Source organism: Streptomyces sp. NPDC025618 (assembly GCF_055558795.1).
The window spans coordinates 1-56,114 of record NZ_JBVHLW010000013.1; the positions used below are offsets into that span (position 1 = coordinate 1).

Consider the following 56,114-nt stretch of genomic DNA (forward strand, 5'->3'; position numbering starts at 1 on the left):
CCTCACGCTCACGCTCGGACAACACCAGCTCGGCCAACCGCGGCCCCGGACGCCCCATGCATATCAAACGACGCATCAACGACTCAGGTCACTAGGGCCAATACCGCTGTTTTAAGGGGTTCTCTGGGGTCTGCTGGTGGGTTTGGTGGGTGGCATCAGGGTGACGGTGTGAGCCGGTGGTGGGGGTGGGTTGCGGTGGTGGGGGTGTTTGAGGTGCCAGTTGGACATCTTGCGTTTGATGACGCGGGGGTTGGCTCGTGGCCGTCGGGGCGGCAGGAGCCGTTCCAGCAGTTCACAGCCGGTGTGTATCAGTGCCTGCTTCAGTCGTGAGGGGGAAAGTGCCGCCTGGCCGGTCACGTGGCGGCGGGCGGCGTTGAGGGTGCGGGTGAAAGAGATCCGGTCGGGGTCGAGTCCGGCCTGGTGGGCCGTGTGGTGCATGACATCTCTCAGCGCGTGGTGGACCAGGAGGAGTCCGTAGATCTCCTGCTCGATGCCGTCCGGGTGGCGTGAGCGCAGGACGAGTTGGTGTCCGCCCTGATGGGTCTTGATCTCGTCGAGGGTGTTCTCGATCTCCCACCGCTGGTGGTAGAGGGCGGCGAGCTCGGCCGCGGGAGCCCGGTCTGGGTCGCGAACGGTGGTGACGAGGCGGTGAGACTGTCTCCTCACCGCATTCTTGCGGACCCGCCACAGCAGGTCGGCGCCTGTGTCCGCGGCGGCTCGCCACAGTGCGAAGCCGGTGATGCCCCGGTCGGCGAGCACCAGCATGCCCGGCCCGAGCCGGTGAAGCAGTCCGGGGATCAGGTGCTGTTCGTGGACCGACAGCGGTCCGGTGGCCGCGGCGAACACCGCGTGCGTGCCGCACTCGACCAGGGCGGCGACCCTTACCTGTGGATACGCGCTTTTCTGCTGTCCGCGGCCCCAGCCGGGCCGACCGAAGAAGTCCGCGTTCGCGTCGGTGTCCGGGATATCGAAGGCGGTGCCGTCCACCGCGACCAGTCTCCACTGCCGGTACCAGGCACCCGGCAGTGTCCTGGCCGGCCACCGGCTGGCAGACACGGCCGAACAGCACCTTCAACGGCTCCGGCCCCAGCCGCGCGCGGGCCCGGCCGATCGCCCCGGTCGTCGGCACCCGCCACGGCTTCTCCCACCGCCGGGCCCGCTCCAGCCCTTGAGTCAGCAACCTGGCGACTTCCTCATAACCCTGCCCGGAGAACAGGCACATCGCCAGCGCGAAGTACACCACCACCCGGGCCGGCAGCAGCCGGGACCGCTGTTCCACCCGCCCGCACTCAGCAACCACCTCATCCACCAGCTCCGGTGGGAACACCCGTGTCAGCACCCTCAGCCCGGTCCGACAGCCGCTCACCCGACGACGACTTCACCTGCCCAGGCCTCGGCACACCACACCCAACGACCAACCACCAGCAAAGTCGCCGGTATTGCCACTAGTTGGTACCTGCGCGGCCAGCGGCCTGCATCCGCCGAAACCTCTCGCATGTTTCGGTCACATCCCCCGGAACCGAGCCGGGTCGGCGTCCCAGGCCGCGGTAAGCGTAACGCGAGTGTGGAGCAAGCAAGGGCAAATCGCTTGATTCCGGACGGTTTACTGCGGTGGTGTTTCGGCCTCGTGGCAACTCGGGCCACAGCCTGGCCCCGGCCACCAGGTGCGGACCAGAATGATGACACCGCACCCCGGTAACTCACGTTCCGTTTCCCCCAGAAGGCTTCACGGCACATGCTCACCTCCCTCGGATCCCGCGCCCCCGCGGCGCACTTCTCGCATCTGGTGAGGAGGTGGCCCGCATGCTGCGTCAAGTGACCCGCAAGGCGGCCGGCTGGTTTCTGATGATCGCGATCGCGACCAACGCGACGTATTTCCTTGCCAGTTGGTTCCTCGATCCCCGCTCGAACTACCAAGGTCTGAGGCCCGCCCGCAGCGAGGCGCAGATCGACGTGGCGCTCGCGCCGTACAACCTCGACCCGCGCGTACCCGTGGTACACCGCTGGTGGGACTGGCTCACCTCGGTGGTCCTGCGGTTCGACTGGGGCAAGTCCCCTACCGGTGTCTCCGTGAACGGGGAGATCGGCTACCGGTCGCTGGTCAGCGCCGAGCTGGTCCTCGCCGCCACGGTCCTGTCCGTCGTGGTCGGCGTCGCGCTCGGCGTGTACACCGCGTCCCGGCAGTACGGCTGGGCCGATCGCGTCTCGCAGGCCGTATCCATCGTGGTGTTCAACATCCCGGCCTCCGTCGCCGCGCTCGCCGTGGTCTTCGTCGCCATCTGGCTGAACCAGCACGCGGGGCTGCACTTCCTGTACGTGGCCGGGGAGAACTCCCCCGATGTGCAAGGCCTGTTGCCGACGATTGGCGACCGTCTGCTGCACCTGATCCTGCCCACGCTGACGCTGACCCTGATGGGATACGTCGGCTATCACCTGACGCAGCGCTCGCTGCTGCTCGACACCATCAACGCCGACTTCGTCCGTACCGCGCAGGCCACCGGGCTCACCCGGGCCCAGGCGGTCCGCCGGCACGCCCTGCGCACGGCGCTCATCCCGACGGCGACGTCCGTGGCGTTCAGCGTGCCCGCCGTCTTCACCGGCGCCATCATCACGGAGACCGTCTTCGGCTGGAACGGCATGGGCCGCTATTTTGTGCAGACCATCAGCAAGAACGATGTGCACGGAGCGGTGGCGACGGCCGCCTTCGCCGCGGCCCTGACCGCGATAGGCGCGATCCTCGCGGACATCGCCACGGTCTTCCTCGACCCCCGGGTACGGGTGAGCTGACGTGACATCAGATCTGTCGAACGGCGCCCCCGCGCCGTCGCCCCTGGGCCAGGTGCCCGACGCGGCACTGCTTACCGTACCGCGCGACAAGCGGCGCATCGGTCTGGGCCGGCTCTATCTGAGGCGCTTCCTGCGCAACCGCCGCGCGGTCGCGGGGGTGGTGATCCTGCTGCTGCTCCTGCTGTTCAGCGTGTTCGGCGGCCTGTTCACCTCCTACAGCTACTCCGCCCCCGACTTCGCCGCGCTCACCCAGCCCCCCAGCGCCGAGCACTGGTTCGGCACCAATCAGGGCGGCAACGACATCTACGCCTCGGCCGTGCACGGGCTCCAGCGCTCGTTGGCGATCGCGGTGAGCGTCTCGGTCCTGACCCTGGTCCTGGCGGCGGTCATCGGCTCCGGCGCGGCGTACTTGGGCGGCCGGGTCGAGAAGGCGACCCTCGCGGTCATCCACTTCCTGCTCATCGTCCCCTCGTTCCTCATCCTCGCCCTGGTCTCACACCAGCTGGCCGGTGACTGGCGGGCCCTCATCGTCGTGCTCACCGTGTTCGGCTGGATGTCCACGGCCCGGGTGATCTGGTCGGTGTCGACGTCGCTGCGCGAACGCGACTACGTGACCGCGGCCGAGTTCATGGGGGTGCGCCCGCTGCGCATCATCGTGCGTCACATCATTCCCAACCTCGGTTCGCTCCTGATCGTGAACCTGACGCTGGGTGTGGTCGCGACCGTGCTCAGCGAAACCGCGCTGTCGTTCCTCGGGTTCGGCGTCCAGACCCCGGATGTGTCGCTCGGCACCATGCTCGCCGCCGGTGCGGGCACGGTGACCAGCGCGCCCTGGCTGTTCGCCTTCCCCGCGGGTCTGGTCGTGCTGCTCACCGTGTCGATGACGTTCATCGCCGACGGGCTGCGCGACGCCCTCGACCCCACGTCCGTGACCGGCGCGGCAGGAGGCCGTCGATGACCCTTACGAGCACCCTCACCGACCCGGCACCCCCCACCGGCACCGCCCCCGTCCTGTCGGTACGGGACCTGCGGATCTCCTTCCCCTCCGAGGCGGGCCCTGTCGAGGCGGTGCGCGGGGTCGGCTTCGACCTGCTGCCCGGCCGGACCCTGGGCATCGTGGGCGAGTCCGGCTCGGGCAAGTCGGCCACCGCCATGGGCATCATGGGCCTGCTGCCGCCGTCCGCCACGATGCGCGGCGAGGTGCTGCTCGGCGGACGTGACCTGGTCGGCCTCGGCGACAAGGACCTGTCCGGTGTGCGTGGTAAGTCCATCGGCATGGTCTTCCAGGACCCGCTGTCCGCGCTCACCCCGATCTACTCCGTGGGCCGGCTGCTCTGCGACGCCCTGCGGGTCCACCAGAACCTGACCAAGCAGGCGGCCTGGGAGCAGGCGGTCGAGCTGCTCGACCTCGTCGGCATCCCCGATCCGCGCGAGCGGGCCCGCTCCTACCCGCACGAGTTCTCCGGCGGCATGCGCCAGCGGGTCGTCATCGCCATGGCGATCGCCAACAAGCCGTCGGTGCTCGTGGCCGACGAGCCCACCACCGCGCTCGACGTCACCGTGCAGGCTCAGATCCTCGATGTGCTGCGCCTCGCACAGGAGGAGACGGGCGCGGGCCTGGTTCTCATCACCCATGATCTGGGGGTCGTCGCCGGGTACGCGGACGACATCGCCGTCATGTACGCGGGCCGCTTCGTGGAGCGCGCGGGCGTCGACGAGCTGTTCCGCCGCCCGACGATGCCGTACACCGCGCGCCTGCTCGCCGCCGTGCCGACCGTGGACAGCGGTGTGCACCGGCCGCTCGCCGCGATCGGCGGGGAGCCGCCCACCCCGGCGGATCTCCCGCCCGGATGCCCCTTCGCGAGCCGCTGCGCCGTCGCCCTGGACGCCTGCCGCGTCGAAGAGCCCGCCCTGCGCGAGGTCACGGGGCACGGGCACGTGGCCTGCCTGCGCGCCGAGGAGATCGCCGACGGGACGCTCGATCCCGCCGGGTCCGACGGCGCCGCGGACGAGCACCCGGGCTCCGTGCGCACCGGGACCGGTGACGTGGTGCTCCGTGTCGAGGACCTCGTCAAGACGTTCCCCATCACCAAGGGTGCGCTCCTCAAGCGCCGTGTCGGCACGCTCCACGCGGTGAACGGGGTGAGTTTCGAGCTGCGGGCCGGCGAGACCCTGGGTCTGGTGGGCGAGTCGGGTAGCGGCAAGACCACGACGCTCCTGGAAGTCCTCCGGCTCAGGCGACCCGAGAGCGGGCGGATCGAGATCGCCGGAACCGAGGTGGGCACGGCCCAATCCGCCGCAGGAGTGAGGGAGCTGCGGCAGAACGTCCAGATCGTGATGCAGGATCCGCTCGGCGCCCTCGACCCCCGGCTCCCCGTCTTCCAACTGCTCGCCGAGCCCCTGCAGGCCATCGGCCGGGACCGGGGCGCGATCCGCAGGCGCGTCCACGAGCTGCTGGCACTGGTCGGCCTCGACGAGTCGGTGGGCGACCGCTTCCCGGCCACCCTCTCCGGAGGGCAGCGCCAACGCATCGGCATAGCGAGGGCGTTGGCGACCGAGCCCAAGCTGCTCGCCCTCGACGAGCCCCTCTCGGCCCTGGACGTGTCGGTGCAGGCCGGGGTGATCAACCTATTGGCCCGGCTCAAGCGCGAACTCGGTCTGGCCTATCTGGTGGTGGCCCACGACCTGGCCGTCGTGCGGTACATCTCCGACCGCATCGCGGTGATGTATCTGGGCCACATCGTCGAGACCGGTGACACCGAGACGCTCTTCTCCGACCCGAAGCACCCCTACACCCGGGCCCTGCTTTCGGCGATCCCGGTGCCCGACCCAGAGCGTGAACGCAAGCGTGAACGCGTCGTGCTGCGCGGGGAGTTGCCGAGTGCGGCCCGGCCGCCCGCGGGCTGTGTCTTCGCCGACCGCTGCCCGCTGTACCAGCTGGCCGGCGAGGACGTACGGCAGCGCTGTCGCACGGAACGGCCCGCGCCGAGCGTCGTGGCCGGACAGCCCGGTCACGAGTACGCCTGTCACGCGGCCTGAGCCGCCCCGGCCCCGGATACCCCGGGCCCTCTCCCGCTGATGCGCGCCCACCGAGCCCCCGAACCGAAGAGTCATCCCTACCCGGAGGAACCGACCCCGCAATGCGTTCAAGACTGGCCCTGCCCATCGCCCTCATCGCCGCCGTATCCGTCGCCGCCACCGCGTGCCAGTCCTCCTCCGGGAAGAACTCTTCGGACGCGGCCGCGAAGGACGCCCCCAAGGCGGCGTCGTCGGTCGCCGACTACAACCCGCAGCCGTACGACAACATCAAGGACGGCGGCACCTACACCACCGCCGGCACCTTCGACGACCAGGGCAACCCGTTCAACGTGAACGCGACACTCACCGCGACGCGGGTGTGGTCCTGGTACAACGCCGACGCCATCACCTACTCCCCGACGGGCGAGGTGCAGTACAACCCGGACTACTACAGCGATGTGAAGGTGTCCGTCGAGGGCGGCCACCAAAAGGTCGTCCTGACCATCAACCCGAAGGCCGTCTTCAACGACGGCACCCCGATCGACTGGACCGCGATCGAGGCCACCTGGAAGGCCAACAACGGGTCCGACAAGGCCTTCGCGGCGTCCACAACCGTCGGCTACGACGGCATCACCTCGGTGGAGAAGGGTGTGGACGCCAAGCAGGCCGTCATCACCTTCAAGGGCGTCGACGCCTCCTGGTCCAGCCTGTTCACCACCTTCCTGCACCCGAAGGCCGCCACGGTCGACAACTTCAACCAGGCCTACGTCAAGAAGGCCCACCCCGAGTGGGGCGCGGGCCCCTACACGGTCGGCTCGTGGGACGAGCATTCGGGCAACATCACCTTCGTGCGCAACCCGAAGTGGTGGGGCAAGAAGGGCAAGCTCGACAAGCGCGTGTACGTCAACCTGGAGCCGGCGGCCGCGGTCAACGCTTTCAAGAACGGCCAGCTCGACTACACCTCCGCCGTGGACGCGGAGAGCCTCAAGCAGATCAAGGGCCTGGCCGGCACGGAGATCCGCAGCGGCGGCAGCCCCTTCGAGTACTCGCTGAACTTCAACACCAAGTCACCGATCCTGTCGGAGAAGGCGGTCCGCCAGGCCATCCAGGAGAGCATCGACCGCCCCCAGATCGCGAAGATCCAGTTCCAGGGCCTCGACTACAAGGAGCCGCTGCCGGGTTCCGCCGTGCTGCACAGCTTCCAGAAGGGGTACCAGGACAACGTCTCGGCCGTGCTGAAGTACTCGCCGGACGACGCCAAGAAGACGCTGGACGCCGCGGGCTGGAAGCCGGGGAGCGACGGCGTGCGCGTGAAGGACGGCAAGAAGCTGGAGGTCGGCTACACGCTGCTCGGCGACGACGCGCTGGGCAAGGCGACGGCCGGCGCGCTGACCGAGATGCTCAAGCACATCGGCGCCCGCCTCGTCATCAAGAAGGCCGACAACGCGGACTTCTCCAAGATCCTCAGTGAGCGCGACTTCGACCTCTTCCTGTCGGGCAACCGCTCCATGGACCCGTTCGCCGCCCGCGACCTGTGCGACTACTACTGCTCGGACCACGACTCCAACATCACCGGCTCGGGTACGCCAGAGCTGAACAAGGAGATCACCGCCACCATGGAGATAGCCGATCTGGACGCGCAGAACGCGGCGATCAACAAGGTCGAGCAGAAGGCGCTCCAGGAGTACGCCTTCCTGCCGCTGTTCAGCGGTCCTTCGACGTACGGCGTGAAGAAGGGACTGGCCAACGTGGGCGCGACCATCTTCTACAGCCCCCTCCCGGAGACGGTCGGCTGGCAGAAGTAGCCCGTGCTCCGGCCCCGAACCCCGCTCCGACTGGACCTACCTCTGGTCGGCGCCGGGGCGGTTCCGTCCGGGTCGCTCGGCGGAGCTCCTCGGTCCTGCACGGCCTACGGGACCTACAGGCCCTTGGGGCCGTACAGGGGAAACGGATGGCCCGCGGTCAGCGCCCAATAGCGGTCGCCGTACGACCAGTTCCACCACTCCGTCGGGTAGTTCACCAGGCCCGCGGCCGAAAGCGCCGCTCCCAGCACAGCGCGGTGCTCGCGCGCCTCGACGCCGATAATGTCGTCCGGCCGGGAGCCGGTCTGGTTCTACACGTGTCCGCAGGAGACGCGGCGCGGGCGCTGCCCCGAGTGCGGGAGCCGGCTGTGCGCCCTGGCGGCGGAAAGTCCGCCATCCTGCGTACCATCGCAGCGTCGGGCCCCGGCCGCCCATCGTCCTCGAAGAGGTCAACGCCACCATGAAACAGCTGGCCCGCTACTGGGAGAGAATCCGCGAGGCCGGCGACCCCAAGACCTCCCCGGCCATCGACGCCCTCGCCGAAATCCTCTTCATGGGCCGCCAAGTACACCTGCACGTTCTGCTCGTCGCCCAGTCCGCAACCGCCCGCGCTCTCGGTGGCCCCGAAATGCGCGAGAACTTCGCCACCCGCATCCTGGCCCGCTACACCCAGAACGCCTGGCGCATGCTCGTCCCCGAAGTACACCCCACGCCCAAGAGCACCCAGCACATGGGATGCGCCCAGGTGGTCCTCGGCGGCATCGCGCACGAGACCCAGGTACTGTTCATGACTCACGCCGAGGCCCACGCCTGGGCGATGGGTGTGAAAAGCAGTACGACTCCAGTCGTGTTACCGAAAAAGACGGTTCCACCGGGGCTCGCAACCGGCCTCGCGCCAGGGCTGGCGGGGATGACGATTCGCTGTGAAGTGCCGCGAGCCACCTCGCTGCCACGTAGGCGGAAACCAATAGGCATTCGGGGTTCTGGCCGGGTCGGTGCGGTGTGCTCGCCGAACTCCCATTGCCTGACCGCCCTCCACCACTCACCCCTGGTTGCTACACTGACCCGGAACTGATCACGCGTCGAGGAGACCGGACATGGTGGCGGACGACGACATCTCCGGGTGAGATACCCGGACCGGACAGGCCATCGGCAGGTGCGCGGAAGCGCCGCCGCAGTGGCTTCGTCTGTCGTCCCCCTCTTCCCCCTGTCTGATGCCGAGGCAGAGGTGTCACCCCTGCCTCCTTCCTCACGAGGTCACCTCCATGTCCAACGTTTCCGTCGTCTGCTCGAACCTGTCCTTCGCCTGGCCCGACGACACCCCCGTCTTCCAGGACCTGTCCTTCGCCCTCGGCTCCGGCCGTACCGGCCTCGTCGCACCCAACGGCACCGGCAAGAGCACCCTGCTCAAGCTCGTCACCGGTGACCTGCGGCCCCGCACCGGGTCCGTCTCCGTGGCCGGCACCCTCGGGTACCTGCCGCAGAGCCTCCCACTGACCGGTGACCTCACCGTCGCCGACGTGCTGGGCATCGCCGCGATCATCCGGGCCATCGACGCCGTGGAGTCGGGAGACGTCGACGAGAAGCACTTCACCACCATCGGCGACGACTGGGATATCGAAGAGCGCACCCGCGTCCAGCTGGACCGCCTGGGCCTGGGCGGCCTCGCGCTGGAGCGTACGCTGAGTACCCTCAGCGGCGGCCAGGTCATCACCCTCGGGCTCGCCGCCCAACTGCTCAAGCAGCCGGACGTGTTGCTGCTCGATGAACCTACCAACAACCTCGATCTCGCCGCCCGGCGCAAGCTCTACGACGTGCTGGGGGACTTCAACGGCTGCCTGCTCCTGGTCAGCCACGACCGTGCCCTCCTCGACCGCATGGAACGCATCGCCGAACTCGACCGAGGCGAACTCCGGTTCCACGGAGGCAACTTCACCGCGTACGAGGAAGCCGTCCGCGCCGAACAGGAAGTCGCCGAGAAGAACGTCCGCAACGCCGAACAGGAGCTCAAGCGGGAGAAGCGCGAGATGCAACTGGCCCGCGAACGTGCCGAACGGCGACAGAGCAATGCCGCCCGCAACCTGAAGAACGCTGGTCTGCCCCGTATCTTCGCCGGCAACATGAAGCGTGGCGCACAGGAGTCCGCCGGGCGGGCCGGGCAGATGCACGCGGGCCGGGTCAACGAGGCGGCGGTCAGGCTGGACGAGGCCGGGCGCGCCCTGCGGGAGGAACAGCGCATCACCGTGGACCTGCCCGCCACCCAAGTGCCCGCCGGGCGGAATCTCTTCCTCGGTGAGCGGCTCCGTGTCCAGCTCGGTGACACAGACGTGTTCGCCGGACCCGGAGCCGACCTCACCATCCGAGGCCCGGAACGCATCGCACTGACCGGCCCCAACGGCGCCGGGAAGAGCACCCTGCTGCGCCTGCTCAACGGCGACCTGACCCCGGGGAACGGCGAGATCAAGCGGGCCGACGGGCGCATCGCCTACCTCTCGCAGCGCCTCGACCTGCTGGACCTGGACCGTACGGTGGCGGAGAACCTCGCCGAGTACGCTCCGGAGCGGCCGGAGGCCGAGCGGATGAACCTGCTCGCCCGCTTCCTCTTCCGGGGCGCCCGCGCGCACCTGCCCGTCGGGGTCCTCTCCGGCGGCGAGCGGCTACGCGCCACCCTGGCTTGCGTCCTGTGCGCGGAACCGGCCCCGCACCTGCTCCTCCTTGACGAGCCGACGAACAACCTCGACCTGGTCAGCACGGGCCAGTTGGAAAGCGCCCTGAACTCCTACCAGGGAGCCTTTGTGGTGGTCAGCCACGACGAGCGGTTCCTCCACAACATCGGCGTGAACCGGTGGCTGCGGCTGACCGACGGCAAACTGATGGAGACGGCAGCCCCCGAGATGTGAGCTGACACGCCGACCCGGGCCTCGTCCAGGCGCCCGCCTGTTCCGGACACCGGTTCCGTGCAAGGGCCCCGAGCCCAAGTTGGGCTCGGGGCCGCGCCGGGGGGCGGCACCTGCTGGTCCACGCTCCTTCAGCCCCACAGCACCAGGAGAACGCACACCGCGCCGAGGACGAGCGCGCCGATGGCGAACCCCCAGATCACCTTCCGCTGCCAGGGAGCCACGTAACCGCCCCGCAGCGCACTCCCCATCCGCCCGTACTGCTCGGACCGGCCCATAGGAGTCAACGGCTCCGTCTGTCCCTGCGGCATCCCCTGCGTCCAGTCGGGCCCGGCTCGCGGGTACCGACGACGCCAATGCTCGTCCTCACGCCATGGCAGCGTCATCACGACTGCTCCCTTCGTCGCCTCGGTTGCTTCCGCCTGTCTCCTCACCCGGAGGGGACGGAGTACACCGGGCAGTTCGCCACTGCGGAAGGAGGAGACGAGTAGGGGGCGAACGGGAGCTATCCGAACGGGACAGCCGACTTTCAGGCGGGCCGGGCAATTGACGTCCCTGGACGCCGCACCAGCCAAGGAGGCCAAGCGATGACCGTCTTCACAGCCGCCTCTTGGAACTCCTGGTACTGCAGCAGGGGTTCATCCCCTGTGCTGGCGGTTGTCGTTGTCCTGCTATGGAGGGTGTGGCTGAAGTCGCGTTCTGGACAACTGAGTCGGAATCGGTGTTCGCGCGTGTGGCGGGCAGTTCGGCCGGGCGGAGATCCTGCGGCCTCTGGACGCTCTCCTGCCCCGCCCCGAGCAATTCACGACCCCGTCACCCACGCACTGACCTGGGCGACCTGGAGGAGGCGACGTCAGACCAGTGCACGCCGCCACCACCAAACATGCAGCTCAGGACCCGAACCACCGCTGGAGCACTAGGGGTTTCCCTAAACGGAATGTGGTGTTCTGGCGATCGGCGGCCAGCCACACAGCCGCGAATTCCTGAATCCCTACGAAGGGCAGGTTGTCATGCTGGGAAAAGTGCAGTCGATCGGCAAGGCGATCCAGGCGGTCACGACGTCCGATCCTGCCAACCGCGTCCGACGGCTCTACGAACTCGCCGACCCTGAGAGGCAGTTCGCGCACAGGTCCACTCGCTACATCAACATCGGCTACTGGGAGGAGGGTACCGATGACCCGGACCGGGCTGGTGAGGCCCTCGCCCTGAAGCTCGCCGACATCGCGGGCTTCGAGCCCGCCCACACCGTCCTCGACGTCGGATTCGGCTATGGCGAACAGGACTTGGCCTGGTTACGGGCGAACCGGATCCACAAGGTCTACGGACTGGAAGTGACGCCCCGTCATGTCGAAGGCGCCTGCGCCCAGGCCGAGTCGGAGGGCTTTCAGGAGCGGACCGACTTCCGCGTCGGCAGTGCCACGGAGCTTCCCTTCGATGAGGGCACGTTCGACCGCGTCGTCGCCCTCGACAGCGCCTTGCACTTCTACCCCCGCAGCGCCTTCCTCAAGGAGGCGCTGCGCGTCCTGAGGCCCGGTGGTGTCCTGGCCGCCGTGGACACCATCCCGCTGAGCGGTGACACCCCCCGCGGGAACTTCAGGTCCCCGCGCTTCAGCCTGTACAGGTACAGCGTGCCCGACGCCAACTGGTACGACCGGCAGACCTACGCCCGGGAGCTCCTCGACGCCGGTTTCACCGACGTGGACGTGACGTCGATCCGCGACCGGACATGGGAGGGCTGGTACCGCTACTGGACGGGCTTGGTCGGCGACCCGGACGCCCTGAAGAAACTGCATCCCGAGGCCGCACGGGAATTCGTCAAGGAGTGGAGCGACAAGGAGCGGATCCGGCAGGAACTCGACCTGCTCGACTCCGTCGCGGTCCTCGCGCGCAAGCCGTAGCGGCGCCGGCCGCCGTCTCCCGGCCGAGGGACCAGTAGCCGCCCTGAGGGCCGGACGCCCTCCGGCCCTCAGGGCTGCAGCCTGCCCAGCCGTCCCTCCACCAGCATCAGCAGCTCCGCGAGGGTTTCGGCGAGCTCCGTCTCGCGGGCGGTGCCCAGTCCTGCCAGCAGCAGTGCCTGCTCGTGGCGGAGCGGGTGGGGGATGGGCCGGTCAGTGAGCTCCCGGCTCTCGTCGGTCAGCGGGAGGTGGGCGACCCGGCGGTCGCGGTCGTCGGGTCGCCGTGGCCCGAGCGCGCGCTCCTCCAGGATCCGCGGCCGTTTGGCGACTGCGGCCTCAAGGCGAAGATCTCCCGGGCGAACCGGGCCGGGGGCAGCTCCCGGCCCGTGCGGCGCAGGGTGCCCAGAATGTCGAACTCCGCCCGGGTCGGCTCCTCCTGCACCAGCGGTGCGTCTATGGCCTGCTCCGGCGGCGCGGCACAGCAGTTCAGCCTCGTGCAGGCCGCATTCGTTCTTCGCTGCCTGGAGGCAGGCAGCGCACCCCCTCGGACGTGCGGCCCTTCCATCCACGTAATGTGACGGATCGTCAGCTCCGGGGTCCCGGTCAGCAGCACCCGCTCCTGGAGGTTGATGCGCCCGAGCTGGGCGCCGGCGCAGTAGTGCGCGCCGTGGCCGAAGGTGAGGTGTCCACCGGGTGCCCGGGTGAAGTCGATCGTGTCGCGGGGTCCTCGAATCGGGCCGGGTCGTGGTTGGCCGACTCGTTGATGACGGTCAGGGCTTCGCCCGCGCGCACCAGTGTGCCGCCGACGTTGGCGTCCTCCCGCGCGTAGCGGACGAACAGGCCGGCACCGGCGGAGGCGTTGTGGCGCACCTGCTCCTCGACCGCAGCCGGCAGCTCGGCCGGATTCGCGCCCGGCTGGCCTCCGGGGAGAAGCCCGCCCGGAAACGCATGGCCACCCTCACTGCCGTCTACGACGCCGAACCCGCACCCCGGCGGCCGCACGACGTGATTGCCCTGCCCGGCGGCCGCCACGGCCGACGCACCCTCAGGCCCGGACCGAAGGCTTCAGCGAAATGGCTGCACGGATCGGTCATCGAGGACACTGCCGCTGTCGTCAGGGCGGCTTTCGACCAGGCTGGAGCCCGGGACCCCGGCCACCACCGCCGGTGGGTCATCCTTGTCGACGGCGCCCGCCACCAGCTCGACCACATCCAGAGCGAAGCCGCCGACCGCGGAGTCGCCGTCGATGTTGTTGTCGACTTCGTTCACGTTCTCGAATACCTCTGGCAGGCAGCCTGGTCCTTCCACCACGGCGGCGATGCCGCTGCCGAGGACTGGGTTGCTGCCCATGCCCTGGAGGTCCGCCCGAGCGCGGACACGTGCGAGCGGGCCGTGGAGGAACGGCGGGCGGAGATCACCGTGGCCTTCGGGGAGGGCGTCGCGGAGCGGGTGGCCCTGCTGGTACGGGATCTGGCCCGGACGGATCGCGGGTTCGGCTACGTCCTGCCCCCTGCCACGGTTCGGAAATCCGGCGGAAGGCCACTCCGTCCGGTAAGGGTCTAGGAAGTCGGCTCGCCGTTGATGGAACGCCGTCCCTCCCGCTTGCATAGCCATGCCCAAAACCTGGGCGTGTTGCAGAGGGGGGAACCCTTGCGCAAGCCGAAAGAGAGAACAAGAGCTTCCAGATCGACAAGCGGCATAGCCGGAAGTGCGGCGGCGCTCGTCAGCGTCGCCGCGCTTGTGGTTTCGGCGGTGCCTGCCGATGCGGCGACCACGCCACGCACGGACGGACCCGGGCAGGTCATTCCTGGTCAGAGGACCGAGACGCCCTCGCTCGTGGAAGGCGTCCACGAGCAGGTCACGGCGGGCGGCAGCGCCGCCGACGCCGCGCGGCACTATCTCGCGGACAAGAGGAGCCGGTATCACATCGCTGCGCCGACGCGTGATCTCAAGGCGATTCAGAGCACCGCGTCCGGCAGCACCGAGACCGTCCGGCTCCAGCAGCAGCACCGCGGGGTGGACGTATTCGGCGGGCAGTACGTGGTCCGGATGGAGAAGAAGGGCGGGAAACGCGTCGTCACCGGTACGTCCGGAAAGTACTTCACGGCTCTGACCGCCGACACGACGCCCCAGGTCGACGAGGCGCTCGCCATTGAGCGCGCTGTCGAAGCGACGTACGCGGATCTCGTCGTGAAGAAGCCCGCCAAGGACGCGGGTGACGACCAGGTGCCCCTGACCGGGGCAGCACGCGGGCTTGTCGTGCTGCCCAAGGGGGCCGGTGTGCTCACGCAGCACGTGACGGTGCGCGGCAAGGACCCGGCGACCGGGGAGCCCGTGCTACGTGAGGTGTATGTGGAGGCGAACGGCGGTTATCCGGTCCTTCAGTACAGCGGGATCAGGACGTTCGCGGGTCCGGGGCGGACGGCCGGCGACGGAGCCGTCGCGCAGCGGCAGGCCCATCGCGCTCTCGTCGACGGAATCCAGGGTTCCGGCGTGAGGTTCGACGGGAAGACCGTCGAGCTCAACCTGACCAAGGACGACGCGAGCAAGCAGTATGTGATGCGTGACCGCACCCGTTCACAGGACGGCAGCGACAAGAACCAGCTGTCCACGTGGGACGCGCGCGGGCTCAGTGTCGGCGACGTGTCGGGGACCTGGCCGGCCAACATCAAGGAATTCGCCTCTCCGGGGCCGAATTTCGGTCAGGACGCCACGGACGCGGGTGCCGTCGACGCACACTGGGCCGCAGGCAAGGTCTACGACTACTACAAGAGCGTGCACGGCCGGACGAGCCTCGACAACCGGGGGATGGCGCTCAATTCCCTGGTGGGCGTGAGCTATTACGGGATGCCGTACGTGAACGCGTTCTGGGACGGCGCCAAGATGGTGTACGGCAACGGTGACGCGGAATTCCGTCCGCTGTCCGCCGGGCTGGACGTCGTCGGCCACGAAATGACGCACGGCGTGGTGCAGAACACCGCCGAGCTCGTCTACGCGGGCCAGTCCGGTGCCATGAACGAGGCGCTCGCCGACTACTTCGGCAATGCCATCAAGACCGACGCGTACGGCGTGCCGATGGACAGTCCGGATTCGGGGCTGCTGGGCGACCGGCTGTGCCGGACGAAGACGCCGCGCGCGTGCGCGATCCGTGACCTGAACGACGGGAGGACGACCTCCAAGTCCTTCCTGGGCGTGGCGATCGGCACGGACAACGGGGGTGTGCACCTCAACTCCACGATCTTCTCGGGTGCCCTGTGGGACATCCGCAAGGACCTCGACCGGACGCTCGCGGACAGGATCGTCTACAAGGCGTTGAGCGAGTACATGACGCCGCTGGACGGCTTCACCGAGGGCCGCGCGGCGGTGCTTGCCGCGGCGAAGGACCTCAAGGTGCCGGCCGGTGAGCAGCGGGCGGTGGAGCGGGCGTTCAACGCCCACGGCATCGTGCCCGGCTGGGAGCTGGCCATGGGCGTCGACTCCGACCTGCTCTTCGGGAACGTCAACACCGACCGGTCGCGCGTGGGCGCGGGCGGCGGCTGGTGGGCCTCGTCCAGGTCCAACGACGAGGGCTCCGAACCGTACACCGTGTGGGCGGGCCGACTGGACGGCTCCGGTGACAAGAAGGTGCTCAGCCCGAACGACGGCTACTACCACGTGAACCCCGTGACCGACGGCAAGTGGGTGATCTGGACGTCGTACCAGCGGCACTACGTGGAGGTACAGGCGCGGCGGATCACCGGCGGGCCGGTCGAGAAGCTCTACGGGGCCCGGCGCGGCATCACCAATGTGCACATCGAGGGCGATGTCGTCGTCATCGACGCCACGACGTCGCCCGCCCGCTGGCACTCGGTCTACCTGAAGCTGAGCGACCCGTCGGAGCAGCACTTCGCGGACGAGGGCGGACGCAATGTCTTCTCCTCCCAGTCCGCCGTCAGCCACGGCAGGATCTCGTACGTCAAGACCATCCGGGAGAAGGACAACAGCCGCACGTACGGCGTGGAGATCCTGGACCTGAACACCGGCAAGCGGACGGTGGTGCAGGCCCCCTCGCCGACCTTCCTCGGGCAGACGGCCATCAACGGCAGCAGCGTCTACTGGCTGGTCGAGGGGAAGAAGCCGAACGACCCGACGGTGATCCGGCGAGCGAACCTCGACGGCTCGGGCGTGAAGGACATCAGCCCGGCGCAGGGGCCGGACGCACTGTACGCGTTCGACCTTTCGGCGACGGACGACGCGCTGACGGCGACGGCGGCGACGCCCGGCGCGACGTACCGGAACGAGACACTGGGCAAGCTGTGGCAGTTCACGCCGGACGGCTCGTGGCGGGGACGCGTGTCGTGCAACCGTGGTGAGCAGATGTCGGCCGCCACGCCGGACGGCAAGCAGGTGGTGTGGGTGGACTCCACCACCGGGCACACCGACCTGGTGACCCGGACGCGGCCCGCGGGCACCTGCAGGTGATCCGCCGGTACTGAACCGGCGGTCAGTCCTCCGTCTGTCGGGAGCGGACCAGGGCGATCAGGCCCAGCCCCGCTCCCGACAGCATCATTCCCTCCTCGGCTCCAGCGATCGAGGAGCTGCTGCGCACTCGGGGCAGGGGGAACCCGTGGTTTCTTGACGACGAGCACGAGCGGGCCGGTGAGCTGGGGAGGGAAGCGAAGATCAGCGCTTTCCTGCCTGAGTTCGCTCCCCGGCTGTTGTGGTGCCTGTCGGCAGGCGGGTGGCGGCTGCTGGGCTTCGAAGGCGTCACCGCCACCCCCTGGGCTGACTTCACCGCGGACGGCGGCCACCTGGAGCCGGTGGCGGCACGGCTGCGGGAGCTGAGTACCCTGCCTGCCCCGGACATCGGACTGATGACCGCGTGGGACCGGTGGGGCCCGTACTGCGCCGCCGCGTCGATTCCATATCTTGCCGTGCCCATCAGCATGCCGCCGGGGCACGCCACCGCCCGGCGCGGATACCAGGCCGACGCGGGCGGCCCGCCCATCACCGGCCCGACGAGGCGCTCGGGCATCGGCGAGAGTCAGTCCTCCCCGAACCAGCTCACGTTTCGGGTTGCGTCCCGGTGGGACCCGATGTGGCCCGGGGCCAGGCTGCATCGCGGCCACCCGAATTCGTCCATGCGGTTGTCGGGGCCGAGAGCCGCGCAGCGGGATTCTTCAGTGGAGGGTGCATTGTTGATCACAGGTTCACTCTCGCACATTCGGTCGGGCGGCCTGTCAGGGATGCCGTCCGGGAGCGGCTCTCCGCGCTGAGTCTGTAGAGGCCCTACGGTCCGGGGCGGACTCTTGGGGCCAGGACCCGGACTGGCACCGCCGGTGGCTGCCGTCGAACGTCTCTTCGAGGTGATCGAGCGCCGGCAGGCGAGGACCGTCGCCCGCTTTGTTCGCTATCCGCAGCTGACGCTTGAATATGAACGTGCGATGGGGTTCTGGTTCAGTCGTGCCGGCAGTGCGGCGGAGCTCAGTGCCGAAGCACAGGAACAGAGGTGAACTCCTCCCACTCGTCCGGCGAGGCGAGGTCAGATAGGAGTCGAGGCGCCGTCGCCGTCCTCACCGTGATCCGAGTGGGCCGAGTCGGTGGTCGAGCGCGGCGCCGACCTCGGGGCAGTTCTGGCGGATGATGTCGAGGAAGGCGTTCAGTGCCGGGGAGCGGTCCCGGGCCTGGAAGGACAGGACCAGGTCGGGCAGGGGGGTGTGCGGGGTCACCTCGCAGAACCATGTGCCCCGTCGTGGGGCCGTCAGCATGCGGGAGGGTCCCAGGCCGACGCCCATCCCGCATGCGGCGAGGCCGATGATGGTGTGGATGTCCCTCGCGACGGTCGCGCCGGAGAGTGCCGGGGAGTCCCTGCCCAGCAGGGTCCGCAGGCCGGTGACGACGGCGGGCTCGTCCTCGCCCGGGGCCACGATCAGCGGCTGTCGCCGCAGTTGGTCCACGTCCACCGACGCCTGCCCCGCGTACGGATGCGTGCTGCTCACGACTGCCACCAGGTGGTCGTGTCCGATCGGGACCGATACCAACTGCTCGGCCCCGACGCCTCGTGGGCGACCGAGGCCGATCGCCACGTCGAGTTCGCCGGCGACGAGCGCGGCCGTGCTGCGGCTGGACGCCATCTCGTGCAACTCCAGCCGTACGTCGGGCCGTTCGCGGCCGAACCGGCCGAGGACGTCCGGCAGGGGTTCGAGCAGTGCCGAGGCGATGAACCCCAGGCGCAGTCGTCCCGTCTCGCCGCGTGCCGCCCGGGCCGCGTCGACCGAGGCCGCCGCGATCTCGTCGAGCGCCCTGCGGGCCCGGAGGAGGAAGGCCGCCCCCGCAGCTGTCGGGAACACCCCTTGGCGGGTGCGGTCGAACAAGCGGGCGCCCACTTCTCGTTCGAGGTCGGCGATCTGCTTGGACAGCGGAGGCTGCGCGATGCCCAGCGCACCGGCCGCCCGGCCGAAGTGCGCGTGCTCGGCGAGGGTCAGCGCGTATCGCAGGTGCCGCGCCTCCATGTCAGCCTCCTCTTGATATCCCACATGTATCGCGGGCCAGCTTTTCAGATCTTTCGATGGATGATCGGAGCCGGGTCGCGTGGAATGCGGTCATGACCGCTTTTTCCTCCACAGACACCGTCTTCGTCCTCGTGCACGGGGCCTGGCACGGTTCCGGGCAGTGGGCGGCGACGCAGCGCGCACTCGCCGCACGCGGTGCCGCGAGCGTGGCCGTCGACCTGCCGGGGCACGGCTTCGACGCGCCACTGCCCAGCGGATACCTCCGGCCGGGCCAGCCCGGCCTGTTGACCGAGAAGTCCGCGCTCGCCACGGCGACGATGGACGACAGCGCCGAGGCCGTTCTGGACACGCTGAGCCACGTCCGCCACCACCGTCGTGTCGTGCTCGTCGCGCACAGCGCGGGCGGCGGTCCCGCGTCACTCGCCGCCGAGCGCGCACCCGAGCTCGTCGACGAGATCGTCTACCTTTCAGCCTTCGTACCCGCCGGACGGCCACGGTTCTCCGACTACATCGGCTCGCCCGAGAACGCCACGGCACGAGGCCGGGGTCTGAACCTCGGCGACCCCGGGGAACTGGGCGCCGTGCGGATCAACCCGCTCTCGCAGGACCCCGCCTACATCGAGGAACTGCGGCAGACCCACTACCACGACACCCCCCTGGACCGCTTCGACCGCTGGCGCTCGGCACTGAGCCCCGATCTGCCTCTGGCGATCCTCACCACCCCCGTCATCGTGACCCCGGGCCGGTGGGGGCGTATCCCGCGGACCTTCCTGCGCTGCGCGGACGACCGGGCTCTGCCGGCGGCCGTGCAGGATCTGATGATCGCGGAAGCCGACCGGGCTACGCCCGGCGACCCGTTCACCGTGCGCACCCTCCCGGGCAGCCACAGCCCGTTCGCCGCCCGCCCCCATGAGCTCGCCGCGGCGCTGCTGCCGTGAGCGGCGGACGCCTCGTGCTGCGACGTCGGTCACCGCCGAGGCGCCCTCGACTCCGGGGCTGGTCCGCTGCGGTGGCCGAGGCGAGTAGGGCGCGAGGCGGGACCGTATGGCATACGTCGCCGACCCACCGCTATCACCCGGGGGAATGAGCGGGGGTACGCCGGTGCCCCGGGCGGGTGATGGCGATGCAACCCACTGCGGGATCAGTGCTGCGGTGCGCGTGCGATGCGCCGGAGGGGACGCGGGTGCGGCCGTCGGGGGCCGGAAAGGGGCAACCCGGCCCCGCGTCGCTCGGCACCACCGGTGCGCGGCTGGGGCTGGCCTGGCTGCTACGGCGCGCTTCCCACACGCTGCCCATCCCCGGCACCACCTCCCTCGCCCATCTGAAGGACAACGCCGGTGCCACCCGTCGCCCTGCCCGACGGCCAGTGGACCGAGCTGGAACAGCTCTTCGCCGGCGCCACCTCACCACAGCCGGTACTTCTGCCGCAGGGCGCACGATGACCGCCACCGTCAGTGGAGAGCATCCCCACGCCGCGATCCTGCGCTCGATCTACGATCACTTGCCGAGACTGGCCGAGCACGCCGCCCCGGGCATCGTGCTCCACCCCGCCTACCGCAGTGCGCACAATCCCGTTGCCTGCAAGGGCGTACAAGCGGTCCTGGCACACGAGCGCGCCCTGTTACGGGAGACCGGCAACACTCTGGTCATGGACGTGGAGCACATCGTTGCCAACGAGCATTTCGGAGCCGTCCTCGGCGTCCTTCGAGCTACCCGGCCCCAGCCCATCGCTATGCCGTTCTGCGGCCTGTGGCGCTTCGAGGACCGTCCACGCCTCGGATTCGTACTCCGCCCACAAGACGTACTGATGCACATCACCAGACGGACCCACCCCACACCCGCAACGTCAACGGCCCCTACGGACTGACAGGAGCGCAACACACCCAGCACGAACCCGCGCCACCCGACGCGGGCACGGTTGGGCGGCTGCGCCGCGTCGTCCACCCCCGCGCCAAACGGACATCCATGCGCGCCGAGCGCCGGCATCCGCCTCGCGGAGAAGCTCCCGCGCCCACAAAAGGCGAGGTCAGCGCCAATCGTCGACCTCACTGTCCACAGGCTCTGAGCTGAACGGCCGACGGGGTGGTCCCGGAATACGCCAGAGACTCGCCTTCTGCCAGCAGCAGATCACCAGTCCCACCGGGCCTGGTGATCACTACAGTCCAGGCTCATGACGACAGTTACAAGGCACACGATCGAATACGCGGCCGACGGCCTGACGATGATCGGGCACCTCGTGCTCCCGGCCGGTACCGGCCGCCGGCCCGCGGTCCTGGTCGGGCCCGAGGGGATGGGGCTCAGCGACGTCGAGCGCCGCCGGGCCGATGCGCTCGCTGAGCTGGGGTACGTAACGCTGGCCTTCGACCTCCACGGCGGGCGCTATTTGGGCGACCCTGAGGAGATGCTTGCCCGTTGCATGCCGCTGCTCGCCGACCCCGACCGGATGCGAGGCATCGGCCACGCGGCGCTCGACGTGCTCCACGCCGAGCCGCGGACCGACCCCGACCGGATCGCCGCCGTCGGCTACGGCACCGGCGGCGCAATCGCGCTGGAACTCGGGCGCGACGGCGTCAACCTGCGCGCGATCGCGACAGTGAACGGACTGACCACGGGCCGACCCGGCGAGACAACGCGTATTCACTGCCCGGTGTGGGCCGGGGTCGGGTCGGAAGACCCGATCATGCCGTCCGCCCAACGAGACGCATTCACCGCCGAGATGCAGGCTGCGGGCGTCGACTGGCGTCTTGTGGTCTACGGCGGCGCCTTGCACGCCTTCCACCACCCGCCGGTCGACCACACCGTGGTCCCCGGCGTCGGTTACCACCCACGGCACGCGCAGCGAGCTTGGCGGGACGTCGTCGGCCTGCTCGCCGAGTGCCTGCCCATAACGGAGTGATCTGGGCAGACTGGCGTTTGTCCGCAGGCTCTGACCTTGTTCTTCAACCTCACGTCAGTGCGGAATGCTTGCCGGTGGAGAATTGGTTACCGTCGGAGCCGGCGTGCTGGTAACTCTCAGGCGTCAGCGGCAGCCGGGAGTTGACGTCCCGACTCCACTGCCCAATTGGGCATCCGCTAGACGTGGCGGTCCGGAATCGGACACCGACACGTGGAACCTGCGACGTTTCAGAGCCCCGAAGGGTGACGGTGGGGTCGGCGTCCCTCGGCCACTGCCGCGCGGGTGCTGGATCAGCACTGCCGCGGTTGCCGCCCCCTGGTCACTGCGCCCCGGAGCAGACGCCCTGGACAGTCACCCAGATGTTGTTGTCGGGGGTGGTGCCACTGGCCACGATCCCCGCGGGGTAACAGTTGTGCGGGAGCTTGTAGTCCGCGTTCGCCCGGGCGCCGTCCAGTGAGCTGCCGACCCCGGTGACGTAGACGTAGTAGGTGGACGGGTCTGCCGTCACCACTCCCCGGCCGGGGGTAGCAGTGGCGGCCGACGCCGGGGCGGCCAGCGCCACTCCGGCCAACAGGGTCGCCGCGGCCGCGGCCAGTCTGACCGTCGCAAGCTTTCCGTTCACGGAATCCTCCCGATCAACGTGCCCAAGACGCTGCGTAGTTACGTCGTACGCAGAAATCTAGGACAACCTCGCGCGCCACAACAGTGGTTGCGCCATGTACAAACATGTTGCGTAACTGCCGTCCCAGAACGAGTGATCAGACGGTGACGGTCTTGTACTCGATGTAGGTGTGCAACCCGGCGAAGCCGTATTCGCGGCCCAGGCCGCTGGCCTTGAAGCCGCCGAACGGGCCGTCGAAGCCGACGGATGCGCCGTTGACCGTGACGGTGCCGGTCCGTATGCGGCGGGCGGTCTCAAGGGCGTGTTCCTCGTCCGCGCTCCACACACCGCCGGACAGACCGTACTCGGAGTCGTTGGCGATGCGCACGGCGTCGTCCTCGTCCTCATAGGCGATGACGACCAGCACCGGACCGAAGATCTCCTCCTGGGCGATCCGCATGGAGTTGTCGACGTCGGCGAAGACGGTCGGGGTGACGTAGTAGCCCTTCTCCAGACCCACGGGTACCCCGGGGCCGCCGGTGACCAGGCGGGCGCCCTCCTTGATGCCGATCTCGATGTAGTCCCGCACGCGCTGCTGCTGGTCACGGCGGATCATCGGGCCGATGAACGTATCCGGGTCCCTCGGGTCGCCGACCTTCAGCGACTCGACCGCTTCCTTGACGGCGGTGACGACTTCCTCGTAGCGACTGCGCGGCGCGAGGATACGGCTGTGCGCGATGCACGCCTCACCGTTGTTGAGCAGGGACGAGAACTTCAGGCCCGCCTTGAACTTCTCCACGTCCGCGTCGGGCAGGAAGACGGCGGCGGACTTGCCGCCCAGCTCCAGGCTGACCCGCTTGAGCTGCTCGCCCGCGATCGAGGCGATCCGGCGGCCCGCGCGGGTCGAGCCGGTGAACGCGACCTTGTCGACGTCACGGTGGGACACCAGGTGCTCGCTGGTCCCACGGTCGGCCGGCAGCACGCTGATCGTGCCCTCGGGCAACCCGCACTCGGAGAGCAGTTCGGCCAGCAGGCCCATGCTCAGCGAGTTCTCCGGCGAGACCTTCAGGACGACCGTGTTGCCTGCCAGCAGCGCCGGGACGATCTTCGCCATGGAGGCGGAGAACGGCGAGTTCCAGGGAATGACCGCGGCGACGACGCCGATGGCCTCCCGGCGGACGATGCTGCGGGCGGAGGCCGTGGGGTCGGTGGGCGTCAGTTCCTCCTCCCACGCGAGTTCCTCAGCCGCCTTCAGGTAGGCGTTGGCCTGACGGGACAGGCCCGGCTGCCCGGCGCGGGTGAACCAGGCCGCGGAGCCGTTCTCCGCGGTGATCACGGCCGCGATCTCCTCCGCCCGGGCCTCGCGCAGGGTGTTGAGCCGGCGCAGCACCGCGATCCGTTCTGCCGGCGGGGTGCCCGGCCAGGTGCCCTCGTCGAAGGCGGCGCGGGCGATGGCCACCGCGCGGTCCACGTCGGCCGGCTGGGCCTGGGCGGCGCGGCCGACGAGCGACTCGTCGTGCGGGGACAGGATGTCGAGCAGCTCCGGGTCGCTCGGCTCCGTCCAGGCGCCGCCGATGAAGAGCTTGTCGTAGGTGATCACGTGCGTTCTCCCGAGTCCGTAGCCGAAAGCTTCCCGTAACTGTCACACCACTGTAGCGCTTCATGCTGGAACAAGCGCACGGTCGTGGCAATAGACAGGATGTTCCGCCCGGGCTGGCTACCCTTGGAGGGTGAGAGCCGACGCAGCACGCAACTTGGAAGCGGTCATGACGACCGGCGCACGTCTCCTGGCCGCCGATCCGGGTACGAGCATCACGGCCATCGCGGCCGAGGCCGGCGTCGACCGGCGCACCGTCTACCGGAGCTTCGCCTCGCGCGAGGAGTTGCTGACGGCCATCTACGAGGCACGTCTGACGGCCATCGAGCGCGCCACCGAGGACGCCAGGCTGCGCGAGGCCCCTGTCGCCGTCGCCCTGCACCGCTATGTCGAGGGCATCATCGGCGTCAACCGCATGTGGCCGGTCGACCTGAGCCGGATGCTGGCCGACGAGCCCGTCCGTGAACGGCGCGAGCGCTCGGTCCGCGAACTCAGCGACTTCCTGCGCCGTGCCACGGACGAGGGTTTGCTTCGCTCGGGACTGCCGGCGGAGTGGGCGATCTCGGTCCTGCCGCAGCTCATGAACCTCGCCTCACGCCAACTGGCCGACCTCACCCCCGCGCAAGCCGCCGACACGGTGGTCGACACACTCCTGAACGGGCTCGGTACGGCCGCCCCACAGCCCACCGAGCCCCAGGCCCGGCGCAAGCCCGACTAGCAATTCTGTTAGAAATTCGGTGCGTGCCGGGTTTGAAGTGCCGGTGGAGTGACGGGAGTTGACGCCTCCTGATAGCGTTCCCGCATCCCCTGGCGAAGCACCGGGACACACTCTTCCCGGAAGTAATGCTCGCGGACATGTAGCCATCGTCGGCCGCCTCTCCGACGATGCCGCCGGGGGACTGGCATGTGCGGTGGTGCCGTAGCCCTTCCACGGGTTGTCGGATGTCCGTCCGCCATCCGAAGTGCAGCGCAGATTCCGCGGCTTCCGGGCACCGCCTTCCGGCATGCCAGGGAAGCGCGCACCCGCACACAGCGCCTTACTACTCGACTTCACGGAGGTAGTCATGGGTCTTCGCGTCAAATCCATCCTCACGATCGGTCTCTCGGCGTCGGCACTCTCGATGACGCTCTTCGCCGCCCCCGCGCTGGCCGACGGCCCCGTCACCCGGCAGCCGGGCGAACCGGTCTGCGTCACCGGATCCGCGTGCTTCTACGAGACGCCCTTCGAAGGGAAGACGGCGTGGTACGCCAACCCCGGCTCGGAATGCATCACGCTTCCGATCCCTGCTTACGGAGTGGTCAACTTCACCGACAAGAGACTCGATATGTATCCCACCACCGACTGCACGGGTCACGCGTTCTCGGAGCCGGCCAATGACCTTCTCAACTGGCTGGACCAGCCCCCGCGTCTGAGCTTCCGCGCTGTCTCACAGTGAACCCGCGCGGCGGGTGAAAGGGCAGTGACAAGAGTCGTGGAAGCCGGTGGTCCTTGGCTTCCACGACTCCATGCAGGGGAGAGCAACAACTCCGGACCGTACGACGCCGGGCCCCGCCCTCATCCCGCGGAGATGACACCCGTCTTCCTGCGAGCGCGGTACGCCGCCGCCTTGATCTTGTTGCCGCAGGACTCCATGCCACACCACTGGCGACGGCTGCCGCGCGAGCGGTCGATGTAGACACGGGTGCACTCGGGGTTGTCGCACTCCTTGAGCAGGGGTACGTCCGGGCCGCTCAGCAGTTCCACCGCGTGCCGGGCCACCGTGGACAGCGCCTCTCGCTGCGTTGCCGCCGTCCAGCGGCCGGCGTGGGTCAGCTGCGGTGCCGCGGGAGCCTTGCGGGCGGCGTCGTTGAGCACGGCCAGTGCCCCGTCGTCGAAGTCCGTGCCGAGGCGCCGGGCCGTGATCAGCTGATAGACGGCCTCCCGTACGGTCGTCGCCCGCACCACGTCGGCCTGCCGGGCGGGGGAGACGGAGTCGACCATGCCGGACTCCACGTACCACGCGTCCAGGCGGTCCGGCGCCGAGAACATCTCGAATCGCGCCGTGCGTCGCGCCCGGAGCGTGCCCACGAAGTCCAGCGCCGGATTGCCGCACACAAAGGCATGGTTCACGTTCACGTCACCATCCTGACGGGTGACTATGGCGCTCGCAAGGAGCGCCAGCCGTTACCCCGGTCCGCGCTCTGTAGCGTTCAGCCGGATCTCGCTGCCCGACCGCGCCGCCGCGGCGGCGATCGTGGCGTGTCGGTAAATCAGATGCCGCACACCACAAGGGAGGGTAATGTGCGCTGCTCGGCACTGCCTGTTACTCGACTGGTCACAGGGTTACGGTTTCGGAGGGCTTGATGGTCGCGGACATGGTCAGGACCTGGGTGGCGGGCTGGGCGGTGTCACGGCGGACCCCTCCGCCGGTCGACATGCCCTGGGGTCTCTACATCGAGGTGACCGACAACCCCGTCGAACGGGGACGCCATGTCCTGCCGGAAGTTGACGAGCTGTCGGTCCGCAGCGCCGCTGCCTCGGTGAACGTGCCGCGGACCTGGATGAAGATGCCCGCGGAGCCGGAGGAGATCGAACCCTGGCTGTCGCAGGGGTGGGTGGTGGCCTGGGAGGACACCGGGCACCTGATGGCTATTGACCTGATGACTTCGGACCCCGTCGCACCTGGGGGATACACCGCGACCGTGGAGACCGTCGGCGCTGTCGTCCACGTACGGGTGCTGGACTCGGCCGGCGAGCAGGCCGCCCAGGGGCAGATGGCGCTTCTCGGGGAGGCCGTGGTGGTGGACCGGGTGGCGACCGGGGAGGCCCATCGGCGGCGCGGACTGGGCGACTTCGTCATGCGTACGCTCGCCGACCACGCCGTGGACCAGGGCGCGGCTCTTGGCGTTCTCGGCGCGACTGACGCCGGACGTGCGCTGTACGAGACGCTGGGCTGGAAGAAGCACGCCACGCTGGCGGAGTGCGTCTACCGCCCCTGAGGCGGGAACGTCGGCCGACCGGGAGGCCGGCGTACGCACCCCGCCGGTCGCGTTGGTGTCTCGTCCGCTCACTGCGCCACAAGGGCGGCTCGTCGAGCAGCAGGAGCGTCGGCGTGAGCCAACGGTGCTGCCCGACCGGTAAAGCGTCCCACCGGGTCCGTCTCGTGCAGCAGCCCCAAAGTGCTCAGCGGTACCGCGTCGGCCCGCTCGGCGGCGGGCGTGATCAGAGCACCAGGTCCAATGCCACGCAGGTGAGGAGATTCCGCACCCCGGGATCGCCGCTGTCCCGTTCCGGGTCCCTCGGCGTGGCTGCCTTCACCTCGACCATGTCCTCGTAGGCGATCCGCTCGGGCAGTGCGCCGAATCGCGCATGGCGCACTGCCGCGTCGCTGCGGTCCTGCATCGTCAGCCTCCCGTTTCCTGGGTTGCCGGGCGTGTACCCCAGCTCTCTGGTCGCTTCAGTATGTGTGCGCGTTTGTCACGTAATTGATGAGTTGTCAGAGGTGCGCGGTGTCGATGACGGCCTGGGCGAATGCCTCGGGTGCCTCCTGCGGCAGGTTGTGGCCGATGCCCTTCAGGATCCGGTGGTCGTAGGGGCCCGAGAACCGGTCCCGGTACGCGGTCCCGTGGCCCGGAACCGTGAAGGGGTCGAGCTCGGCGTCGAGTGTCACCGTCGGCGCGGTGATGACCGGCCGGGTGGCGAGCCTCTTCTCGTACGTGTCGTAGCGCTGTTCGCCTTCGGCGAGGCTCAGGCGCCACCGGTAGTTATGGACGACGATGGCGGCATAGTCCGGGTTCTCGAAGGCGGTGGCCGTGCGCTCGAAGGTGGCGTCGTCGAAATCCCATGTCGGGGAGACGGTGTCCCAGACCAGCCGGGTCAGGTCGTGCCGCTTGGCCCGGTCCTCCATGGCGATCCGGCCCCGCTCCGTGGCGAAGTAGTACTGGTACCACCAGGCGTGCTCGGTCGCCGGCGGCAGGGGCTGGAGGTTCGCCTCCAGGTTGATGACGAGGTAACCGCCCGCCGACACCAGGGCCTTGCAGCGCTCGGGCCACAGTGCCGCGATGACGTCGGCGGTCCGCCCTCCCCAGTCGAATCCGGCGAGCACCGCGTTCTCCAGGCCCAGCGCGTCCATCAGGGCGATGGTGTCGAGGGCGAGGGCCGACTGCTGTCCGTTTCTGAAGGTCTGCGGCGAGATGAAGCGTGTCGTGCCGTGGCCGCGCAGATACGGAACGATCACTCGGTAACCCTCGGCCGCCAGCAGGGGCGCGACATCGGCGAAGCTGTGGATGTCGTACGGCCAGCCGTGCAGGCAGATGACCGGCGTCCCGTGGGACGGCCCCATCTCGGCGTAGCCGATCTCCAGCAGGCCGGCTCTGATCTTCTTGAGCGGGGGGAACGCGGTGTGTCGGTGGGGACCGGTCGCGGGCGCGGCGGTCGCCTCCGCCCGCTGCCCTGTCGCGGCCGAGGCGTGTGCCGTTCCCGAAGGCCCTGCCAGGGGTGCGGCGACCGCGCCACCGGCACTCAGGCCGGGAGTCTCGCCGGGCGTACGCGTGTTGATCATGTGAAGCCCTCCGCCGTCTCGAAGTGCCGGGCCTGCGAAGGGTCCGCGCCTCGCAGGAGACCTCACGCTCACTCAGGTCCTGACGGCCTCCGTGGGCGTGCCAGACGACTGTGGCACAGCAGGCGTCACCGGTCAAACAGGTGATGCGCTTCAAGTCGGCACACGTCAGAGGTGATTGGCAATCGGAGTCGTCCAGAAATCAGCGGCAAGGAGCCCCGGCGTCCTCCGGCCGGCGGGACGTCGAGCGCGGTCCGGGCAGCACAGTGGAGTCCCGTGCTCGGCTTCCTCGCCGAGCATCTCCAGGGCTGAGGAGGCCGACCGGGCCGGACGACACAGCTCGGCCCACGGCCGGGCCTCCCGATGACGTCGGAGCGGCGGGGCCGGCCGTACGGCGCGTGGTGATCTCAGCAGATGCGGGGCAATTGCTCGCCGAGCGGCATGTCGACCACGCGCCGGGCCCCGACCAGTGTCCGCATCACGACCCGGCCGGGGCGGCCGTCGGGCACCACCTCGCCGATCCGGGCGGCTTCGCTGCCCTCCGGCAGGGAGCGCATGGCCACCAGGGCGTCGTCGGCCGCACCGGGTGCCACGAAGGCGACCATGCAGCCTTCGTTCGCGACGTGCAACGGGTCGAGACCGAGCATCTCGCAGGCCGCTTCGACGGAGGGCGGCACCGGGACGCTGCCCTCATCGATCTCCACGGCCACGCGCGCGTCGCGCGCGATCTCGTTGAGGGCGGCGGCGAGGCCGCCACGGGTGGGGTCCCGCAGGGTGTGGACCTGCCCGCCGAGCGGGGCGAGCGCGGCCACCAGGCGGTGCAGCGGGCCCGTGTCGGAGGCGATGTCCGCTTCGAAGCCCAGCCCCTCGCGGGTGCTGAGCACGGCGGTGCCGTGCAGCCCGATCGGCCCCGAGAGCAGCACGGCGTCACCAGGACGGGCACCCGCCGCGGACGGGGAGAGCCCGGGGATGCGCCGGCCGATGCCGGTCGTGGTGATGAAGACCTTGTCGGCCGCGCCCCTGCCGACCACCTTGGTGTCACCGGTGATCACCGGGACGCCCGCGTCCTGGGCGGCTTTGCCGAGCGAACGGGCCACGGCGGCAAGGTCGGTCAAAGGCAGCCCTTCTTCTAGGATCAGCGCCACGCTGAGCGCCACGGGGGCGGCACCCCGCATCGCGAGGTCGTTGACGGTGCCGTGGACGGCCAGGGATCCGATGTCACCGCCCGGGAAGAAGAGCGGGCTGACGACGAAGCCGTCCGTGCTCATCACCAGATCCCCCGCTCCCGGCAGGAACGCGGCGTCCTCCAGCGGCCCCGCCCCTCCTCCGAGCGCGGGAAGGACGAGGGTGTCCAGCAGTTCGGCGGTGAGCCGCCCGCCGGCGCCGTGACCCAGCAGGACGCGCTCCTCGTCCGGTCGCGGCAGGGGGCACGAGGTCGTCATGAGGGGCTGCCTTTCACGGGGGCGGCGGGTACGAGGGATCCGGGAGCGACGCGTCCGGCGGTGTGGAAGGCCGCGCAGGTGCCCTCGGACGACACCATGGGAGCGCCGAGAGGGTGTCGCGGAGTGCAGCTGGTGCCGTAGGCGGTGCAGTCGGTGGGCAGGCGGGCGCCGGTGAGAATGTCGCCTGCGATGCACTCGGGGTGTTCCGCGGAGTGGAGGGCCGTGACGTCGTAGCGGCGCGCGGCGTCGAACGGGGCGAACTCCTCCTGGAGCTCGAACCCGCTGGACGGCAGCGTGCCGACGCCCCGCCAGGCCCGGTCGGTGATCCGGAAGACGCGGGCGACGACCGACCGGGCCGCGTCGTTGCCACCCCGGCGTACCGCCCGCACGTACTGGTTCTCGACCTCCGCCCGGCCCTCCTCCAGCTGCCGGACGGCCATCAGGATGCCCTCGAGCAGGTCGAGCGGTTCGAATCCGGTGACCACGATGGGGACTTCGTAGCGGGCGGCGATGGGCTCGTACTGGCTCCAGCCCATGACGGCGCACACGTGCCCGGCGGCCAGGAACGCCTGGACCTCGCACTCGGGGGAGTCCAGCAGCGCGGTCATGGCCGGTGGTACGAGAACGTGGCTGACCAGCATGCTGAAGTTCCGCAGGCCCAGGCGGGAGGCGTGCAGCACCGCCATGGCGTTGGCCGGTGCCGTGGTCTCGAAGCCCACGGCGAGGAAGACCACTTCGCGGTCGGGGCGTTCCTCGGCCAGGCGTACGGCGTCCATGGGTGTGTAGACGACGCGCACGTCGGCGCCGCGCGCCCGGAGCGCGAGCAGGTCGGTCCGTGAGCCGGGAACGCGCAGCATGTCGCCGAAGCTGGCGAGGATCACGCCGGGCCGGGCGGCGATGTCCATGGCCCGGTCGAGGGTCTCCAGCGGGGTGACGCAGACCGGACACCCGGGGCCGTGCACCATGCGCATGCCGTCGGGGAGGAGTTCGTCGATGCCCTGGCGTACGAGGGTGTGGGTCTGGCCGCCACAGACCTCCATGATCTGCCACGGCTTGGTGGCGGTGCGGCGCAGTTCGTCCAGGAGCAGCCGGGCGAGCCGTGGATCACGGTATTCGTCGAGGTATTTCACACGGTGTCCTTGAGGCGCGTCGGGAGGGGGGTCAGGTCCGTTCGACGGTCAGGTCGAGGAAGTGCGTCGAGCAGGAGATGCAGGGGTCGTGATTGCGGATGGCCCGTTCGCACAACAGGGTCAGCTCGGCGTCCGTGGCGTCGCCCCGGGCGAGTTCGTCCTGGACGGTCCTGCGCAGGTCCTCCTCGATCGCCCCCTGGTTCTGGGCGGTGGGCGGGACGAGGCGGGCGTCGGTGACGAGGCCGTCGCCGTCGAGTTCGTAGCGGTGGTAGAGCGTGCCGCGCGGGGCCTCGGTGGCACCGTGCCCGACTCCCGGCCGCGGTGGTACGTCCACGGCCGGGCGCTCCGGCGGTTCGTAGGCGTCGATGAGGCGGAGGGCCTCGTCCACGGCGTAGAGGACCTCGACGGCCCGCACGATGACGCTGCGGAAGGGATTGCGGCACACCTCGCCGGTCCGCGGGTCGTCGAGCCCCGCCGACCGGGCGGCTTCCAGGGCCACGGGGGAGAGCAGGTGGCCGCTGACGGCGAAGCGGGCGAGGGAGCCGGTGAGGTGCCGCCGGCCGTCGAGCCGGGACTGGAGGGCGGTGGAGTAGGGCACTTGCTCCTCCACCACATGGTCGGTGAAGTCACGCACCGGGAAGGAGCGCGGCCGGGGGTCCGCGCCGGCGGGCAGGACGGTGGGGGTGCCCGCTTCGATGGCGTAGGTGCCGGGATCGGCGAGGGCGAGGAAGTCGGCGTGGCACTCGGCGTCGGGGAAGTCGAAGCCCGACACCCAGCGGACGGTCTCCCACGCGTCGTCGCGCGCCTGGCGCAGACGCTCGGCCAGCGGGCGCAGTTCGGAGCGTGTCGGCGCACGGTGGAAGCCTCCGACGCGGACGTTGACCGGATGGATGGCCCGGCCGCCGAGCAGTTCCATGATGGCGTTGCCGGCCTGCTTCAGGCGCAGGCCCCGCTCCACGTGGGCGCGGTGGGAGCGGGAGAGTTCGATGGCGCTGTGACAGCCGAGGAAGTCGGGGGCGTGCAGCAGATAGATGTGCAGGGTCTGGCTCTCGATCCACTCCCCGCAGTACAAAAGCCTCCGCAGGGCGGCCAGTTGCCCGTCCACGACGACGGAGCAGGCGTCCTCGATGGCCCGGCATGCGCTCATCTGATACGCGACCGGGCAGATGCCGCAGATCCGTGAGGTGATGTCGGGGGGTTCGGTGTAGGCGCGGCCGCGCAGGAACGCCTCGAAGAAGCGCGGTGGTTCGTAGATGTTCAGCTGGGCCTCGGTGACCGTGCCGTCGTGGACGCGCAGGCGCAGCGCGCCCTCGCCCTCGACGCGGGCGAGCGAGCCGACGTGCAGGACGCGCGAGCCGCGGTGCGTCATGGCCTGTTCCCCTCCGTTTCGATCTCGGCGAACGCGGCGACGTTGAAGGTGTGCAGGATCCGCCGGACCTCTTCGTCGCTCATCCCGTCGCTGCGCAGCAACGGGATCATCGCGGGCATGTTCGTGGAACCGGACGGGCCGAAGCAGCCGTAGCAGCCCCGTCCGTAGGCCGGGCAGATGGCGCCGCATCCCGCGTGGGTCACGGGGCCGAGGCAGGGGGTGCCGTGGGCGACGGTGACGCAGACGGTCCCGCGCCGCTTGCACTCGAAGCAGACGCTGTGGCCGGGGATGTCCGGCTTGCGGCCGGCGAGGAACGCGGTGATGACCTCCAGCAGCTGCCCTCGGTCGATGGGGCAGCCGCGCAATTCGAAATCGACCGGGACGTGCGCGGAGATCGGGGTGGAGGTGGCGAGGGTCTCGATGTACTCGGGCCGGGCGTAGACGGCGGCGCGGAATTCGGCGACGTCGGCGAAGTTGCGCAGGGCCTGGACACCGCCGGCCGTGGCGCAGGCCCCGATGGTCACCAGGTGGCGGGACTCGGCCCGGACGCGCCGGATGCGCTCGGCGTCCTTGGCCGTGGTGATGGACCCTTCGACCAGCGTCAGGTCGTACGGTCCGGGTTCCACCGCGCTGGACGCCTCCAGGAAATGGGAGATGTCGATCTCGTCGGCGAGAGCGAGCAGCTCGTCCTCGCAGTCGAGCAGGGTCAGCTGGCAGCCGTCGCAGGAAGCGAACTTGAACACCGCGAGCCTGGGGCGGGTGAGTTCCGGGGCGGGCATGTCACAACTCCCTTACGGCGAGCAGGGGCTCGGCCCGGTCGTAGCCGATGACGGGCCCGTCCCTGCACAGCAGGAGCGGCCCGAGCTGGCAGTGACCGCAATGACCGGTGGCGCAGCGCATGTTCCGCTCCAGGGAGACCCGGATGCGCTCGGCGGGCACCCCGCGGTCGAGCAGTTCACGGGCGACGGCGCGGATCATGACCTCCGGCCCGCAGACGAAGGCCGTGGTGTCGGGCGGCGAGAAGACCGCCTCGTCGAGCAGGGTGGTGACGACTCCGACCCGGCCCCTCCAGCCGTCGCCGGGCCGGTCCACGGTGACACCGCAATAGGGCCGGCCCCACGCGCCGAGCTGATCCCCGTAGAGCAGGTCGTCCGGGGTCCGGGCCCCGACGAGGACGTTCAGCCGTCCGCGGCCGGCGGCGTCCAGCGCGGCGTGGACGAGGGGGCGCAGCGGGGCGAGCCCGATGCCGCCCGCGATGACGAGCAGGTCGTGTCCGGTGGCTTCCGCCAGGCCCCAGTCCGTGCCGAAGGGGCCACGCAGCCCGACCGTGGTGCCCGGCCGCACCGCGCACAGCGCGCGGGAGACGGCGCCCACTCCACGGATGGTGTGCAGCAGCCCGGCGCCGAGGATGCCGGAGACGGAGACCGGGATCTCGCCGACCCCGAAGGCGTAGATCATCGCGAACTGACCGGGCGCGAAGGGCGCCAGCGCGTCCCCGGCCGGCTCCAGGTGGAGCGTACGGGTGTCGGAGGTCTCGGGGCGGTTGTCCAGCACCCGGTAGGGAACCGGAACGGCGGTCACCGCGCGGGCCCGCTGCCGTAGGGCCCGTACAGGTCGAGCAGCCGCGTACGGGCGGCCCGCAGGCGCCGGCCGATGACTCCTACGACATAGGTGAGCAGCGCGTGGTCGAGTTCCGGGTCCTGCTCGCACAGGCGCAGGACCTCCTGGGCATCGAACTCCCAGGCGCGCACCGGGGTGGTCGCCTCGGCGCCCAGGTGCCACTGCCGGGGCGGGCAGATCCAGGACCAGCCCAGCAGCGCTCCTCCGCCCAGCGTCTCCACGACCGCCGGGCGGCGGCCGGGCACATGGATGTCGAGGGCGACGCCGCCGGTATGGATGATCCAGAAGCGGTCGGCCTTGCCGCCTTCCTCGAAGATCCGGGTCCCGGTGGGGAACTGCACTTCCCGGGCCAGCTCCATGAGCCGGTCGCGGTGGCCTTCCGGCAGGGCGGCGAACACTCCGGTCCTCTTCATGACCCTTCTTCCTTCTCCGCCGTCTCCCGCAGGAGCGCTTCCTCGTGGAGGGCGTGGACTTCCTCGGTGATGTCGATCCCGACCGGGCACCAGACGATGCACCGGCCGCATCCCACGCACCCGGAACTGCCGAACTGGTCGTGCCACGTGCCGACCTTGTGGGTGAGCCACTGCCGGTAGCGGCTGTGCGAGGAGGCGCGGACAGAGCCACCGTGCAGGTGGGAGAAGTCCAGGTCGAAGCAGTTGTCCCAGCGCTGCCACCGCTCGGCGTGGTCCCCGGTGAGGTCGGTGATGTCCTCGGTGGTCGTGCAGAAGCAAGTGGGGCAGACCATGGTGCAGTTACCGCAGGTCAGGCAGCGCGCGGCGACGTCGTCCCAGCGCTCGGCGCCCAGGCTGCCGGCCATGAGCGTGTTCAGGTCCACCAGGGGCATGGACCGGCCCATCCGGTCCGCGGCGGCGGCCACGCTCTCGCGGGCGGTGGCGCGGGTGGCGGCATCGGCGGGCAGGTTCGGGATCGCGGCGAGCACCTCGGCCCCCTCGTCCGTACCGGCGCGCGCCAGGAAGCGGTGACCGGCGTCGTCCAGGACCTCGGTCAGCGCCAGGTCGTATCCGGGGCCGGCCGCCGGCCCCGATCCCATGGAGGTGCAGAAGCAGGTCGCACCCGGTTCGGTGCACTCGACGGCGATGAGGAAGGCTCCCGTCCGGCGCGCGCTGTAGGTGCCGTCCTTGTACCGGCCGCCCGTCAGGACCCGGTCCTGGACGGCGATGGCGCGCAGATCGCACGGCCGCACTCCCAGGAAGGCGTACGAGACGCTCTCCGGTTCCTCGGCCCGCACCGTGACGGCGCCCTCGGAGTCACGGTCGGCCGTCCACTGGCGGGACCGTGCCGGGTGCAGGTAGTTCTTCCAGGACTGCGGACCGGCGCTGTGGGCGAAGGCCGCGCCGTCCGCTCGCCGCACCAGGCGGTAGCGGCCGGCCTCCAGCTCGACACCCCAGCCGTAGGGCAGCTCGTGTCCGGATTCCAGCTCGGCGAGCACGATGGCGCCGTCACGCGCTGTCGGGCCGATGACGGTGCGGCCGCGCGTGCGCAGGATCCGCACGAGCGCGTCGAGCCCGTCCCGGTCGAGGATCCGCTCCGCGCACCCGCTGTCCTGGACCGTGGTCGTGTGAGCCATGGTTTCTCCTGACGATGTCGTCGGCCGACTGCTCACTCTTCTGCCAGTCCGAGCAGCGTCTGCTCGGCGGGCCGTTGCGGACGGGCGTTGTCGACGCGGTACGTCAGCTCGTCGACGACGGCGACGACTCCGTCGACCGCCCTGGTCAGCCTCAGCAGTACGGGGATCTCGCTGCGCCGCTCCACCTGCCCCTTCAGCGTGACCACGCCGTCGGCCACCCGCACGTCGAGCGTCCGGGGGCTGAGCCACATGGTGTTCACGATCACGTCGGCGATCACGTCGCGCCGGATGTCGGGGTCCGGGCGGAGGAAGACCTGGAGCAGGTCACGCCGGGTGACGATGCCGACGAGGCGTTCCTCCTCGTCGACCACCGGCAGCCGTTCGACGCGCCGCCCGGCCATGGTCCGTGCGGCGTCCATGATGCTGTCGTCGGCGTGGACGGTGATCGCGGGGTGGGACATCAGCCCTTCCGCGGTCGGTCCGCGCGTGTGCGCGGCTCCGGCGCCGGTGTCCCGGCCGGGCCAGGGCAGCCTGGGCCGCCGGTCTCGACGGGCCGGGGCGGAGAGCCGGCGGAGCACGAGATCGCTCTCGGAGATCACGCCCACGACCTTGTCGTCCTCGTCGACCACCGGCAGCCCGCTGATGCCGTGCACCGCGAGCAGGTGGGCCACGTCCTTGAACGATGCCCGCGGGAGCACCGACACGACGTCGTTCGTCATCAGGTTGCCGACCTTGCTGTGCTTCATTCCGGTCACGCCCTCCGGGATGCGAGATTCCGGTCTTTCCCCCGTCCCTGCCAGCCTCCAGCAGGAAGATTTCCCTCCACAGGGCTGACCGGGCACCTCGGCGGGCCCGACCGGCCCCGCCGGGCGGGGCTCACGGGCGGGCAGCGGGAGGCAGCGGCTCGCCGAGTTCGCCTTCCACCACGTCGGCCATGGCCCGCAGCACCCCGAGGGTCCGCTGCGCCTCGTCCTCGTCGACGGTCGTGATGGCGAATCCGACGTGGATGACGACATAGGTGCCGACATCCGCTTCGGGGGTGTAGGCGAGGCATGCCTCGCGTCGTACGCCACCGAAGTCGACGGTCGCCATCCGCAGGCCGGCATCGTCGTGGACCTCCAGCACTCGCCCGGGGATGCCCAGACACATCGCGTTCACTCTCCTTCGACGCGGGCCGCGGCGATGGCCGCCTGGCCGTAGCTGATACCGCCGTCGTTGACGGGTACGGCGCTGCCGACGAGCACCCGCAGCCCTTGGGCCCGCAGCAGCGCCCGGACCTCACCGAGCAGCCGGCCGTTCTGGAAGCAGCCGCCGGACAGACACACCGTCCGCGGGGCACCGGCGGCGACGACCCGCTCGACCAGCCCCGCGGTCACCTCGGCGACCGCCCGGTGGAAGGCGGCGGCGAGCCGGTTCACGGGCTCGCCGGACGCCGCGCCCTCCAGCAGGGCGGTGAGCGTGGGCACGGAGTCGTAGACCCACAGCCCGCCGGCCCGGACCAGGCGCCAGGGCAGGGCTTCGGCCGCCGTGGTGCCGGCCGCGGCTTCGAGCGCCACGGCGGCCTGGCCCTCGTAGGTGGCGTCGTCGCCGAGGCCCAGCAGGCTCGCGGCGGCGTCGAAGAGCCGTCCGGCGCTGGAGGCCCGCGGGCAGTTGACACCGCGTTCGACCATCGCCCGGACCGTGCGCACCTCGTGGGCTGCCAGGCGCCCGGTGAACCGTCCGGCCAGCGACGCGGGAGGCGGGGGCGTGCCGAGGGGCTCGGCGCCCCAGAGATGGCCCAGGGCCGTCCGCGCGGGGTGGCGTACGGCTGCCGCGCCACCGGGCAGCGGGGCGGTGGCGAAGCGGCCGGCCCGGCGGTAGCCGGTCAGGTCGGCGACGAGGATCTCACCACCCCAGAGGGTGCCGTCGTCGCCGAGGCCCAGGCCGTCGTACGCGACTCCGATGAACTTCCCTCGCACCCCGTGCTCGGCGGCGCAGGCCGCGACGTGGGCGTGGTGGTGCTGCACGGCGATCCGCCGCCGCACCGGGAGCCCCTGGGCCCACTGCGTGGACAGATACCCGGGGTGGAGGTCGTGGGCCACGGCACGCGGTTCGATGCCCGTCAGCCGGACCATGTCGGCGTAGGAGGTCTCGAAGGCGTCGAGTGTGCCCACGTCCTCCAGATCTCCGGTATGGGGGCCGAGAAAGGCCCGTTTTCCCTCCGCGAGGGCGAAGGTGTGCTTCAGCTGTGCCCCCGCCGCCACGAGGGGGACGGAGGCGGGCCGCGGCAGCGCGAGCGGCGCGGGCGCGTATCCCCGCGCCCGGCGGACCGTGAGGACCGTGCGTCCCACGGCGCGGACCACCGAGTCGTCGTAGCGGGCACGAATGGGCCGGTCGTGGTGGAGGAAGCCGTCCGCGACACCTCCCAGGCCGCTCCTGGCCGCCTCCTCGTCGATGGCCATGGGTTCGCCGCAGGCGTTGCCGCTCGTGACCACGAGCGGCCGGTCCAGGTCGTGCAGCAGCAGGTGGTGCAGTCCGGTGGTGGGCAGGAACATCCCGATCCGGTGGGTGCCGGGGTGGACCCCGGCCACAACACCGCCACGGCGGGCGGCGGCCAGGACGACGGGGCGGGCGGGGGAGATCAGCAGCGCCCGCTCGGTGGCCGAGAGGCCGGCCAGCCGCCGCGCGGCCGCGAGACCACCGACCATGACGGCGAACGGTTTCACCGGGCGTCGCTTGCGGTCCCGCAACCGGGCGACCGCTCCGGCGTCGGTCGCGTCGCACACCAGTTGATATCCGCCCAGGCCCTTCACCGCGACGATGCCGCCGTCGAGCACCACGCCGACCGCCGCTTTCAGCGCGGTCTCTCCCGTCAGGCCGTCCCAGCACAACCGCGGGCCGCAGCCGGGGCAGGCGACCGGCTCCGCGTGGAAACGCCGGTCGTCGGCGTCCGCGTACTCCGCGGCGCACATCCCGCACAAGGCGAAGGAGCGCATCGTGGTCCGCGCGCGGTCGTACGGCAGATCCTCGATGACGGTCGCGCGGGGGCCGCAGTCCGTGCAGTTGACGAACGGGTAGCGGTAGCGCCGGTCCGCGGGGTCGAACAGCTCGGCCAGACAGGCGTCGCACGTGGCGGCGTCGGGCGGGACCTCCTGTGCCGTCACCATGTCCGCTTCCACGCTGGGGCGCACCGTGAAGCCGGAACCGGCGGCGGGCGGAGCACCGGCCGGCCGCGTCACCTGTACCCGGCGCACCTCCGCGAGAAGCGGGGCGTCCTCCCGCAGCAGGCCGACGAACGCGTCCAGCGCGTCCGCGGGCCCGGCCACCGCCATCTCGACGTGGCCGCCGCGGTTGAGCACCCAGCCGTCCAGCCCCAGCCGCGTCGCGGTGCGGTGCACGAACGGCCGGAATCCCACCCCTTGAACCGTTCCGAAGACCGTGATCGTGCGCGCGGCCCGCACCGCCCCGCCTCCGTGTGCCGGCCCCGGCGCCCCCGCCAAGGCCGTCACCGGTCCGCGGACCGGCTGCGAGCCGCCGTGGCGCGATACCGGACGATGTCCTCCTCGATACGTTCCGCCAGCGGCTCCACCGCGTCGGCGACCACATCGGTCAGCCCGGTGCCCAGTGAGGTGTCGGCTCCTTCGACCGCGTACACCACCAGGTGCCCGGGCATCCGTCCGAGGGCCCGCGACAGCTCCACGGCCTCGCCGAGACCGAGGCCGTGCGTGCCGCCCCCGCCCGGCTGCCACATCTCGTGCTTGTCCAGCTCCAGCCTGTGGACCCGTCCCGGGTGCCCCGGATGAGCGTGCGCGGCGTCCACGACGACGGCCAGCTCCGCCTTCTCCCACAGCCCGATCAGCCGTGCCGGGTCACCGTCGTTCACCGACAGCTGTGTCCCGGACGGCAGCGGCCGGACCGCCGCGCGCTCCTCCAGCCTGGCGACGACGGCCCAGCCGACTCCGTCGTCCCGACGGAACTCATTGCCGACACCGACGACCACGATGCGGGTGGGGACCGTCATGGCTCACCTCTCCTTCCGGGTCCGTGTGCTCACCCTCCCCGGTCCGGCCGCCGTCCGCTCGGGGCCGAAGGTCCCCAACCGGGGCCGAACCGCCCATCGTCGCGCGCCGGCTCTCCGTGTCCCCCTGCCGCCATGACGCGGAAGAGAGCCGGACGGCGTGAGCCGGACGGGTCACCGCCGACACGGACGGGGGACACGGCGCCCTCTCGGTCCGGTCGTCGGCATGCTGGTCTGCCGGCCAGGAGACACTTCTCGGTCCCGCGTGTCGTGGCACGTGCCGACGACGCTGGTTGCTCGACCGGCACCGGGTCCGCAGGCACGGCCGTCGCTCATGCCACCTGCGGCGGCCCAGCCGTGCCGATAACGTTGCCCTTGTCGGCAACAGGGAGGGGTTGCAGGGTGGTTGAGCGCATATGGCTGGACGTTCCCTACGCGCAGAAGGACGGGGCGAAGCGGGCCGGGGCCCGCTGGGATCCGGCCGCCAAGCGCTGGTACGCGCCACGCGAGGTGCCCCGCGGGGCGGGCACTGTGCAGCTCGCCGTCGTTGACGCAGCAAAGCCGGGAGGGCGTCCCCCGGCTCGGCCGCGGTGCTCGCGGTGGGCGGGCGATGCGGTCGGAAGGTTTCCGGCCGACCGGCGCCGCCTGTACGCGGATCCCCCTGGTGTCCTGCCCCGGCTCGCTGTCGATCGTGCCCCTGCCGGTGCCCGGCGAGCAGCCGCAGCTCGTGGAGACCGAAGACGGAGATGTCGGAGGCGTTGCGGCGACGTCTTTGTTTTGACCAGGCTGGGGTTGTCGGGGGCTAACCGCCCCAGCTCCCGTTCAGGTCCTCGTTGATGCCGAGGCCCGTCATCTGGATAGTGCATCCGCTCGTGGTAGCGACAGCCTTCTCTGCCATCGGATAGGCGGTGAAGGACAAAGTTTGCGTGTCTTTCAAGCCGTTCACGCCGATCCAGTAGGTCGAGCCGTTGGCGGAGCCCGACCAGATCGCGTCCTGGAGCTTCCGGCCGCGCAGTCGCCTCGTGGGCTGATGCGGCTGGTGCGGGTCTTCTGTCCAGCCGTTCATACCTGGCGGTGTGTCGTCACTTTCGGGGAGGCCCCAAAGCCAGCCGGTATCCGCATGCTGGACGAAGAACACCCCGGTCCCGTCCGCGTTCAAGGGGGGATCCGTGATGGTGAGGAACAGCATGAGGTTATCCAGTACGACCTTGTACTCGGGCGGGCCGATAATGTCCACGCCGAGTACGTATGTCGCGTCTGGAAACTGCTGGAGGGCTGCCGGGGTCGACGGACGCAAGAGCACGTTCCCGATGAACAACAGTGGTGAATGGCACGTGGAGTCGATCTTTGTGGCGGTCGCGGGCATGGTTGCCACCTCTGATTGAAGAAATGCGTCGTGCGGACCTGATCCTGTCCGGCATGCTGCTGTGCGCTGCGAACGGGCGCCGAAAGCCGGGACAGGTGAGCGCGAAAGATGAACCTTCCTCGGTGCTCACACGAGGGCATAGCTCACTCTCCATGGAAGCACCGTCGCGGACGTGCTGCCAGTTGGATCTGTCCTGCCCCGTACGCCCACAGCCTGAAGGTCGCTGCGGGGGAGGGGGCACCGGTGGCCGGGCTTGCGCGATACCCGCCGTCCGGACGCTGTAGCGGCATCGTCGCTGGCGCCCCTGATCGTCACTCCGGGCCAGGGATGACCGAGCCGGAACCGTAGCGGACCTGGGCAGTGCGGTGCGCTCCCAGAAGACCCGGCGAATAATCAAAAGCCTTCAGTTGACGCTTAGTTCTGAAGCAGGGCCCTCGAGCCCTGTGGAACGAGCTGGTCGAGGTCAGCCCGGACATCGTGCTCACCTCCGCCGGCACCGGCGAAGTGGCGGAATCTGACCCGGACTTCGTGCTCCACCGCCGGGTCATCGAGATCAACGACGGCATTCTGCTGACCCTGCGGACCTACCGCTCAGATCGCGTCCAACAAGCTACCCGACACGCCCTGGCCCAGCTCGATGAAGCCGACACGCTCCGCGGGCGTGCCACGGTGGAAGCCGCTGTCCTCAAGGACGCTGTCAGGGTCAAGCACCACGGTCTGCGCCCCAATGGCGAGATCGTCCGGCCGGCGCCCGGCACCGATGAACGCGAGGGTAACCTTCGGGCCGAGACCGAGTGGCTGCTGCTCGTTTCGCAGACGTACGCCGGCAGCGATGTCGTACGCGCGACCACCACCGAGACCGCCAAGGACAAGGAAGACAAGGAAGCAGTACCGACGCCATGAGCGACCCGCTGTCGTGTACGGAGTTCCTCCAGAACCCCTACCCCTTCTACGACGACCTTCGGGCGGCAGGCCCTGTGCAGCAGGTGATCACCGGTTCCGGTGGCAGGCCCAGCTACCTCGTGACCGGCTACGCCGAAGCGAAGGCGGCCTTCGTGGAACCGGGCCTGTCCAAGGACACCGGCCGGTTCTTCGCCGGCCGCTCCTCCGGCCGCAATCTTCACCCCGCGGTCGCCCACACCATGCTCGCCACCGATCCTCCTGAGCACACCCGACTGCGCCGCCTGGTGACCAAGGCCTTTACCACCGGCGCCGTCACCCGCCTGCGCCCGTACATCCAGCACACCGTGGACCATCTCCTCGACGCCCTCCCGAAGAACGGTTCAGCCGACCTCGTCGCCGGTCTCGCCATCCCGCTGCCGGTCACGGTGATCTGCCAGATGCTCGGAGTGCCCGAGGCCGACCGAGCTCAGGTGCGCACGTGGTCGAACGATCTCTTCGCCGCTGGACAGCCCCAGCGGATCGACACGGCCTCGCACGCTGTGGCCGGCTACATGGCCGATCTCATCGAGGCCAAGCGACGTGCCCCGGACGACAGCCTGCTGCACGACCTCATCGCTGTTCGGGAGGATGGCGAACAGCTCGGCGAAGGCGAGCTCGTCTCCCTGGCCGTCCTCCTGCTCGTCGCCGGCCACGAGACCACCACGAACTTCATCGGCAACGCCGTCCTGGCCCTCCTCCAACACCCGGAGCTCCTCGACCGCGCACGAACCCAGCCCGGCCGGCTGAGCAGCATGTTGCACGAGCTGCTGCGCTACGACTCACCGGTCGGCATCGCCACCTTCCGATACACCACCCGACCGATCACCCTCGGCGAGACCGAAATCCCCGCCGGCGTCCCCGTGCTCATCTCTCCCGGAGCAGCCAACCGGGACCCTGCCCAATACCCGGCTCCCGATCGTCCCGATGCCGAGCGCGATGCCAGGGGCCATATGGCCTTCGGCCACGGAATCCACCGATGCCTCGGCGCGCCGCTCGCCCTGGCCGATGCGGAGATCGTCCTTCGCACGCTGCTGAGCCGGTTCCCTGCGCTTCGCCCGGCCGTAGCGGCCGAAGAACTCCGGTGGCGCCGCACGCGACTCATGCGGGGATTGGAATCCTTTCCGGTATTTACGCGGTAGAAGGGTCCTATGCCAGCTCCCGTCTTCGCGCATGCCTGGAACAGGGTCACGATCAGCGGCGGTGAGCACCTGCCACAGGTGCCCTGGACGGAGCCCGACCTCGCCGCGCTGGCAGGGCACTCGGGGCCCTCGAACTGCCAGGACGCCGCGAATCTGCTGGACGAGCTGGCGCACGAGTCCGGCGCCGTGTTCACTCTCGAGGAGCTCGCCGCCTGCCTCGGTCGCAGCGGCGCGGGGGTCGCCGGCACGCTGTCCGAGCTGAGCCAGTATTCCTACGTGCTGACTGGGCGTTTCGCCCTGTTGATCGTGTTTGGTCCCCGGTGTGGTCGACGAACAGGATGGCGTTCATCAAGGTCCGCAGGTCGTGCTCAGGGGGCGGCCGATGTTCAGGGCCCGTTCGTGGCGCTCGGCCCGCCAGGCGGCCAGCACCGGCTCGATCAGCTCCCACCGTTCGCCGGAGAGGTCGCTCGCCCCGGTCCTCTCACCAGCAACTCAGCGGGTGTAACGGCCGGTTGTCATACCCGGCCGCCATGATGAGCGCATGGACGACTCCCGCAGCGTTCCCGCATTCCAGGACCAGCAGATCCCCGCCTGGGCCGGCACCGTCGGGCCCGGCTGGGCGGGCCTGCTCGACCAGCTCCACCGCGACCTGTCCGCCCTCGATCCCGGCTACCGCATCGAGTCCTTCGCCGTGAAGTTCGGCGGCCTGCGGATCACCGTCGCCGACCGCTTCGAGCACGGCGAGTTCGACGGCGAGTACGCCGACCGGGCCACCGCTCTGACCGACGCCGCCGAGACCGCTTCCGAGCACACCTGCGAGGAATGCGCAGCCCCCGGCCGCATCCGTCTATGCGGGGACGGACAGCGCATCTGGATGCAGGCCCGCTGCGAGGAATGCCGCAGCGTCCTTCCCGGCGGCCCCGCCCCGGCCGGGACCAGCGCCGATCCTGCCTGACCTGGGCCTTTCACCGCCATGCCCCTGCCCCCGCAGGAATCCGCCGGAGCGCCATAGGCGGCGCGCGACGCTCCGCCAGTGCCCGGGCAGGGCATGTCCCTGGCCTTCGTCCGGAACCTGTTCCGCGGCACACGCCGAGGCTGAGCCGGCACCGGCTCCGCGCCCGCGCTCCGGAAGGCGCGGAGGACATGCCATTGCCGTGATATCGACGGCGAGAGATGGTGGAGGAGGCGCACGGCAGGGGCCGGCCCCCGGTCCCAGGCGCCGGTGAGGCGGTGAGCACGATGGAGCATCCCGTGGTCGTCGGTGTCGACGGGTCGGACGCCGGCCTCGCCGCCCTGGACTGGGCCGTTGAGGAAGCGGCGCACCTCGGGCTCCCCTTGCGCGTGGTCTACGCGTCGCTGTGGGAGCGGTACGAAGGGGCGGTGCCCTCGTTCACCGGTCAGCAACCGGCCGAGCAGATCGCGGCCCAGCACATCGTCGCCTCCTCCGAACAGCGAGCCCGGCAGCTCTCCCCGGACCTGCGGGTGACTGCCGTGACCGTGCCGGAGGACGCGGTGGAGGCGCTGGTGGAGGAGTCGCGGGGCGCGGCCACCGTGGTGACCGGCTCGTCCGGGCGGGGAGCCGTCAAGGGGTTTCTGCTGGGCTCCGTGAGCCTTGCGGTGGCGGGCCGCGCCGACTGCCCGGTCGTCGTTGTACGCGGCGAGGAGCGCAACATCAAGGGCATGAGCGGCCGGGTCGTCGTCGGTGTGGGCGAGGCGGACGAGGCCGCCACCGCCGTGCGGTTCGCCCTCCGCGAGGCCGAGGCCCGTGGATGCGAACTGCAAGCCGTACGGGCCTGGCGCAGCCCCCAGCAGCCGACGGATCCCTTGAACGTGCTCGATTCCGCCGTCCGTGCCTGGGGGGAACGGGCTGCCGCGGTACTGGACGAAGTGCTGGAGGAAGCCGTGGCCGAACACCCGAAGGTGCCCGTCACGCGCACCGTGCTGGAAGGGCCCGCGCACCGAATACTGCTGGGACCGGCGGCCGAGGCCGACCTGCTGGTACTCGGCGCCACGCGGCGGCAGGGCGGGTTCGGACTGCAGCTCGGCCGGGTCAGCCACACCGCCCTGCACCGGGCGGCCTGCCCCGTCGCGGTGGTGCCGCACCGGTGAAGCACACGGCCGTTCACCCCGTACCGGCCAGGATCCCCCGCTCGACGCGGTGACGCACGCAGCGAGCTCGGTGAAGGCCGCTCCCGCTGACGCCAGGAGGTACCGGTCGGCCGCTCCCGGTGCCGTCCGGCCCATGCGCCCTCCGCACGCCGCGGCCCATGGTGAGGGGAGAGGAGGCGTCCGTGACATGACCCATGCATCCGAGTCGCCGGGCACCGCGGTGTACGCGCTGCTGGCCGACGGTACGACCGTGCGTGTCCGGCCCGTTGTGCCGGAGGACCGTATGGCGGTCTTCCGGCTGTACGGACAGATGGCGCCCGACAACCTGAGGCTGCGTTTCTTCTCCAGCGGCGCCTTCATCGCGCAGCAGGCGGCAGACGCCCTGTGCCTGAACGCGGGGCCGGGAGACCGGGCGCTGGTGGCCGAGACGGACGGTGCCCTGGTGGGGCTGGCCGAGTACCACGCGGCACCTGCCGATGTGCCCGGCGGCAGGCCGGCCACCGCCGAGGTCGCCCTCGCCGTGGCGGACGACTGGCACCAACGCGGTGTCGGAACGCTCCTGTTGGAGCACCTCGTCGACCTCGCGCGGGCCGAGGGGCTCCAGGAGCTGACGGCCGAGGCGCTGAGCGAGAACATGCGGGTCATCAGGGTCTTCGCCGACCTCGGGCTCCCTGTGCGACGGCGTTTCGAGGGGCCGGAGGCCCACGTCCGGGTGGCGCTGACGCCGGACGAGCGCTATCTGACGGCCCTGGACACGCGGGGACGCACCGCCGACGTCGCCAGCCTCCGGCCGCTCCTGCGGCCCCGGTCGGTCGCGGTCGTGGGCGCCGGGCACCGCCCCGCTTCCGTGGGAAGGGCGATCCTGCGCAACCTGCGCGCCAACGGCTTCACCGGCCCGGTGCACATCGTCAACCCGCACGGCCCCGCCCTCGACGGTCTGCCCTGCCACCCCGCCGTATCCGACCTGCCCGAGCCCCCCGACCTGGTCGTACTGGCCGTCCCCGCTCACGCGGTGCCCACCGTCGCGGAGGAGTGCGGCGCGCGCGGAGCACGGGCGCTGGCGGTGGTGACATCAGGGCTCGACGCGGCGGAAGCGGCCGGACTGCGGGCAGCCTGCCGCCGGCACGGCATGCGCGTCGTCGGTCCCAACTGCCTGGGCCTGGCCAATACGGAGAAGGACGTCCGGCTGGACGCGACGTTCGCCGCCCGCTTCCCCCTTCCCGGCACGGCCGGTGTCGCCACCCAGTCGGGGGGCGTGGGCATCGCCTTGCTGGACGGGCTGTCCCGGCTGGGGATCGGTGTGTCGACGTTCGTCTCGCTCGGCGACAAGTACGACGTGAGCGGCAACGACCTGCTCCAGTGGTGGGAGGAGGACGGGCGCACCGATCTCGCGGTGCTGCACCTGGAGTCGTTCGGCAACCCCCGGGCCTTCTCCCGTACCGCGCGACGGGTGAGCAGGCGCATGCCCGTACTCACGGTGGACGCCGGGCGGTCGGAAGCTGGGCGGAGGGCGGCGGCCTCGCACACGGCCGCCGCCGCCACGCCGACGATGACCCGGCGGGCGCTCTTCCACCAGGCCGGGATCATCGCCACCCGGACCATCGGGGAGCTCCTGGACACGACGGCGCTGCTGCACGCCCAGCCGCTGCCCGCCGGCGACCGCGTGGTGGTGGTCACCAACGCCGGTGGGGTGGGCGTGCTGGCCGCCGACGCGTGCAGCGAGGCCGGGCTGAGCGTCCGTCCGCTGGAGCCCGCCCTGGCGGCGCAGGTCGCGGCCGCCCTCCCGGAAGGCGCGGCGGTCGGCAATCCGGTCGATGCCACCGCCGCCGTCCCGGAGGACCGGCTGCGTGCCTGCGTGGACCTGTTGGCGGCCCACCGGGACGTCGACGCGGTGCTGGGCATCCTGGTCCCGACGGCCCTGGCCGCGGCCACCGGCGACGACCTGGTGCGGGCGTTCACCCACGCCCCGGAACGGGTCCCGTGCACGACGGCGCTCGTTCTGGTGGACCGGCCCGCGCGCGTGGAGCTGCTGCCGACCGAGCGCGGCGGTGCCGTACCCGCGTACGCCGATGCCCAGGACGCCGCCCGAGCCTTGTCGTACGCCTCGGCCTACGCCCGGCGCCGGAGCCGCCCGCAGAGCCTGCCGCCGGAGCCGTCCGGCATCGACGCGGCAGGTGCCCGGGCGGATGCGGAGGCGTGGCTCGCCGAGCGGCCGGAGGGCGGCTGGCTCGACCCGGTCCGGTGCGCACGGCTCCTCGCGCGCTACGACATTCCGCAGGTCGCCTGGGAGTGGGCGCGCGACGAGGAGAGCGCCGTGGCGGCGGCCGCGCGGCTGGCCGGGCCCGACGGCCGGGTCGTCCTCAAGGCCCACTGGCCAGGGCTGGTGCACAAGACCGGCGAAGGCGCCGTCCGCCTCGACCTCCAAGGCGACGACCAGGTGCGGGCCGCCTACCGCGACCTCGTGGACCGCTTCGGCGACCGGCTCTCCGGGGTGGTGGCGCAGCCGCAGGCCCCGCACGTCCTGGAGCTGGTGGCGGGCGTCGTCCAGGACCCTGTCTTCGGCCCGCTCGTGCTCTTCGGCCAGGGCGGCACGGCCACCGATGTGCTCGCCGACCATGCCGCGCGGCTCGCCCCGCTCACCACCGACGACCTCGACGACCTCATCACCTCGCCGCGCTGCTCCGCCCTCCTGTCGGGCCGGTACGGCGGCATCCCCGTCGACCTGGGCGCTCTCGAACACCTGCTGCTGTGCCTGTCCCGGATGGCCTGCGACCTTCCGGAGCTCGTCGAGGCCGACCTCAATCCGGTGGTGGCCCGGCCGGGCGGCATCATGGCGCTCGACGCCCGCGTGCGACTCGAACCCCACAAGGCGTACGACCCGTACCTGCGGCGTCTGCGCTGAGACCGGCGCCCGGACCGGTCCGACCGCACGGGACGGCGCTGTCCCATGCGGCCGGACCCGGGTCCGCCGACGAACTGCTCCGCGACTGGGGAGCGGAGCGGGTCCGGCACTCCGGACGGCCTGAGGAAGTGAATCGATGATGCTCTGGTACGACCGTGAGGGCGGCTGGGGCCTGTTCGCGATGACAGCGAGCATGGTCCTTTTCTGGGCGCTGATCATCACCGTCGCGGTCCTGTTCTTCCGCACGCTCGCCCGCCCGTCGCACGGCGCCCGGCCCACCGGCCGGCCGAGGGGCCCGGAACCCGGCCACGCCGAGCGGATCCTGGCCGTGCGGTACGCACGCGGTGAGATCGACGAGGAGGAGTACGCCCGACGCCTGGCCACCCTGAGGGGCTCACCGCCGGGCCCCGCCGAACACTGACACTCGCCGCCGCTGTCGCCCTGCCGTGACCCGCCGAACCTCACGGCCGCTACTGGCGGCCCTTGCGCTCCTCTCGGCGATGCCCTGGCCGGGGCAGGAAGAACATCAGGACCCACATGGTCAGCAGGCCGCCGATTACATACGGGAGCGTCGCGGTGAAGGCAACGACGACGTCGGCGCCGCGTGCGGTCGCGGTCTGGTCGTGGGAGAAGAAGACCACCCCGGTGAAGACGACTCCCAGTGCGATGCCGAGATGGGTGGCGGTGTTGAACAGGCCGGAGGCCGAGCCGGCGTGTGCGTCGTCGACGCGGCCCAGGGTGAGGTCGGTGAGCGGAGCGCCGACCATGCCCATGCCGAACCCCAGCGCCAGGACCGGCAGGGCCATGGCGGTCATCGACAGAGCGGTGCCGTACGTGGTCGCCAACAGGTGGAACACACCCAGGGCCAGAGCGGCGAACAGCGCGCCGGTCTGAGGTATGCGGCGTCGGTGCCGGGTGACGGCCGACATGGCCAGCCAGGCCCCGCAGATCTCGGCGAGGGTGAGAAGAAGGAAGCCGACCGCCGCTCGTGACGGGCTCAGGCCCAGGCCCTGCTGCATGAAGAGCGTCCAGCACATGAAGAACAGGCCGGACAGCAGGCCGAGGACGAGCTGGGCGGCCAGGCCGCCGGAGAAGGGCCGGCCGGAGAACAGGGACAGCACCACCAACGGAGAGCCTCCCTCGCGGGTCTTGATCCGCTGATGGAGGACCAGGCCCGCGAGTACGGCCGCGCCCGCGGCCATGGCCGCGAACGTCCACCACGGCCAGCGGTGGGCGTCGCCCGCGCTGAGGGGATAGACGATCAACAGCAGCCCGAGTGTGGAGAGGGCCACGCCCAGGAGGTCGACGCGAGGGGCCTGCCTGTCGCGGGACTCGGTCAGGTACCTGTGACCGAGCAGGACCGTGGCCACGCCGAGGGGCACGTTGATCAGGAAGATCGAACGCCAGCCCAGGCCGAACAGATCGGCCTGGGTGAGGACGCCGCCCAGAACGGGCCCGGCGACGCTGCCCACCGAGATGACGGTTCCGTACAGGCCGAACGCCTTGGCGCGGGCGCCGCCCTCGAAGGTGACGTGCAGGGTGGCCAGGGTCTGCGGGATCATGACCGCTGCCCCAGCGCCCTGCGCCGCGCGGGCGGCGATCAACGTGGTGGGGCCGGTGGCGAGGGTGCACAGCACAGAGGCGGCGGTGAAGGCGACGGTGCCGAGCAGGAAGGTCCGTTTGCGGCCGTAGAGGTCACCGAGGCGGCCGCCGGTGATCAGCCCGATGCCGAGGGCGAGCGCGTAGGCGGCGTGGGTCCACTGGAGGCCGGTTGCCGAGGCCCCGGTGTCCGCCTGGATGGTGGGCAGGGCGGTGTCGACCACCGAGGCGTCCAGGACGGCCATCAGTTCGCCGGTCAGCACCACGGCCAGCATGATCAGGCTGCCACGGCGCGACGACGGTCCGGCGGCGGTATGGCCCGGGCGGGGCGGGGAGTTGCGGGTGTCACGGGACACGGAGAGGGGGGTTCCTGTTCGGAGCAGTAGGGAAGCGGGCAGGCCGAGGCCCGTGTACGCCTACTGCGCACAGGAGAATGTCACGGAGCCCAGACCATCGGGAACACCGTCTTCGCAGCGGACAGCACCAACCGCCTGTCAGCGCAGGCGAGGGTCCGCGGGCAGAGCCCTGGAAGAACGGCTACTGGGCCTGGGAAATACGTCATCACCTCGAAGGACGAGCACACGCCCACAGAGGGCAGTGGAAAGAACCCGGCCAGCATAGGCGGGCGCCTGCGGCGGAGAAAAACGGTTTTCCGGGCCGTCCCCAGTGACCGGGGGAGCGGGGCCGATGAGGCCCGGCGCATCCGGGCCTCATCGGCGCCCCTGCCGTGTATCACTCTGCTTTCGGTACCGCTGTTTCCATGAAGGCCGGTATGTGTCGCCTGGAGAGGGGAGATCTGTTCTTCTGCCGGTCGCCCGACAGTGGGGGCCACAAACTCGTGTGCGTCGGGGGCCTGGGATGTCCTATCGTGAACGGGCCCCTGCGCCGAGTCCTGGTCGCAGTGACCGAATTCCTGTTCCTTCTGTGCCGATCTTGGGGTGACGACTTATTAACCAGGCCATGTAGTCGTCCGTGTTCTCCGCGTGCTGTGTTGTCGCACGTGTCCGAGGACGGACGTCGCGCTGGCCTGAGTTGCGTCACCCATCCTCGCTTTTTCCTTCCCGGGTGCAGCTCTGCCGTCTGCCCCGGGCTTCGGTGTTTTCCGGCCCCGGTGCGGCTGTCGGCAGGGCTCCCCGATTCCATCGGATCAGGAGCTTTCCCGTCGTGTCTTCCTCCGCGCTCGGCAACGAGCCGCAGTACACCACCCAGACCCCGACCCACCCAGCACCTCGCCGCCCGAAAATGGCCCTGGCGGCCTGGATCGCCCTCTTGGTGCTGCTGACCGCCGAGCTGATGAACATGCTCGACCAGTCGGTCGTCCTGACCGCCCTGCCCGCGATCCAGGAGTCGACCGGTGGCGGACCGGTCGCGGTGCAGTGGCTGACCACCGCCTATTCCCTGCCCATCGCCATCGGGCTGATCACCGGCGGACGGCTCGGTGACCTCTACGGCCGCCGCAGGACCCTGCTCATCGGCACCGTCGTGTTCACCGCCGCCTCGCTGCTGTGCGGTCTGGCCACCGGCCCGGGCGTGCTGATCGGCGCCCGCCTGCTCCAGGGCGTCGGCGTGGCCGTGATGATCCCTCAGGTCCTGGCGACCATGCACGTCACCTTCGAGGGCCAGAACCGCAGCAAGGCGTTCGGCCTGTACGGGGCCGTCCTGGCCATCGCCAACGTCCTGGGCCCGGTCCTGGGCGGCGTGCTCACCCAGGCCGACCTGTTCGGGCTGTCCTGGCGGCCGATCTTCCTGGTCAATGTGCCCGTCGGGCTGGCCGTACTCCTCCTCGGACGCACATTCATCCCCGAATCGACCGTCCGCAAGGCCGACCGGCTTGACGTGGTCGGCATGCTGCTCTCCGGCCTGGCCATCGTCCTGATCCTCTTCCCGCTCACCGAGGGCCACGCCCACGGATGGCCGCTGTGGTGCTTCGTCATGCTCGCCGCTGGCGCCCTTGTCCTCGGTGTCTTCCTGCGCCACCAGCGACGCGGGCAGGGCAGCTCCCCGCTGGTGACGCTGACCCTCTTCCGGGTCAGGCAGTTCTCCGGGGGCATGGCCGCGGACCTGCTGCACGGCCTGCTGTGCGGCCTGTTCTTCATGACCTGGACGCTGTACCTGCAGCGCGGACTGGGTATGAGCCCGTTCCACGCGGCCCTGGCCTTCGTGCTGCTCTCCGTGGGAGAACTGGGCGGCGCGACGGTCGCGGCGAAGACCGCCGGACGTTTCGCCCGCCGTCTGCCGCAGACCGGAGCCCTCATCGCGACCGCTGCGATGGTCGCCTACGGGCTCCAGATCGGCAGCCAGCAGGCCGGCCTGTCCCTTCTGGCGATGACCGCTCCGGTGGTGCTGATCGGCTTCGGCCTGGGCATGGTCTCCGGCCCGCTCGCCGATCTGTCGCTGGCCAGGGTCCCGCACGAGGACGCCGGCTCGGCCTCGGGCTTGTTCAACACCGCCATTCACCTGGGCATCGCGCTGGGCACCGCGCTGACCGCCGTGGTGTTCTTCGCCGTCACCGGCGGCTCTCCCGACGCCGGACTCAACCGCGACGCGTTCGTCACCGTGCTGTGGTGGGTCAGCGGCCTCCTGGCCCTGATGTGGGCGCTGATGTTCTGCCTGCCCAAGCAGGCCGACAACCAGGTTGACTGAGCCCCTCCCAGGCCCCGGCGACAACGTCGGCCGGGGCCTGGGCCGTCCTCCAGCGGCCCGTACCCGTCGGCCGGCTTCTCGCCGTCGGGCAGGTCGGCCCGTCAGGTACGTCCTGATTCAGCCGAGCAAGGCCGGGTTGGGCAGTAGCGCCCATTGCTCGCTTTTCGGATCGAGCTGCTTCAAGGTCAGGGCCTTCGCCGGCAGCCGCTCCGTCATGAGGGCCCGCAGGTCGGGGGTCCGGGGCAGGCCCCGGGTGGCGGCCTGGAGGATCGTGCCCAGGGCTTGGGCGCTTCCTGCCACTGGGCCCAGCGCGCCTGTGACCAGGCAGCTGAAGACCTTGCGGCGGAGGACGGCGGGCTCGTCGTTCAGCAGCCGGCCGGTCAGCGGAGGCGGTGGGAACCCGTGGCGGGCCAGCCGGGCGGGGCTGATGCGGATGTCGGCGAGGTCGCGGTAGACCAGTCGCCGGGCCCGGCCTTCCCGGTCGAGAACGGCGAGGAGGTTCTGCCCGTGAGCCTCCAGGGCCAGCCCGAGGTCCAGCAGGTCCAGGCAGACACCGAGGGCGAGGTGCGCGAACTCGATGATCCGGTTCTGCCGCTCGCCGTGGGGGAGTGGTGCGAAGTGCGCGGGCAGTTCCGCCACGGGCGCCACCTGCTCGCCGGTCCCGGCATATCCGTACGGAGATTCCCGGAGCACCGCCGCGAGAGCCGGTGTGCCAGCTCCGGCCGCCGACAGGGTCCGGGTGAGGTGCAGTCGGCCACCCAGGCGTTGCGCGACGGCTTCGGCGACGTCGTAGGTGATCACGGCGTTCTCCACCGAATACGCGGAGATGTCCCGCACCGCGGAGGTGAGTTGGGTGCTCAACGCCGTCTTGACGTGCAGGTTCTGCCCGAGGTCGAGCGTGCGCAGGGACAGCAGTGGATGGGCCGCAGGCCCGGGAAGCAGCGCCCGGCCTTCCAGGGTGTGCTCGGCCTGCCAGGGGTGCACCGGGATCAGTGTGAGGTGGCCGTCGCGTAGTTCCGCCGGCCACGGGCCCCGCACCGTGGCGTCGGAGACCGGCGCGAGTCGGAGGGTGACCACCGGCCGGTGCTCCGGTGCGTACGCCAGCTGCTCGGCGGCCGAGAAGCCGGGGCGGGACCGGCAAGTGGGGTGATAGGGATGTCCGTCGGACGACCGCTGCTCCCACTCCCACGGCGCCGCCGGTGGCTCAGGAGGGGCAGAGGCGGTGCGCGACAGCGCCAATGAGGCGGTGCTGTGGTCGAGTTCGGCGGAGAAACGCTCACCGCCGGGCACGGCCAGGGCTGTCAGCAGCCGGGCCGGATGCTCGTACGGGCGGCCGTCCAGCTCAAGGGAGGCGATCGCCGTCCCTGTCGCCCAGGGGTCCGAGGGCGGGCCGTGCAGATGCCGCCCGTCCGCCAGCCGGAGCGTGACGCCGTCACGGCCGGTGGCGCGGCCGGTGACCCAGGGGTGTGGCTCGTGGACCAGCCCCCGCCATAACCGTGCCAGCGTCGCGGCTCGCGCCCCGGGCAGGGCGGTCAGATAGGTGTCAGTCAACTCCGGTCGAATGACGCTAAGTTGACGTTCTGTCTCCCGCTCCGCGACGGTACCGCACACGCGCATCTCCTACCGCACGCGGGCGCGTTCCACACATACTGAGGGCGATGCGTGACTTATCCCGAGCGGCCGACGCCCTGTCCATCGCGCCGCTGCTCAACTGCCTGCTCCGAGAGGCCGCCGAACCGGCCTGGGAGCCGTCCGCCGGCCAGGCCGTCCACCGCCTGCGCGCAGGCGGCCGGCTGCTCCGCGTGCGTACCGGCCACCGGCCCTCCTCGCCCGAACTGTGGACCGGCGTGATCTGGCGCCGCCTGTGCCACGCGGAGCTCGTCGACCTCACCGCCCGCGAGATGCGCGCCGCCACCGGCTTCGCCAACTCCGCCCTGGTCGCCGAGGTGACCGCCGGCCGCGCGGCCGTGGAGGCCATCCTCGCCGCCCGGGCCCGCGCCACCCCACCCGACGATGTGTGGCTGCGCTCGGAGCAGGCCCTGGTGATGGGCCACCCCTTCCATCCGGCCCCCAAGTCCCGCGGCGGCGGCGGACCGCCCGCCGCCTGGCTGCGCTATGCCCCCGAGGCATACGCCCGCTTCCCGCTCGTGCTCCTGGGCGTGCGCGAGGACGCGGTGATCGACGACGGTGACACCCGCGCTCTCGACGCGCTGGGCCAAGCCCCGCCCGGCTACCGCCTGCTGCCCGTCCATCCCTGGCAGCTCGACCTCACCCACCGCCTGCCGGCCGTGCGCACCGCCTTCGCCGAGGGCCGCCTGGTCCGGCTGGGCGCCACACCCTGGAAGGCCGAAGCCACTTCCTCGGTGCGCACGGTCCACGTCCCCCGGAGGTCCGAGGGCGCGGGCCGGGCCGGTGACCTGTTCCTGAAGTTCAGTCTGGAGGTGCAGATCACCAACGACGTCCGACGGATGCGGCGGCACGAACTGCGCCATGTACGCCGCACCGATCCGCGGGTCAGCGCCGCCTTCGCGGCCGTGGAAGGGCCCGCGGCCTGGCTGAGCGAACGCGGGCACCGCACGGTGCGCGGCCTCGACGAGACCTTCCCGGTCCTGGTCCGCGACGGCCTGGACGGGCATCTGGTGCCGGGCGCCACCGCGGTGCTGGCCGCCGCGCTCCCCGATGGCTTCGACGGCAACCCCCTTGACCGCCTCACCGACCCGCTGCCCTGGTGGTCGGCCTATCTGCGGCAGGTCGTCCCGCCTGTGCTGGAGGCGTATGCCCGGCACGGCGTGGCGGTCGAGTGCCACTTGCAGAACACCCTGATCGCCGTCGACACGGACGGAATTCCCGTCCAGGCCGTCTTCCGCGACACCGAGGGGGCCAAGACCATCCCCGAGGTGCCGAGAGGGGCGGCCTGGCAGCGCCTTGTGTACTGCCTCGTCGTGAACAATCTCAGCGAGATCGCCCACACCCTCGAACACCGTTTTCCCGGGGCCGCCGAGGTGCTGTGGCCGGCCGCGCGGCGGGAGTTCGAGCGGTACGCCGAAGAACGCGGCTTCCCCGAGGCCCTCACCCTCCTCGCGGCGCCGACGGTCCCGGCCAAAGCGAATCTCCTCTCGCGATGGATCGGCGCCAGCGGTACCGACCCCTGCTATCTGCCTGTTCCCAATCCGCTGGTGGTCGGATACCCGACCTGCGCACCGAGTTGGCGTACGCGCGGTCCGGCCGCGACGACGTGAAAAGGGGTGAACGGGATGAGCCTTGGGATGCCGTGGCAGCTGCCGTAGACCACGCGGTGGGGCGGTGCGCGTGCACCGCCCCGTGTCGGGTGGGGAGGCCGGGTCAGCCGGTCCGGCTATTCGCGGTGACGGAGCGTTTTGTTATTGCTTGTCACGCGCGGCCTGTCGTTCGGTGATCTCGGTCTTGACCGTCTCGTGCAGCTCGTCCGACGTGAATCCGAGGCTGCGCAGGATTCGCGCGGCCGGGCTCTCCTCGGTGCGGATCAGGCCCAGCAGGGTGTGTTCGGTGCCGACCCAGTCGTGGCCGAGGCCGGCCGACGCGCGGCGTGCCTGCTCGATGACCTCCTTGCTCTCCGGCCGGAACGCGATGTGACCCCGAGGCGCCTTCTCCCCGGCCGGCGGCAGCGCTTCCCTGATCGCGTCGCGGATGCGCTGCTCCGACCCGGATGCCGCCACCAGCACCGCGTATGCCAGGCCCCGCGGTTCGCCGAGCAGGCCGAGCAGCAG

The 56,114-nt window shown here is 70.5% G+C and carries 49 protein-coding genes and 4 pseudogenes (1 of these 53 running past the window's edge); 26 read left to right on the forward strand and 27 right to left on the reverse strand.

The window, feature by feature from the left end; translation table 11 throughout:
- Nucleotides 1-330 precede the first annotated feature (330 nt).
- A pseudogene (locus ACZ4A5_RS14235) lies at nt 331-1,366 on the reverse strand (IS4 family transposase); the annotation flags it as partial.
- Nucleotides 1,367-1,803: 437 nt separating this feature from the next.
- Here ACZ4A5_RS14235 and ACZ4A5_RS14240 point away from each other — a divergent pair.
- The 4 genes from ACZ4A5_RS14240 to ACZ4A5_RS14255 all read left to right on the forward strand — a co-directional run bounded on the left by ACZ4A5_RS14240 (nt 1,804) and on the right by ACZ4A5_RS14255 (nt 7,610).
- Complete coding sequence (locus ACZ4A5_RS14240) at nt 1,804-2,787, forward strand: ABC transporter permease (RefSeq protein WP_467582458.1); 984 nt, start codon at nt 1,804-1,806, stop codon at nt 2,785-2,787.
- 43 nt (nt 2,788-2,830) lie between these two features.
- On the forward strand, nt 2,831-3,745 hold the full coding sequence (locus ACZ4A5_RS14245; protein ID WP_467582679.1) for an ABC transporter permease: 915 nt from the start codon (nt 2,831-2,833) through the stop codon (nt 3,743-3,745).
- Complete coding sequence (locus tag ACZ4A5_RS14250; protein WP_467582460.1) at nt 3,742-5,826, forward strand: dipeptide ABC transporter ATP-binding protein; 2,085 nt, start codon at nt 3,742-3,744, stop codon at nt 5,824-5,826. Before ACZ4A5_RS14245 ends, ACZ4A5_RS14250 begins: the two co-directional genes overlap by 4 nt.
- Before the next feature lie 101 nt (nt 5,827-5,927).
- Nucleotides 5,928-7,610, forward strand: a complete 1,683-nt coding sequence (locus ACZ4A5_RS14255) for an ABC transporter family substrate-binding protein (RefSeq protein ID WP_467582462.1) — start codon at nt 5,928-5,930, stop codon at nt 7,608-7,610.
- 113 nt (nt 7,611-7,723) lie between these two features.
- Here ACZ4A5_RS14255 and ACZ4A5_RS14260 read toward each other — a convergent pair.
- A pseudogene (locus ACZ4A5_RS14260) lies at nt 7,724-7,894 on the reverse strand (M15 family metallopeptidase); the annotation flags it as partial.
- A gap of 173 nt (nt 7,895-8,067) precedes the next feature.
- Here ACZ4A5_RS14260 and ACZ4A5_RS14265 point away from each other — a divergent pair.
- Both ACZ4A5_RS14265 and ACZ4A5_RS14270 read left to right on the forward strand, forming a co-directional pair.
- Complete coding sequence (locus ACZ4A5_RS14265; protein ID WP_467582464.1) at nt 8,068-8,682, forward strand: hypothetical protein; 615 nt, start codon at nt 8,068-8,070, stop codon at nt 8,680-8,682.
- A gap of 190 nt (nt 8,683-8,872) precedes the next feature.
- On the forward strand, nt 8,873-10,507 hold the full coding sequence (locus ACZ4A5_RS14270; RefSeq protein ID WP_467582466.1) for an ABC-F family ATP-binding cassette domain-containing protein: 1,635 nt from the start codon (nt 8,873-8,875) through the stop codon (nt 10,505-10,507).
- A 128-nt stretch (nt 10,508-10,635) separates the two neighbouring features.
- Here the strand turns inward: ACZ4A5_RS14270 and ACZ4A5_RS14275 are convergent, their stop codons facing one another.
- The gene (locus ACZ4A5_RS14275) at nt 10,636-10,815 is read right to left on the reverse strand and encodes a hypothetical protein (RefSeq protein WP_467582468.1); all 180 of its coding nucleotides are present in this window, start codon (nt 10,813-10,815) and stop codon (nt 10,636-10,638) included.
- Between the two features lie 699 nt (nt 10,816-11,514).
- On the opposite strand from ACZ4A5_RS14275, the gene ACZ4A5_RS14280 reads away from it, so the two are divergent.
- Complete coding sequence (locus tag ACZ4A5_RS14280) at nt 11,515-12,402, forward strand: class I SAM-dependent methyltransferase (protein WP_467582470.1); 888 nt, start codon at nt 11,515-11,517, stop codon at nt 12,400-12,402.
- A 235-nt stretch (nt 12,403-12,637) separates the two neighbouring features.
- On the opposite strand, the gene ACZ4A5_RS14285 is transcribed toward ACZ4A5_RS14280, so the two are convergent.
- Nucleotides 12,638-12,841 (reverse strand): hypothetical protein, encoded by a 204-nt coding sequence (locus ACZ4A5_RS14285; RefSeq protein ID WP_467582472.1) that lies wholly within the window; start codon nt 12,839-12,841, stop codon nt 12,638-12,640.
- 161 nt (nt 12,842-13,002) lie between these two features.
- Entirely contained in the window at nt 13,003-13,269 is a 267-nt protein-coding gene (locus ACZ4A5_RS14290) for a hypothetical protein (RefSeq protein ID WP_467582474.1), read from the reverse strand.
- On the opposite strand from ACZ4A5_RS14290, the gene ACZ4A5_RS14295 reads away from it, so the two are divergent.
- The 4 genes and pseudogenes from ACZ4A5_RS14295 (at nt 13,261) to ACZ4A5_RS14310 (ending at nt 17,891) form a co-directional block, all read left to right on the forward strand.
- A complete protein-coding gene (locus ACZ4A5_RS14295) occupies nt 13,261-13,962 on the forward strand; it encodes a hypothetical protein (RefSeq protein ID WP_467582476.1) in 702 nt (233 codons plus the stop codon). The two genes, ACZ4A5_RS14290 and ACZ4A5_RS14295, sit on opposite strands and share 9 nt — an antisense overlap.
- 273 nt (nt 13,963-14,235) lie before the next feature.
- Nucleotides 14,236-16,860 (forward strand): M4 family metallopeptidase, encoded by a 2,625-nt coding sequence (locus tag ACZ4A5_RS14300; protein ID WP_467582478.1) that lies wholly within the window; start codon nt 14,236-14,238, stop codon nt 16,858-16,860.
- A gap of 433 nt (nt 16,861-17,293) precedes the next feature.
- Nucleotides 17,294-17,420: pseudogene (locus tag ACZ4A5_RS14305) on the forward strand (IS5/IS1182 family transposase); the annotation flags it as partial.
- Between the two features lie 297 nt (nt 17,421-17,717).
- A complete protein-coding gene (locus tag ACZ4A5_RS14310; protein WP_467582479.1) occupies nt 17,718-17,891 on the forward strand; it encodes a hypothetical protein in 174 nt (57 codons plus the stop codon).
- Between the two features lie 60 nt (nt 17,892-17,951).
- On the opposite strand, the gene ACZ4A5_RS14315 is transcribed toward ACZ4A5_RS14310, so the two are convergent.
- The gene (locus tag ACZ4A5_RS14315) at nt 17,952-18,890 is read right to left on the reverse strand and encodes a LysR family transcriptional regulator (RefSeq protein ID WP_467582481.1); all 939 of its coding nucleotides are present in this window, start codon (nt 18,888-18,890) and stop codon (nt 17,952-17,954) included.
- Between the two features lie 92 nt (nt 18,891-18,982).
- Here ACZ4A5_RS14315 and ACZ4A5_RS14320 point away from each other — a divergent pair, with 92 nt between their 5' ends.
- The 3 genes from ACZ4A5_RS14320 to ACZ4A5_RS14330 all read left to right on the forward strand — a co-directional run bounded on the left by ACZ4A5_RS14320 (nt 18,983) and on the right by ACZ4A5_RS14330 (nt 21,786).
- Entirely contained in the window at nt 18,983-19,828 is an 846-nt protein-coding gene (locus tag ACZ4A5_RS14320; RefSeq protein WP_467582482.1) for an alpha/beta hydrolase, read from the forward strand.
- 500 nt (nt 19,829-20,328) lie between these two features.
- Nucleotides 20,329-20,757, forward strand: coding sequence for a nuclear transport factor 2 family protein (locus tag ACZ4A5_RS14325; protein ID WP_467582484.1), 429 nt, complete (start codon nt 20,329-20,331; stop codon nt 20,755-20,757).
- 303 nt (nt 20,758-21,060) lie between these two features.
- On the forward strand, nt 21,061-21,786 hold the full coding sequence (locus ACZ4A5_RS14330) for a dienelactone hydrolase family protein (protein ID WP_467582486.1): 726 nt from the start codon (nt 21,061-21,063) through the stop codon (nt 21,784-21,786).
- Nucleotides 21,787-22,105: 319 nt separating this feature from the next.
- Here the strand turns inward: ACZ4A5_RS14330 and ACZ4A5_RS14335 are convergent, their stop codons facing one another.
- Both ACZ4A5_RS14335 and ACZ4A5_RS14340 read right to left on the reverse strand, forming a co-directional pair.
- Nucleotides 22,106-22,408 (reverse strand): hypothetical protein, encoded by a 303-nt coding sequence (locus ACZ4A5_RS14335; RefSeq protein WP_467582488.1) that lies wholly within the window; start codon nt 22,406-22,408, stop codon nt 22,106-22,108.
- A gap of 136 nt (nt 22,409-22,544) precedes the next feature.
- Nucleotides 22,545-23,987, reverse strand: coding sequence for an aldehyde dehydrogenase (locus tag ACZ4A5_RS14340; protein WP_467582490.1), 1,443 nt, complete (start codon nt 23,985-23,987; stop codon nt 22,545-22,547).
- 166 nt (nt 23,988-24,153) lie between these two features.
- On the opposite strand from ACZ4A5_RS14340, the gene ACZ4A5_RS14345 reads away from it, so the two are divergent.
- Nucleotides 24,154-24,702 carry a TetR/AcrR family transcriptional regulator gene (locus tag ACZ4A5_RS14345; RefSeq protein WP_467582681.1) on the forward strand — a complete coding sequence of 183 codons (549 nt, stop codon included), beginning with the start codon at nt 24,154-24,156 and terminating at the stop codon, nt 24,700-24,702.
- Nucleotides 24,703-25,048: 346 nt separating this feature from the next.
- Nucleotides 25,049-25,420, forward strand: coding sequence for a hypothetical protein (locus tag ACZ4A5_RS14350; protein ID WP_467582491.1), 372 nt, complete (start codon nt 25,049-25,051; stop codon nt 25,418-25,420).
- A 119-nt stretch (nt 25,421-25,539) separates the two neighbouring features.
- Here the strand turns inward: ACZ4A5_RS14350 and ACZ4A5_RS14355 are convergent, their stop codons facing one another.
- Nucleotides 25,540-26,100 (reverse strand): CGNR zinc finger domain-containing protein, encoded by a 561-nt coding sequence (locus ACZ4A5_RS14355; protein ID WP_467582493.1) that lies wholly within the window; start codon nt 26,098-26,100, stop codon nt 25,540-25,542.
- Between the two features lie 239 nt (nt 26,101-26,339).
- On the opposite strand from ACZ4A5_RS14355, the gene ACZ4A5_RS14360 reads away from it, so the two are divergent.
- Nucleotides 26,340-26,963 (forward strand): GNAT family N-acetyltransferase, encoded by a 624-nt coding sequence (locus ACZ4A5_RS14360; RefSeq protein WP_467582495.1) that lies wholly within the window; start codon nt 26,340-26,342, stop codon nt 26,961-26,963.
- A gap of 223 nt (nt 26,964-27,186) precedes the next feature.
- On the opposite strand, the gene ACZ4A5_RS14365 is transcribed toward ACZ4A5_RS14360, so the two are convergent.
- The 13 genes from ACZ4A5_RS14365 to ACZ4A5_RS14425 form a co-directional block, all read right to left on the reverse strand.
- Nucleotides 27,187-27,366: a hypothetical protein gene (locus ACZ4A5_RS14365; RefSeq protein WP_467582497.1), complete on the reverse strand. Its 180-nt coding sequence runs from the start codon at nt 27,364-27,366 to the stop codon at nt 27,187-27,189.
- 94 nt (nt 27,367-27,460) lie between these two features.
- Nucleotides 27,461-28,525, reverse strand: a complete 1,065-nt coding sequence (locus tag ACZ4A5_RS14370; protein WP_467582499.1) for an alpha/beta fold hydrolase — start codon at nt 28,523-28,525, stop codon at nt 27,461-27,463.
- 404 nt (nt 28,526-28,929) lie between these two features.
- Nucleotides 28,930-29,964, reverse strand: a complete 1,035-nt coding sequence (hypE, locus tag ACZ4A5_RS14375) for a hydrogenase expression/formation protein HypE (RefSeq protein WP_467582501.1) — start codon at nt 29,962-29,964, stop codon at nt 28,930-28,932.
- The gene (hypD, locus tag ACZ4A5_RS14380; protein WP_467582503.1) at nt 29,961-31,094 is read right to left on the reverse strand and encodes a hydrogenase formation protein HypD; all 1,134 of its coding nucleotides are present in this window, start codon (nt 31,092-31,094) and stop codon (nt 29,961-29,963) included. Before hypD ends, hypE begins: the two co-directional genes overlap by 4 nt.
- 31 nt (nt 31,095-31,125) lie before the next feature.
- Nucleotides 31,126-32,463: a Ni/Fe hydrogenase subunit alpha gene (locus tag ACZ4A5_RS14385; RefSeq protein ID WP_467582505.1), complete on the reverse strand. Its 1,338-nt coding sequence runs from the start codon at nt 32,461-32,463 to the stop codon at nt 31,126-31,128.
- Nucleotides 32,460-33,242, reverse strand: a complete 783-nt coding sequence (locus ACZ4A5_RS14390) for an NADH-quinone oxidoreductase subunit B family protein (RefSeq protein WP_467582507.1) — start codon at nt 33,240-33,242, stop codon at nt 32,460-32,462. The genes ACZ4A5_RS14385 and ACZ4A5_RS14390 overlap by 4 nt, the downstream gene beginning before the upstream one ends.
- Before the next feature lies 1 nt (nt 33,243).
- Nucleotides 33,244-34,044 (reverse strand): FAD/NAD(P)-binding protein, encoded by an 801-nt coding sequence (locus tag ACZ4A5_RS14395; RefSeq protein ID WP_467582509.1) that lies wholly within the window; start codon nt 34,042-34,044, stop codon nt 33,244-33,246.
- Nucleotides 34,041-34,496 carry a cyclic nucleotide-binding domain-containing protein gene (locus ACZ4A5_RS14400; protein ID WP_467582511.1) on the reverse strand — a complete coding sequence of 152 codons (456 nt, stop codon included), beginning with the start codon at nt 34,494-34,496 and terminating at the stop codon, nt 34,041-34,043. Before ACZ4A5_RS14400 ends, ACZ4A5_RS14395 begins: the two co-directional genes overlap by 4 nt.
- Complete coding sequence (locus tag ACZ4A5_RS14405) at nt 34,493-35,671, reverse strand: 4Fe-4S dicluster domain-containing protein (protein WP_467582513.1); 1,179 nt, start codon at nt 35,669-35,671, stop codon at nt 34,493-34,495. The genes ACZ4A5_RS14400 and ACZ4A5_RS14405 overlap by 4 nt, the downstream gene beginning before the upstream one ends.
- Nucleotides 35,672-35,703: 32 nt before the next feature.
- Nucleotides 35,704-36,417, reverse strand: coding sequence for a CBS domain-containing protein (locus tag ACZ4A5_RS14410; RefSeq protein WP_467582515.1), 714 nt, complete (start codon nt 36,415-36,417; stop codon nt 35,704-35,706).
- Nucleotides 36,418-36,547: 130 nt separating this feature from the next.
- Nucleotides 36,548-36,820 (reverse strand): HypC/HybG/HupF family hydrogenase formation chaperone, encoded by a 273-nt coding sequence (locus tag ACZ4A5_RS14415; protein ID WP_467582517.1) that lies wholly within the window; start codon nt 36,818-36,820, stop codon nt 36,548-36,550.
- A gap of 5 nt (nt 36,821-36,825) precedes the next feature.
- Entirely contained in the window at nt 36,826-39,111 is a 2,286-nt protein-coding gene (gene hypF, locus ACZ4A5_RS14420) for a carbamoyltransferase HypF (protein ID WP_467582519.1), read from the reverse strand.
- A gap of 44 nt (nt 39,112-39,155) precedes the next feature.
- Nucleotides 39,156-39,671: a hydrogenase maturation protease gene (locus ACZ4A5_RS14425; RefSeq protein ID WP_467582521.1), complete on the reverse strand. Its 516-nt coding sequence runs from the start codon at nt 39,669-39,671 to the stop codon at nt 39,156-39,158.
- A 132-nt stretch (nt 39,672-39,803) separates the two neighbouring features.
- Between ACZ4A5_RS14425 and ACZ4A5_RS14430 the strand changes: the two genes are divergently transcribed.
- A complete protein-coding gene (locus tag ACZ4A5_RS14430) occupies nt 39,804-40,505 on the forward strand; it encodes a DUF5710 domain-containing protein (protein ID WP_467582523.1) in 702 nt (233 codons plus the stop codon).
- Here ACZ4A5_RS14430 and ACZ4A5_RS14435 read toward each other — a convergent pair.
- A complete protein-coding gene (locus ACZ4A5_RS14435; RefSeq protein WP_467582525.1) occupies nt 40,471-41,034 on the reverse strand; it encodes a hypothetical protein in 564 nt (187 codons plus the stop codon). The genes ACZ4A5_RS14430 and ACZ4A5_RS14435 overlap by 35 nt on opposite strands.
- A 441-nt stretch (nt 41,035-41,475) precedes the next feature.
- Here ACZ4A5_RS14435 and ACZ4A5_RS14440 point away from each other — a divergent pair, with 441 nt between their 5' ends.
- Complete coding sequence (locus tag ACZ4A5_RS14440) at nt 41,476-41,937, forward strand: DUF6545 domain-containing protein (RefSeq protein WP_467582684.1); 462 nt, start codon at nt 41,476-41,478, stop codon at nt 41,935-41,937.
- Entirely contained in the window at nt 41,934-43,115 is a 1,182-nt protein-coding gene (locus ACZ4A5_RS14445) for a cytochrome P450 family protein (RefSeq protein ID WP_467582527.1), read from the forward strand. Before ACZ4A5_RS14440 ends, ACZ4A5_RS14445 begins: the two co-directional genes overlap by 4 nt.
- 316 nt (nt 43,116-43,431) lie before the next feature.
- Here ACZ4A5_RS14445 and ACZ4A5_RS14450 read toward each other — a convergent pair.
- Nucleotides 43,432-43,556: pseudogene (locus ACZ4A5_RS14450) on the reverse strand (IS5 family transposase); the annotation flags it as partial.
- Nucleotides 43,557-43,656: 100 nt separating this feature from the next.
- Between ACZ4A5_RS14450 and ACZ4A5_RS14455 the strand changes: the two are divergent.
- The 4 genes from ACZ4A5_RS14455 (at nt 43,657) to ACZ4A5_RS14470 (ending at nt 48,547) form a co-directional block, all read left to right on the forward strand.
- Nucleotides 43,657-44,070 carry a hypothetical protein gene (locus ACZ4A5_RS14455; RefSeq protein WP_467582529.1) on the forward strand — a complete coding sequence of 138 codons (414 nt, stop codon included), beginning with the start codon at nt 43,657-43,659 and terminating at the stop codon, nt 44,068-44,070.
- A gap of 284 nt (nt 44,071-44,354) precedes the next feature.
- Nucleotides 44,355-45,224: a universal stress protein gene (locus ACZ4A5_RS14460; protein WP_467582531.1), complete on the forward strand. Its 870-nt coding sequence runs from the start codon at nt 44,355-44,357 to the stop codon at nt 45,222-45,224.
- A 187-nt stretch (nt 45,225-45,411) separates the two neighbouring features.
- The gene (locus ACZ4A5_RS14465; protein ID WP_467582533.1) at nt 45,412-48,126 is read left to right on the forward strand and encodes a bifunctional acetate--CoA ligase family protein/GNAT family N-acetyltransferase; all 2,715 of its coding nucleotides are present in this window, start codon (nt 45,412-45,414) and stop codon (nt 48,124-48,126) included.
- 136 nt (nt 48,127-48,262) lie between these two features.
- Entirely contained in the window at nt 48,263-48,547 is a 285-nt protein-coding gene (locus tag ACZ4A5_RS14470; protein ID WP_467582535.1) for an SHOCT domain-containing protein, read from the forward strand.
- A gap of 49 nt (nt 48,548-48,596) precedes the next feature.
- Here the strand turns inward: ACZ4A5_RS14470 and ACZ4A5_RS14475 are convergent, their stop codons facing one another.
- Entirely contained in the window at nt 48,597-50,081 is a 1,485-nt protein-coding gene (locus tag ACZ4A5_RS14475; RefSeq protein WP_467582537.1) for an MFS transporter, read from the reverse strand.
- A gap of 808 nt (nt 50,082-50,889) precedes the next feature.
- Between ACZ4A5_RS14475 and ACZ4A5_RS14480 the strand changes: the two genes are divergently transcribed.
- Nucleotides 50,890-52,368: an MFS transporter gene (locus ACZ4A5_RS14480; RefSeq protein ID WP_467582539.1), complete on the forward strand. Its 1,479-nt coding sequence runs from the start codon at nt 50,890-50,892 to the stop codon at nt 52,366-52,368.
- 117 nt (nt 52,369-52,485) lie between these two features.
- Here the strand turns inward: ACZ4A5_RS14480 and ACZ4A5_RS14485 are convergent, their stop codons facing one another.
- Nucleotides 52,486-53,985 carry an IucA/IucC family protein gene (locus tag ACZ4A5_RS14485; RefSeq protein ID WP_467582541.1) on the reverse strand — a complete coding sequence of 500 codons (1,500 nt, stop codon included), beginning with the start codon at nt 53,983-53,985 and terminating at the stop codon, nt 52,486-52,488.
- Between the two features lie 41 nt (nt 53,986-54,026).
- Here ACZ4A5_RS14485 and ACZ4A5_RS14490 point away from each other — a divergent pair, with 41 nt between their 5' ends.
- Nucleotides 54,027-55,607 (forward strand): IucA/IucC family protein, encoded by a 1,581-nt coding sequence (locus ACZ4A5_RS14490; protein WP_467582543.1) that lies wholly within the window; start codon nt 54,027-54,029, stop codon nt 55,605-55,607.
- Between the two features lie 141 nt (nt 55,608-55,748).
- On the opposite strand, the gene ACZ4A5_RS14495 is transcribed toward ACZ4A5_RS14490, so the two are convergent.
- Nucleotides 55,749-56,114, reverse strand: the 3' portion of a protein-coding gene (locus tag ACZ4A5_RS14495) for a Clp protease N-terminal domain-containing protein (protein WP_467582545.1). Its footprint extends 339 nt past the window's final position; 366 of the gene's 705 nt are visible here — the last part of the coding sequence; its start codon lies off the right edge, out of view; its stop codon occupies nt 55,749-55,751.

Excerpts from the sequence above, each read along its gene's own strand:
- ACZ4A5_RS14240 (WP_467582458.1), top strand. The coding sequence starts at position 1,804 with ATGCTGCGTCAAGTGACCCGCAAGGCGGCCGGCTGGTTTCTGATGATC.
- ACZ4A5_RS14250 (WP_467582460.1), top strand. The coding sequence starts at position 3,742 with ATGACCCTTACGAGCACCCTCACCGACCCGGCACCCCCCACCGGCACC.
- ACZ4A5_RS14255 (WP_467582462.1), top strand. The coding sequence starts at position 5,928 with ATGCGTTCAAGACTGGCCCTGCCCATCGCCCTCATCGCCGCCGTATCC.
- ACZ4A5_RS14265 (WP_467582464.1), top strand. The coding sequence starts at position 8,068 with ATGAAACAGCTGGCCCGCTACTGGGAGAGAATCCGCGAGGCCGGCGAC.
- ACZ4A5_RS14270 (WP_467582466.1), top strand. The coding sequence starts at position 8,873 with ATGTCCAACGTTTCCGTCGTCTGCTCGAACCTGTCCTTCGCCTGGCCC.
- ACZ4A5_RS14275 (WP_467582468.1), bottom strand. The coding sequence starts at position 10,815 with ATGCCGCAGGGACAGACGGAGCCGTTGACTCCTATGGGCCGGTCCGAG.
- ACZ4A5_RS14280 (WP_467582470.1), top strand. The coding sequence starts at position 11,515 with ATGCTGGGAAAAGTGCAGTCGATCGGCAAGGCGATCCAGGCGGTCACG.
- ACZ4A5_RS14315 (WP_467582481.1), bottom strand. The coding sequence starts at position 18,890 with ATGGAGGCGCGGCACCTGCGATACGCGCTGACCCTCGCCGAGCACGCG.
- ACZ4A5_RS14320 (WP_467582482.1), top strand. The coding sequence starts at position 18,983 with ATGACCGCTTTTTCCTCCACAGACACCGTCTTCGTCCTCGTGCACGGG.
- ACZ4A5_RS14325 (WP_467582484.1), top strand. The coding sequence starts at position 20,329 with ATGACCGCCACCGTCAGTGGAGAGCATCCCCACGCCGCGATCCTGCGC.
- ACZ4A5_RS14330 (WP_467582486.1), top strand. The coding sequence starts at position 21,061 with ATGACGACAGTTACAAGGCACACGATCGAATACGCGGCCGACGGCCTG.
- ACZ4A5_RS14345 (WP_467582681.1), top strand. The coding sequence starts at position 24,154 with ATGACGACCGGCGCACGTCTCCTGGCCGCCGATCCGGGTACGAGCATC.
- ACZ4A5_RS14350 (WP_467582491.1), top strand. The coding sequence starts at position 25,049 with ATGGGTCTTCGCGTCAAATCCATCCTCACGATCGGTCTCTCGGCGTCG.
- ACZ4A5_RS14360 (WP_467582495.1), top strand. The coding sequence starts at position 26,340 with ATGGTCAGGACCTGGGTGGCGGGCTGGGCGGTGTCACGGCGGACCCCT.
- ACZ4A5_RS14365 (WP_467582497.1), bottom strand. The coding sequence starts at position 27,366 with ATGCAGGACCGCAGCGACGCGGCAGTGCGCCATGCGCGATTCGGCGCA.
- ACZ4A5_RS14370 (WP_467582499.1), bottom strand. The coding sequence starts at position 28,525 with ATGATCAACACGCGTACGCCCGGCGAGACTCCCGGCCTGAGTGCCGGT.
- hypE (WP_467582501.1), bottom strand. The coding sequence starts at position 29,964 with ATGACGACCTCGTGCCCCCTGCCGCGACCGGACGAGGAGCGCGTCCTG.
- ACZ4A5_RS14385 (WP_467582505.1), bottom strand. The coding sequence starts at position 32,463 with ATGACGCACCGCGGCTCGCGCGTCCTGCACGTCGGCTCGCTCGCCCGC.
- ACZ4A5_RS14390 (WP_467582507.1), bottom strand. The coding sequence starts at position 33,242 with ATGCCCGCCCCGGAACTCACCCGCCCCAGGCTCGCGGTGTTCAAGTTC.
- ACZ4A5_RS14400 (WP_467582511.1), bottom strand. The coding sequence starts at position 34,496 with ATGAAGAGGACCGGAGTGTTCGCCGCCCTGCCGGAAGGCCACCGCGAC.
- ACZ4A5_RS14405 (WP_467582513.1), bottom strand. The coding sequence starts at position 35,671 with ATGGCTCACACGACCACGGTCCAGGACAGCGGGTGCGCGGAGCGGATC.
- ACZ4A5_RS14410 (WP_467582515.1), bottom strand. The coding sequence starts at position 36,417 with ATGAAGCACAGCAAGGTCGGCAACCTGATGACGAACGACGTCGTGTCG.
- ACZ4A5_RS14415 (WP_467582517.1), bottom strand. The coding sequence starts at position 36,820 with ATGTGTCTGGGCATCCCCGGGCGAGTGCTGGAGGTCCACGACGATGCC.
- ACZ4A5_RS14425 (WP_467582521.1), bottom strand. The coding sequence starts at position 39,671 with ATGACGGTCCCCACCCGCATCGTGGTCGTCGGTGTCGGCAATGAGTTC.
- ACZ4A5_RS14430 (WP_467582523.1), top strand. The coding sequence starts at position 39,804 with ATGACGCGGAAGAGAGCCGGACGGCGTGAGCCGGACGGGTCACCGCCG.
- ACZ4A5_RS14435 (WP_467582525.1), bottom strand. The coding sequence starts at position 41,034 with ATGCCCGCGACCGCCACAAAGATCGACTCCACGTGCCATTCACCACTG.
- ACZ4A5_RS14445 (WP_467582527.1), top strand. The coding sequence starts at position 41,934 with ATGAGCGACCCGCTGTCGTGTACGGAGTTCCTCCAGAACCCCTACCCC.
- ACZ4A5_RS14455 (WP_467582529.1), top strand. The coding sequence starts at position 43,657 with ATGGACGACTCCCGCAGCGTTCCCGCATTCCAGGACCAGCAGATCCCC.
- ACZ4A5_RS14460 (WP_467582531.1), top strand. The coding sequence starts at position 44,355 with ATGGAGCATCCCGTGGTCGTCGGTGTCGACGGGTCGGACGCCGGCCTC.
- ACZ4A5_RS14465 (WP_467582533.1), top strand. The coding sequence starts at position 45,412 with ATGACCCATGCATCCGAGTCGCCGGGCACCGCGGTGTACGCGCTGCTG.
- ACZ4A5_RS14470 (WP_467582535.1), top strand. The coding sequence starts at position 48,263 with ATGATGCTCTGGTACGACCGTGAGGGCGGCTGGGGCCTGTTCGCGATG.
- ACZ4A5_RS14485 (WP_467582541.1), bottom strand. The coding sequence starts at position 53,985 with ATGCGCGTGTGCGGTACCGTCGCGGAGCGGGAGACAGAACGTCAACTT.
- ACZ4A5_RS14490 (WP_467582543.1), top strand. The coding sequence starts at position 54,027 with ATGCGTGACTTATCCCGAGCGGCCGACGCCCTGTCCATCGCGCCGCTG.